This is a genomic window from Leptospiraceae bacterium, assembly GCA_016708435.1.
Lineage (GTDB): Bacteria > Spirochaetota > Leptospiria > Leptospirales > Leptospiraceae > UBA2033.
Genome location: JADJFV010000008.1, coordinates 57,672 through 115,342 on the forward strand (window position 1 = coordinate 57,672; position 57,671 = coordinate 115,342).

Here is a 57,671-nt window from a genome sequence, read left to right on the forward strand (position 1 = left end):
ACGAAATGATTTTCCGATTTGTGCAATTCCGAATGGGACTTTTTTTCGAGTTGCTGTATAGATATTTTTAAAATTAATAAAAATTCCCTGCGCTGTTTCAGGACGAAGGTAGATGTCCATGGAATTATCTTCCGAAGCTCCGTGCGAAGTTTTAAACATCAAGTTAAAACTTCTAGGCTCTGTAAATGTTCCGACAGATCCACAAGACGGACAGGGATATTTTTCGTCGAGGATAACTTGTGTTAAATCCTTCAAGGTTTTTCCACTCGCAAACCCGTCGCCTTTTCTTTCTTCTAAGAAATGATCTACACGAATACGAGTCTTGCATTGTTTGCAATCCATAAGCGGATCAGAAAAATTACCTACGTGCCCGGATGCTTCCCATACTGTCGGGTTTAATAGAATCGAGGAGTCGAGTCCGACCACATCTTCTCTTCTATGCACAAAGTATTCCCACCATAATCGCTTTAAATTCTGTAATACTTCAATTCCATATGGTCCATAATCGAATGTGTTAGATAACCCACCATAAATATCTGAACCTGGAAACACAAAGCCTCTTCTTTTGGAGACCGCCACAATTTGTTTTAATGAATCTTCTCTATCTTTTGCCATTCTGTTTACATACTTTTTTATCTCCATTCTAGTATAAAGTTTTTTCTTTTTCGCTTGAAGTGGAAAGGCATACGTCAAACTAATTAATTATGCAAGATGTTCTACCTCTGGAAGTCAGTCCCGGAGAAAATAAAAAAAATTCGATTCAAAAGCTTGTGATTGCAGGACTTTCCTTTCTATGCTGGGTAAGTCCAATGCTTGGTCTTGGTGTTTTCTTTCCACTAGGCGTTCTCGTATTATACCAGCAGAATCAAAAGCTCAGAATTGCCGCGTTTCAATCTTTAATTCTTCAGATTTTTATCAACCTTGTTTTTTATCCCATGGATTTGTATTCTCTTTATAGCTTTGAAACAGAAGCTTTCTTGATGGCGCTAAAGCAAGAATACGCAGGAGTATTTTTTTTATTCTGGGGGTTTGTCGGATTAATCCTTCTTTTTTTAGAAGCTAGATTTTTGATTCGTAAATATGGCGCTTTGCATCTCTTTCAAACAAAGAGTAATTCGTTATCTGCCAATCCCGAATACAGGCAAGTTATGAGTGAAACAGATACTTGGTCTAGTTTTAATGACAAGCTAGAAAGAGAGCCAATTAAGAAAGCACTTGTAAAAAAAGAAAATTCTTTTTTTAGAACTTTTGTTTCTGTAATCATTGTGTGGATAATCGCAATAGTCTGGTTCTTTTGTCTATGCTATTTATTCGCGATGTTGAATACGGAAAATTATGCTTACGAAGAAACCTTAAAGCTGCTAGATCAAATGTTCAAAGGAGACTCTGCTTTATATCTCTGGTTTATGACTTTGCTTTCAGCGAGTTCTTTTTTAGGAAGAAAGGGGCTAATCTCTATTTTACGCAGACCTTATTTAAGTCTCTATCTACATAGTAAATTAGCAAAGTCTCCTACCTCAGATTTCTTTGGAGATTCTTATACCAAGAAAAGAAGGTATGCACGCATTCGAGAAAGAATTCTTCCCGGTTGGGGGCATATTTATTTGCAGAGATATTGGAAAGGTTTTCCAATTCTATTTTCTTTTCTATTGATTTTCTTTTTTCTAGTTACCGCTATTGTTTTTTATACAGATGCTACTTTTGGTTTAAATTTCTTACGCTCTCTTGGTTTAAAGCCCGGAGTGCATGATAAAGAATTTATTCCCGCGTCGCAAAATATCGTTTATCCGGTAAGTCTTGCACTCATGCTTAGTGTAATTTATATCTTTGCAAATTCTTTACTCGGTCGTTCTCTTCATAAAGATGGAGAGCCAATCGAAGAGCGTGGATTGGAAAGTGGATTTACGAACAATGTGTATTTGAGTCTACTCGCTCACTTGATTATCATTGCTGTTCTATTTATCGTTCCAGAAAGACTCCAAAGAAATAGTAACTCTAAGAAAAAACAAGACCTATCAAAGCAGCACTATCAACCAGAAAAAATGGAATATTATTTTATTGATCCAGATATTCCTGATGAGGTAAAAGATTTAAACGGAGGAGTGATTGCAGGCACCGAAACTCCAAGTCAAAAAGATGGAATTAAAATTCCAGACAATGATCCTGCCGATCAAGGAAAGGTAAAAGGATATGTCAAACGAATCAAAGGAAAAAAACTTCCTAAAACCTATTCCAATTATATTTCCGCCCGTATGCGTGGACCTGAAAATTTTATGGAGTATTGGAAACGTGCTCCTCATCCCTATTCCTGTGTGGTCGCCTATACCATTACAACAGACGGAGAGATAGTTGATGTTATCCTCGTGGAAGGTTCCTCTTATCCCGATCAGGATAATCTTACTCTGGAGCTAATTAGGAGTATGTCCCCTGTCATGCCTCCACCGAATGTAAAAGGAGACGTGCGGGTAACAGAGCTTTTCTGGAATGGCTCTATTGACCCAGATGCAATGCCTACTCCTCTTCAAAAAGACATGGTCTTACACTTTGATGGAAGATTCATGGAAGAGGAATTTTAATATGCTACATTTTTTTTCTGATTTAAACACAATGAGCCTCTTATTGGCATTTGGCTCTATATTGCCATGGGCTTTCTTTCTTTATATATTGCATCCAGGCGAGAGTAGCAGAAAATTGCTATTAGCCTTTCTCGCTATTTGCATGGGAATTCTTTCTACTGCTGTCATTCTTTATCTTCACCCAATTATTTGGCCTGAAGTAGATTTTAAACCTAAAAAGGTCGCAACGATTTTAAGTCAGACAGTGTATATCGCGTTCATCCAAGCGGGTATGATGGAAGAGACCTTCAAAGAATTATTTATTTTATTTCTTGGGCTTGTGTTTGCCTTTAACCGCTCGGCTAGAGCATGGACGAAAGATATTGTTTTGATTGGTGGATTTGTAGCTTTTGGATTTGCCTTGATTGAGAATTATACTTATATTAGTAAAGACAATACGAAAGTATTTGATATGTTTTTGGGACGAACTATTTATTCTTCTAACATTCATCTTCTCATCAATATTTGCTTTTCCCTCTTTCTTTTAAAAAGCAATCGTCAAGAGAAACTTAGCGACAAATTAATCTTAATCGCTTATGCCTATTTTCTTGCTATCATGCAACATGGTGTTGTAGACTTCTTCTTATTACCCGGATCTCGCTTCGGTGGTTGGCTTTCTACTGCTATGTTCGTTGGAATCTGGGTCTGGGTAGTTCGCGATATGCGAAAGTATGTTTACCAAGAGACATGAAGACTGAACTTGAAATCGTCCAAGATGTTTCCCGTAAATTGCAATCGGCAAATATTTTGTATATGCTTACTGGTTCTATGGCTATGAACTATTATGCGGTTCCTCGTATGACTAGAGACATTGACTTGGTTGTTGAAGTTCTCGAAAGAAATATTCCTGTGATTGTAAATTTATTTGAGAAAGAATATTACATTGAATCTGAGGCTATTCGATTAGCCATTCAATCAGAAAAATTATTCAATGCAATACACGAAGAATCGTTTATCAAAGTGGATTTTATTATTAGAAAAAGTAATTCCTATCGCAAAGAAGAATTTTCCAGAAGACAAAAAGTTCTTTTCGGAAATTTTGAAACTTATATTGTTAGTAAAGAAGATTTGATACTATCAAAATTACTTTGGTCTAAGTCTTCTAAATCAGATATGCAAAAACGGGATATAAAAAATCTTATCAATTCAGGTTACGATAGATTATACTTAGACGAAAAGGCTGATAGTCTACTGGTGAAGGATTGGTTAGAGGAAATTAAAAATGAATGATACTTCACCAGAAATTGAGAAGATGCTAAGAGAAAAATATATGAGTCTTTCTGGATTTGAAAGAGTTCAAATAGGAAGTTCTATGTTTGAATCAGCAAAGAAAATTGTAGAATACTCTTTACCAAAGGACTTATCTGAGTTAGAAAAAAAGATTCAAATGTTTCTTAGATTTTATGGGCATGAATTTTCAGAGACAGAAAAAATAAAATCATTACTAGATTGAGTAATAAACATATCGGATAATATCTGTTTGGTGGTATACAATGACAGCAGGAGTTATGAAAAAATATTTAGGAATTGATGTAGGTGGTGGGAGTATTCGCGGAACGGTAGTTGATAAGGAAGGAAAGTCTTATTTTGATTTTAGTATTCCAACTGATGCAAATGCTACCAATAAAGATTTTTTAGAAGCAATCAATACTGTGGTCAAACACTGTTTAGCCGCAGTTCCCGTGGATGCAATTGGAATTGGAACACCGGGTCCGATAGATATTGATACCGGAGTTTTAATTTCTTCCGCGAATCTGAAAAATCTTTCTAATTTGGAATTAGTTTCTTTTGTTCGAGAAAGATTTCATTTGCCTGTATACTTTAATAATGATGCAAATTGTGCAAGTCTCGGCGAATACTACTTTGGTGCAGGAAAAGATGCGAAGAGCCTGGTAGTATTTACACTTGGAACGGGTCTGGGTTGTGGCTTAGTTGTAAATGGAAAAGTATTCAACGGTTATAAAGGCAATGGTATGGAAGCAGGACATGTTACTGTTATCAAAGATGGTGCGTTATGTGGTTGCGGACAACGTGGTTGTGTAGAAGCCTATTTTAGCACGAAGGGGTTACTCGCTCGTTACCGCGACTTAACTTCTATTGAGCTTACGAATGCAAAGGAATTCTTTGCGAAAGTAGAAGAAGGCGAAAGGGTAGCAAAAGAAGTTTTAGAATTAGGTGTATCCGTATTTGCAGAAGGAATTCGAAACGTTGTTCACTTAGTCAATCCAGATAGAATTGTTTTTGTTGGTGGAATTACTGCCTCTTATGATTTGTTTGGAAAAAGCTTGGAAGAAAAAGCGAAGAAGATTATTTTTCCTGTATTAGCAGATCATGTAGAATTTAAAGTGGGAAGCAGTGTAGCCGGAAGTTTTGGCGCTGCCGCTTTAACCTTTCAGCATTTTGATTCATAAAAGGAGATACTATGAGTGTTTGTATTTTTTGTAAAATTGTAGAAAAGATAATTCCAGCAGGTATTGTGCATGAGAGTGATAATTGCATTGGCTTCAAAGATTTGAATCCTGTGGCGCCAAATCATCTTTTGTTTATTCCTAAAAAGCATATTGAATCTGTAGATAAGATGACCGAAGAAGATTCTCATTTAATCGGAAAAATTATTTTTGAAATGACGGAATATGCAAAGGCGAATCATTTTTCGAACGGAGGTTATCGCATTGTGAATAATACGGGTGCGGATGCCGGACAAACGGTATTTCATATTCACTTTCACTTATTAGCAGGAAGAAAAATGGAATGGCCTCCGGGTTAAATAATTCTTGCTTGCCTGAATATACAGATTTGAAAACTTATCAAACATGAAGAAATTATTCATAGGAATATTGGTCAGCGTTTTATTTGTCGGAATCATAGCATTCAAATTTGATTTTAGAACTGAATTCTCAAAAATAGGAGACAAGATTTCCTATATCTATCTGATTCCAATTACCCTGACTCAATTGATAGGACTCGTGATTTTTTCTTTTAGATGGAGATTGTTATTAGAAAAAAAAATCAATGCCAAACATGCTATTTCTTCTTCTTTTATCGGATATGCGGCTAATATGGTTTTGCCTGCACGTGGCGGGGATTTATTTAGAGTGTTTTATTGTCGTTCGGAGACCGATGTTCAATACTTTCATTTGCTATCAAAGCTTTTCATAGAGAAGGTAATTGATTTTATTTTTGTAATTATGACAGGAGTCATTTCGTTTTTCATTATTGGTTTAAATAATCCAAACCAAAAAAACTACACGGTCTTTACCGTTTCCGGATTAATTATTTTGGGAATAGTATTTTCCTTATACTTGATTCGTTTTCAAAACGAATTCATTCAGATGATTTCCAAGAAGATATTTACCACGGTTAATAAAGAAAAATTTTACAAAGATCATATAGAAGAGCATTTAATTGACTTAAAAGACTTTTTACAGATACAAAAATTTATTTATCCTGTCATATTGACGATAGTTTCTTGGTTTTTCTATTTCTCTAATTATTATTTTGTCAACGTAATGTTAGGTGGAAATGTAACAGAAGTAGAAATAGTATTTTTACTTTTTTGTGGTGCCATGAGTTTAGCACTACCCTCTGCTCCTTCTGGTATCGGAGTTTTTCATGCTTCGATTATTTCTGGATTTCTATTGATTGGCAAAGATACAAGTTACGGCTTATTATACGCAACTGCAGTTCATTTGATCTCTTTTGTTAATGTTACCTTTGTAGGACTTATTTTTTACGTTTACTGGACATATCGTCGTCGTCATGGCAAGCCAGTGAAGCCAACGCAAACAGTTTAAGCGAAATAATTTCCCTTTCCTTGACGTGTCTTCTTAGTAATGCAAATGAACCGGTGAATTTCAATTAGCCTTTCATCATAATAAAAATTTGATATACATCAATCCCTAATCCTTAAACCTTCCCTAAGGAATCAGTCAAATAATAAAAACACCTTCCAGAATAAAGGAGCTCTATGAAAACAATTATATCTTACTTCGTATACAGACCACTTATATCGAATCTGCTCATCGTGTTTTTATTGCTGGCAGGCTCACTCAGTTTACTGTTCATTAAGCGCGAATCCTTTCCGAATGTAAATCTGTATCAGGTAAAGATATCAACAATCTTTCCGGGAGCCTCCCCCGGTGATGTGGAACAAAAAATAACAATTCCAATCGAAGAAAGATTAAGAGAAGTCGCAGGATTTGACTCTATCCGCTCAATATCTCGAAATTCAGAATCAGATATTAATATCAAAATTGATATAGACAATAAAAATCCTGACAAAGTAGTCGATGATATTCGAAGAGCAGTGGATAAAGTCAACGATCTCCCTCCTCAAGTCAGAGACAAACCACTCGTAATCGAACAAAAGAGCAGTGACTTTCCTGTATTAGAAATTTCCGTATACGGGGGAGCAAATGAAACCGAATTACAGACAAATGCAAAGTATATACAAGATGAATTAAGAAAAGTAGAAGGTGTGGGAAGAGTAGAAGCATTTGCCAAAAGAAAAAAAGAGTGGCAAGTCCTTGTTAACCCTTCGCTTAAGCAAAAATACTCGCTTGGATTCTCTGATATTATTTCTGCCATTGCAGATAAGAATGTAAGTATCCCTGGTGGATCAATCAATGCCGAGTATACAAAAGATATTCGTGTCACAGGAGAGTTTCAAGAAATAGAAGAGCTAGGCAAACTTCCTATTCGAGCCAATGAATCCGGGAACCAGATATTTATTTCGCAAATTGCTAGATTAAAAGATACATACGAAAAAGAAAGGACAATCGCCCGCACAAATGGTTATGATGCAGTTAATCTGCTAATTATAAAAAAGGAGCAATCTGATATTATCCGCACAGTTGCAAAGTTAAAAACAAAAATGGAAAGTTTGCAGAAGCAGGTTCCGGAGTCCATTCATATTCTAGAATTAAACAATGAAGGAAATAAGACGACTAATCGGCTAAACGTTGTTATCTCTAATTCTATTCAAGGCTTGGCTCTTATCTTTATCGTATTATTTATTTTTTTTAGTTTACGGGATTCTATTTTAACCAGTCTTTCCTTGCCTCTTTCCCTTCTTGGCTCTCTTCTATTTATGCCAATTCTTGACATATCCTTCAATCTTATTTCTATGCTTGGGATTATCATTGCACTTGGGATGCTTGTGGATAACAGCATAGTAATCTCTGAAAATATTTATAGCTATCGAATGAAAGGCATGGATCCTGAGGAAGCAGCAATCCAAGGAACTTCAGAATTAGTAGTTCCAATTGTAGGCTCTTATCTAACAACAGTTGCCGCGTTTATTCCGATGCTTTCCATGAGTGGCATCATGGGAAAATTTGTAGTTCAAATTCCGCTTATGGTAATTATTACTCTCACGATGAGTCTGTTTGAGTCTTTCTTTCTTTTACCTGTGCGAATAGCTCGGTTCGGGGATATAAAATCAGAGACTACAGGCACATTCTTTTCTAAACTGAGAGGAAAATTAGATTCATTCTTCGAATCTGTCATTTTGAAATTTGAATCTCTTACTAGAATCTTAGTTAGAAGGAAATACTTATCATTAGCCGTAATTGCGATTGTATTTAACAGTTCCCTCGTCACGTTGACTTTGATGAAATTTAATTTATTTCCTAAAGAAGGTATAGAGCAAGTAATGATTAAAGCGGAGTTTCCTCCTCATTTTACTGCGCGGGAAACATTGACTAGACTTCAATACTTGGAACCAATTCTAGATAGAATTCCAAAAAAAGAAATCATTGGATATACAATTAAAGTCGGGATTCAACAGACAGATAGTAGTGATCCGCTGACTAGAGTAGGGGAGCATTTGGGAATGGTTCATCTCTATTTTATTCCGGAGAATGAGAGAAAGCGCACAACGTTCCAAATCATGGGTGAATTAGAAGCGGAGATTAAAAAAATTCCGAATGCAGAAAATGTATTCATTGAAGAGTTGATTAACGGTCCACCTATTGGAGCCGCCGTCACACTCGCAGTCGAAGGAAAAGACTATAAGAAATTAAAAGAAATTGCGGCAGAGATAGAAGCACATCTTTCCTCTATTCAAGGAGTCAAGAATATTGCAGACGACTACAAAAAAGGAAGAGAGGAAATAATTCTTAGCCTCGACTCGACTAAGTCTGCTACAACAGGAATCAGTGTTGCGACTACTGCTAATTTTGTGCGAAGTGCCTTCGAAGGAAACGAGGCATCTAGATTTAGAATTGGAAAAGACGAAGTCAGAATCAAAGTGCAAAACGATGCACAATATAGAACTTCTCAAGATGATATTAAGAAGGTAAATATCATTAACCGTAACGGACTGCTCACTCCTATTTCTAGCTTTGTAAATATTCGCTCAGAGCAGGGCATTGAGGCACTGCTTCATTTTGATTATGAGAAAGCAATTACGATTACAGCCGACGTAGATGAAAAAGTGGTTACGTCGGGAATGGTAAATGGCAGTTTGATGAAACAATTTGCTGATATTGAAAAAAAATATCCCGGTTACAGTATGAAGTTCAGAGGAGAGCAAGAAAGCACAAATAAATCTATGGCTTCTCTTGCGAGTGCAGGCATCATTGCTTTCTTTGGAATCTTTGCTATCCTTGCTTTGATATTTAATAATACAATCAAGCCAGTAGTTATCTTATTCTCTATTCCATTGGGGTTAATTGGTGTTATCTTTGGATTTTTGATTTCCAATAAATCGCTTAGTTTCCTTGCTATGATTGGTATCATTGGTCTTGCGGGGGTAATCGTGAATACCTCCATTGTGCTCGTTGATTGTATTGATGAACTACAAAAGAAAGGAATGGATAAATACGAGTCTCTGGCAAAAGCGGCGTCGAGTCGGTTTAGACCGATTATCCTCACAACCATTACTACAATGGCAGGACTAATACCAACTGCTTACGGAATTGGTGGAACAGATGCCATGCTTGTTCCCATGACCCTTGCTTTAGCCTGGGGACTAGGATTTGGAACGATAGGCGCATTATTCTTCATTCCAACTGTGTTTTCTATTGGCTATGATTTACAGGATTTTATGAAAAGAAAGTTTAACTAGGAAATTGTCATGCTTCGATCAATGTTGTCAACTTAAGAACTAAATGTAGTGCAATCAATGGTAGAATAGGCATCCCTGCCTGTTCACTGGACAGGCAGGGACTTGTAGTGAGCAAAGTCGAATCTATACTAAGATTGTGAAACAATAGAAAAAGATTGCAAAAAGATATACGTATCTTTTCTATGGAAAGTGAAAGTAATTGTTTTCTGTTGTAAGTAATTCGGTTTTATATAGAAAGCAATTACAGTAGATTTTATAAAAATGCAATCGAGGCACCATGAAGCGACAAATCAATGTTATTTCCTATTTCCTATTTCCTATTTCCTATTTTGATCTTTTTATTTAGTCATTGTAGTGAGATTAAGGGTTGCAAGGAGCAATGCAAAAATAAAACAAGAGACTGCACTTTAAAATACCAATTGCTATCTAGAACGATTAGTGGATCGTCTGTTTCTACAGGACGAACTACCACTGGAAGTGAGGTCGAACCAAATGATACATTTATATCTGCTCTTTCCTCCTCTTCTGGTTTTAACTACAATGGATTAGGAGCTTCAATGGGTAATAGTTTTATTCTAAATGCAACTATTTCATCTAATACGGACATTGATATATTTGATACTGATAGTGGTGATGGAAGTTCCAATAGAATCACTCAACTTAATAACTTAGATAAAGTAACATGCAATGTGTATCAAAAAAATAACTCACTTGAAAGAGTATCCGTACCCAAATTACAGACCCCCACCAGTACGCCGGATAATAGTTTTATACTTCAGGGAAAATTAAACCCATCGTTTACTTTTTCTTATGTTCGTGGTGGTACCATAGTTTATATCATTTGCAGCGGAACGGCAAATACATCTTATTCGCTACAATCGGATTCAATCCCAATCACTTACAGTCCTTCTGGCACTATTTCTATACTTTCTTTATATACCGATTACTCATACGTAAATATCTGTAAAGGTGCTACGAAAACCTGTGAAACAAAATGCAGTAGAGGATTTTAGAATTAATTGTAATAACGGCATGAAGGTATTTTTTAAAAACCATCCTCTTCGTTTTCTGTTTGCCGCGTTCTTTGTTACATAGGGCGTGTTAGAAAAAAAGCTGAGAGATTAGGAGAAGCGAATCAAATATTACAATGGTATTAGTCAAGTTTATGGAATAAGTTAAAAGAGTTGACTTTTATTTTAAAAACATATTATAGATAAGGTATATTCAGAGGAGTTGAAAATGAGTTTTACATTTGTTATTTGGGTTTTAATTACTTTTATTGGCTGTGGAATTCTTTTATTTTTTGCATTATCTGACAAGTTGAAAGAAAAAAACAAAAATGTGCATAGAATATGAGCAATCCAGATATTTTGATTTTTTATATATGCTGTGTTCTTGCTGGCACGGTAACAATAATTTGGACATACAATGATTTAAAAATCTATGCAGATGCAATCCAGATTTTTCTTGGAACTCTCACTGGGCTACTTGCTATTATTCAAATCTTTTTAAGAAGATTCGGTAAATAGTTGTGTCAGCAATTTTTAAGTTGATTCAATGGAATAAAAATAGCATATTCCCATAAAATCCTCTGTGTCTCAGTGCCTCGGTGGCAAAGAATTAAAACCGCGCCGCGTATTCTTCGATGGTTACTATTGGTTTGCCCAACTCTTTCCATGTAAGCTCAGCTTGAAATTTCTCCTGATAATTATTGATTGCTTCACTGAGTTTAGAAATGTAAAGAAACTTATGACTTATTTTTCCGAGAAAGCGAAGAATAAAGAAAGGAATTTTTTGAACTTTAAGTTTTTCTTTTTTATAGAAGCGGACAAATAGATTAGCCGCTTCCTCTGCGGTATATGGCATTAAGCCCTGAACCGCATAATCTCGAGTTTCCGTTGTGAGGATTTTATAGGAATTGGCAACTTGCCTTCCATAATCTTCACCGGAGATATAGAACATTTTAAAGCGAGACTTACCGGCTAAGGAAATTTTACTCCCATGCTTTTGGTTGTTTAGAAAATTTTCCATAAAGCTAGAAGCGTAAAAGATTGCATAGGGAATGCCGGAAGTTTTAATTTGTTTCATTGCACTGAGTTTAACGTTGAATACCCACCAGTCGAATCCATTTGAGCCCTGATAGTTCATCAAAAGAGACGATAAATAAGATATCCGCTTAATGTTCTTTCTCTTTGCGATTTCTAGGAACAGTTTTAAGCCTTGCTCTTCTGTATGAAATTCACCTTGCCATTCGCCGGGTTCGATGGATAGATTGAGATGAACAGCCTCTACATTATTCAGAAAATTTTCAATGTCTAGAGGATTTCCCATATCACCCACTATTAGATTGACTCCGATCGGCAACTCGATCTTTGCCTGAATAATATCACGCACCATTGCATATACTTCAAAGCCAGTGGTTAATAAGGCGTTTACCACTGGTTTGCCAAGCATTCCAGTGGCACCGATGATACCGATTTTTTTTATTCTATCTGCCAACGTTTTTACTTCCTATTCTTAGCGTATCGGCCAGGGATTCAATACTTCCCAAACATTGTTATCGCTTCTATCTTGCCATAGATTTCTAGCTCTTGTGAGCCATTTAACTACTTCCGTTGTATTGATCTTTGGATCCGCTTTTGCTTTTTGTAGAATTTCGCCTTTGGTTTGATCGAATACTTTTAGATAACTAGTTGCCTTTGTTTCATCGCCTAATCGCATGTATATCGCTGCTATCAAATAAAGCAATTCATATTCATAAGAAATATCTGGAAAATCTGATTCTTTGAATACATACTCAAAGTCTTCTAATGCTAGTTTTAGAATATCCTCGTTGTCTTTTTTATAAAGCTTACGCGAAGTATAAAAAAGTTTCAGGTAGATTTTTCCTCTTCGTAAATAGGAATAAGGAATTTTATATTTTATTTCAAGTCCAGTTTTGTAAATGGCAAGTTTGATACTAGAAATAATTCCTTCATCTGTTCTAGGCTCTTTATATGCATTTGCATCAACAAAGTTATCGATGAGAACATCTTCGACTTCTTTTGGATTTTCTTTCCAATGTTGTAATACTTTTGGTAGTAATACAGTTTTATTTTTAATTCCTGTAATGGAATCTATGAATATAAATTCTTTCTTGTTTACACTTGTGAAAAAACAATCAGGACATACGCTGAACGTATAATCGTTGTAATCCACATACATATACTTTGGTGTATCTAAGTAAATGGGAATGCTAAAAACATTTTGTTTACTTGCAAGTGATTTAGCTTTTAAAGAATAAAATATAACATTGTCTCTGTCACAAACGGGACAGGTAACCATTGCTGTCATGATAGGATTAATCAATCCCTTCGATGCATCTGCCATGCGGACCCTCGGTTAATTAAAAATTATACGAAAGTAAATTCATATAATGTCAATTTTAGTTTTAGACGTCCTAATGCAAAATAAATTTTAGTATTATTTATTAATCGGATTGGTTCGTGAATATAAGGAGAACAAATGAATTTCATTGCTTCCATTTTAATTGGAGTTAGTTTGTCGTTGGATTGTTTTGCAATTTCGATTACGCAGGGACTCCGGAAAAATATAAATCCGAGAAGAGCGATTCTCATTTTGTCTTTTCTGTTTGCGCTCTTTCAATCAGGCATGTTAGTCATTGGATATTTTGCAGGCTCATTCTCTTCTGGATTCCTTGGTAGCCTAGCAAGATGGATTTCTGCGCTACTACTTTTTTTTATCGGAGCCAAGATGTTGAAAGAAGGATTTGAAGAAGAATATGAGGAGACAACAGTTCAGAACTTTCAAGAATACATTATTCTTTCCATCTCTACAAGCATAGATGCATTAGCCGCTGGTTTTACTTTGCCAACCTTGCAAGTAGATTGGATACTTACTACGATTTGTGTTGGAATCGTATGCTTCTTACTCAGTATGGTAGGCGGCTTATTTGGTAAACTGCTGGGTGAAAAATTTGGAAAACGCTCTGAACTATTCGGAGGATTAATCCTAATTATCCTCGGAATTAAAGTTTTAATGTAGCTAGTTCAAAGCATCGGATTCCAAACTCGAAAGTTTGCTTTGCGGCGGAGAGAGTAATAGCGGCTTTGCTCTCCGTGTCAACTTGAGTTGAAAGTAACTGCATAAAATTTTTCCAGTGTGCAGTATTGTCTTCTCCGTAACAACCATAGTAATGCATTTGAATGGGCAATGTCTCTAGTTGTCTTTTGATTACTCTTCCACCGAGTGTGGCACCTTCTAATACATAGAGACAACCTAGCGCTTCGTATAAATCTTTAGGAATAAAAGTATTTTCAATTTCTGGAATTGCAAAGTTACCGAGGGCAACTCTGTCTTTCTCAAGGAAAGGAATTTTCCACTGAATGTTCCAATTAGCATTTTCTGAAATCTTTTTTAGATTTTCTTCTAGCGGTAAATGGAAAATGTAATTTGCTAAGATTAGCTTTTTGTATTCTTCTAGAGTCAGTGACTTGTTGAAGATTTTATCTACGAAACCTATTTGCTCAAGCTTCTTGTGTAACTCGGCTGTGTTTGTTTTGAGAATTGTGTTTATATTTTCCATATTTTTTTATGTATTCTTAAACAGATGACTATTGTCAATGCTTTCAGTATTATTTCCAAAAGAAATACATTGTAAAAAGAATTCTTACGTTTATGGTTAAGCTAGTAAATTAAGAAAAAGAATTAAACTTGTTTTGCAGACCAAAGGAGAAATCATGCGAGTAAGGGGCTAGGATGCTACTTGTATGGATCATAAATTAGAATTGGAAACCAATGGAGAAAAGGCGGCAAATTATTTGCGCCTATTCTTAATTTTTATTTTTTCTGCGGGAACTCTAATGGGATTTCTCGTCCAAAATTTCGTTTCAAAAATTTTAGGAAACTATGCAGCCGGAGTTTGCATTTATGTTGTGGCTACTGTTTATTCTTCTCTAGTTTTAAAAGCAGGAAAATATACTTCCCGGCTTAAGTATTATACAATGGGGCTAGAACTTTTTGGATTAGCATTTGTTCTATTTGGATTTTTGCGATTGGATGATCCGGAAATTTTAACGATCGCTATCAATGACATTGCTCTATATGCAATTTATTTTTTACTCATTGCAGAATCTACTTTGCGATTTTCTCCACGCTTTACTTTATTCACAGGTCTTACTTGCACTTCTCTCTTTACAATTTTAGGATTCTTAATTAAAGCGCAAGGTGGGGATAAGTCTGCTTTTCCGGTAACTACATTGACAATTGTTCTTGGAGCAATGTTTATATTTGCCATGACAATCGCTTCTTATTATGGAACAACGTTTGTTAGAAAAGTAGTAACTCGATTTAAAGAGTCAGAAGAGTTGGCTAATGCCAAAAAAAAGGAATTGGAAGATTTATTAAAAACGAACGCTGGTGCCATAAAAGAATTAAATGAAATCGCAGTTGATATCAATGGTGTTTTAACTGAGAGTGTCAATCTTTCCAAAGAACAACTTGGCTTTGCGCGTGAGTCAATGGAGTCTACTGAAAATTTTTCCAAGTCGATTAATTCCATTGCGTCGATGGCGCGCATACAAGATGAAAATTGTATTGTGAATTCCAAATCGATTGATTTACTTTCCGAAATGACTGATCGAATTAAAACATGGACTGTTTCCATTCAGACAAAAGGAACAAAGTCGCTTGAATATGGCAAGCGAAGTGAAACAGATTTGAACAAAACAGTTACTGAAATGCACAATATATCTAACTCTTCCATCGAAGCATCCAAGATTGTAAACATAATCAATTCCATTGCAAATCAAACAAATCTACTTGCATTGAATGCAGCAATCGAAGCCGCGAGAGCAGGGGAAGAAGGAAAAGGTTTTGAGATTGTCGCAAATGAAGTGGGTAAATTGGCAGTATCCTCTTCTCACAATTCCAAGCAGATATCTGGCATTATCTCCTCAATGAAAGAAGCCGTTACGGAAGGAGAAAATCAAGTGCAAAATTCTTTTGGTTCTTTACGGGAGATAACGTTTATTATCCAGCAAATTTTTGCAGATGTAAATGGAATTTCAGAGCATGTAAAAGAGCAGAGTGAATTGATAACAGATAATACATCACGCACAGAAAAAATTCGCGAGTTAGCTCAAAAAATGAAAGAGCTCACTGAAGTAGAAGAAAAAAGTTCAATTGGTCTCAGATTGAATATAGAAAGAATTTTTCAGCACTCACATACACTTGAAGAAAAAATTCAGGTATTAAGTTCTAGCAGTGAAAAATTGAAGAAAGTTTCAGGCTACCTCAGGGATGGGAATGTCGGAGGTCAAGGTATATAGAATGACTCATGAAAAAAACATAGGAGAAAATCCTAAAATAATCTTTTAATTGCTTGCTCATTTATTTGAATTTGAGAAAGTTTAACATTAAGCAATTATGAAAAAAGACGTTTTGGTTTTCCAAAATCCCGATGATATGTTAGCTCAGTTTATTGAGCCGAATATGCATATTCATATTTCAGCAACCATTGGTCGACCGAATGCTCTTATTAGTTCTCTCGCCCGTGTTTTTAAAAATACAAATCCTGATTTTACAATTAGCACGGTAGCATTTCATTCAACTGCGCACGTTTTAGCCTTAAAAAAATTGATGAAGAAAGCCATTACGGGTTTTCTGGGGGATAATTACCCTAAACCTTCTCCGAATAGACTCTACATGAATGTATTGAACAATCAACCATTCGAAGTAGAACTCTGGTCATTGCTAAGTATGATTCAGAGATTGATGGCTGGAGCCCAACACCTTCCTTATTATGTAACAAAATCTTTAGTCGATAGCGATTTGTTTTGGGACAAATTAAACAAATCCGTTTTTGTTGTGCCCGATCCGGATAATCCAAGTGAAAATTTAACTCTCATATCTGCGTTAAATCCTGATTACACGTTCGTCCATGGAGTTTGTGCAGATGAAAATGGAAATATAGTTTTACCACAACCAATGGGAGAAGGAAACTGGGGAGCACTGGCCGCCAAACAAGGAGTAATCGCAACGGTAGAGAAATTTGTTCCAGCAGATAAAATTCCACCCGAATACATTCATATTCCTGGCGTTTGTGTTAGGGCAGTATGCGAAGCAAAATTTGGAGCACATCCACAATCTCTTCGAGTTCCTCTTTCCCTAAAAAGCATTCCTGATTTTGCAGATATATCTTCTTACCGAGATGATTATAATTTTATCATGGAAGCAGCTACCGTTGGAGATTCAGATATTGCAGCGCAAGCATTCGAGCTTATGTGGGTAGACCTAAAAGGTGGTCATAATACTTACCTTGAAATTTTGGGTGAAGAAAGACTTGAGAGTCTCAAAAAACCACAAAAGATTCGAAACAAGCGTCTATCGCAAGCACCTGCAAACGAATCAGAACAGATGATTATCATTGCATCGAGAGCAATTGTCGATCATGTGGTAAATCGACATTATTCGACAATACTTGCGGGTATAGGTGCAGCTCATATGGCTGCTTGGTGTGCCGCTTATTTATTGGAACGCAAAAATATTAAAGTAAAAGTCATGGCAGAGTTAGGGTTTTACGGGGTTTTGCCGCATTACGGCGATATATTTCTATTCAGTCAGCTTCATGCAAATAGGTCTGAACAGCTATCTGACATCGTTCAAATTTTAGGGACGTTAGTTCCTAAAGACTGTCTTGGAGTATTGGGATTAGCCGAAATTGATCGATTTGGTAATATTAATTCTACTCGTCTTCCAAATGGAAAATTCATGGTAGGCTCAGGTGGGGCAAATGATATTGCCTCTACAGCAGATTGCCTTGTAGTAGGAAAGGCAATTAAAAGCCGCTTTGTGGATAATGTGAGTTATATTACATCTCCGGGGGCAAATGTGTTTCAAGTAGTTTGTCAGTTTGGTCGATTTACCCGCAACATTGATAAATCTAAATATGAACTAACGCATTTTCTTCCATCTCCTTTTGATCTTGAAATAGGACCAAAGGAAGCTGTAGAAAAATATACATCTTGGTCGGCTTATGCTGGTTTACCGCTCATGGAAGAACCTCCTTCTCAAGATGAATTGGATATTTTACGTAGACTCGATCCGGACAAAATCTTTCTGGGTTAAAGTTAGAACTGTTTAGAATTCATTATTTCCCAATCAGCTCATTCATTCTTCTAAATAGTTCTTCACCAATTTTATCTACTGCTTCTTTTGTTCCGCGTTTTCCGGTTTTATGAATGGCATGATACTCATTTACTAAAATCGGGTTACCTGCCGTTATCCTTACTTTATATTTTCCAAGATCAGGTCTTTTTTGTCCACTTCCAGTTTTAATTTTAGAAATGGTATCGAAGAGTAAGTAGCTAATCTCTGTAAACCGCTCAAAGCTAGGTTTTTCTTTAATATATGTCCCGGTAATAGAAACAAAACTTTCCACAAGCCGCATATGCCAATCCATTTCCTTTGATTGTCTAGCCATTCTGTCCAATAGATGTTTTTGAATCAATGAAATACTATCTGAAATGTCTTCTCGATAAATCCAATTCCAACTAGCCTGCTCCAATTTTCGACAGCGATCAATGATATTTCCGCGGGGAGTGACTTGAAAAAAGTTCTCTGGAACAGAAAGAATATTATCTAGCAAAGTATGCAATCTTTCTGGTAAGTCAGTTGATTCTTCCTTCTTTGGCAAACGTCCGTAATGCCCTTTGTAATAATCTTCAATTGTGCTAAGTAAGCTCAGGGCTGATTTGTATAACTTTTCATAAAGACGTGCCTGAATGGAATTCATTCCTTCTGTAAGACCGAATGGGACTAATACATCTTTTGCGCTCAAATCCTGAATAAAGGAATCGAGAAGAGTCTCCAAGCGATTCCAATCTTCTTCTATATAGGAATACTGAATTCCTAAAGGCAAAATATAGACATCTTCCTTTCTATCTTGTTTCTCTAAGTCGTCTAAACACCAGAGTCCCATTTGTCCAATGCCTGGCTCGAGCGGACCAATGATTTCATTGTGACCGTTCGTTGCTCCTTCTGGCGCTATGGCTAATGGGAATCTGCCGTTAGCAAATAGATTTCGAATTGAATTTAATCCTTTCCAGTCTACCTTGCCTCGGTGAATGGGTGTTCCTCCAAGTCTAGAATACAGTTTGCTTGTGAACTCTCCTGCCCAGAGAGGTATTCCTCTATCCCAAACAAAATGAAAATGCGTTATGTCATCTATCTTGGTATTATTCTTTTTAAAAAAATCAGGAAGCAATTTAGAGAAAATATGAATCAGGCAAAGGGGGTCATCTGCATTCGGGTGGCGGAAAGCTATCATTAGCCTCACTTTATTATTTGCAAATTTATGATATAAATCAGCCAATATTTCAATATTAGAAAATTCTATTTTCCGAATCGGCGTTGTAAATTTTATTTTAAAAGGATGAATATACTTAGCAAAGTAATATGCCTTTAAATCAAACGCTGGATCAATAAAATGAAGCGGTGGTTGGATTGAATTAATTTTAGTCATATTCTTACTTACTACGAAATATACTTTTTTAGAAACCTACTTATGGTAAGGTAGAATTAGTTCTGCTAAAATTTTCTTAGTCGGTGTTGCGCTGGTGACATGATCCATTATTTCTCTTAGATGAATATCTCCACCAATTTTCGTAATGCTGTGTTTGATAACTGAAAGACCGATACCAAAGCCAATTTCTTCTCTGTAAAATCGTTCATCATAATTATGATTGATTTTAAAAAAAGGTTCAAATATTTCATATTCCAATTCGGGAGGAATACCTGTAATTCCATTTTGAACTGGTAAAATAGAATTCATAATAATAAAAGAAACCCCATCATCATGTTTAAAGCAAGATATATGCACTTCCGTTTTCTCAGACGAATACTTGAACGCATTTGTCAGTAATTCTCTTATTGCCATGGAAAGCAAATCAGCATTACCCACTACTTTAGATTTAATTTCTATGGGTGCAATTTTAATTTTATGGTCTTTAATGATCCTCAACGGTTCTACAGATAAAACGGATTCATGAATTATTCTATTCATTCCATTTCCATCAATCATTTCTTTCTCAAATTGAAGATCAAAAATTCTGACTACATTATCTAACTTCTCTTTTATTACCTTGATTGGTTCTACATTTTTAATTAAGGAATTTAACTGTTTGGTTTTTATTTTAGTGTAATCCCCTTCATCTTTTTTACTCATTTCAATGAGTTCTATGAGGGATACGATTCCTCCAACTCCCATTCCTTGAAAAATGGAATGAACGATTGTTTCAATGATGACCTTACCAAATAAATTTTTTGAATTTGCATTTCTTTGTTCTTTCCAAAGCAGCCATTCTAGTTGGTCTTTCAAAAAGGTTTCATCTTTAGTCAGTGAATGAAATGATTCCGTCAATTCTTTGTTGAATTGAATTGCCTTTTGAATTGTTTCTAATAAATGTATGAGTGGAGCTGGTTTTTTGATATACTCAAAAATTAGTCCGAGGCTTTTTATATAACTGGGATCAGTTTGTGTTTTATTGGTTAAAATAATGAAGACGGAGCCTGATTTTATTCTTCTCAGTGTTCTTAAAACTTCAATGCCTTCTTGACTTCCATTTTTTATAATTTCCGTGATAACTACTTTAGGATTGTGTAATATAATGTATTCCAACCCCCTTGAAAATAGGGAAGCGGTAATTACTGAGTAGCCTTTAGATGTAAAAAAAGTTTTTAATTCAAATAAGACGGCTTGATCCTCATCAATAATTAAAATGTCCATTTCATCTTCTATACTCATTTTCTAATTAAGCACATCTTCAATCATTGCTAAAAAATTTACTGGACTAAATGGCTTAACGACCCATCCATTCGCACCAGCTCCCATTGCATCTTGCTTTTTTGAGTCAACTGATTCTGTCGTTAATACAATAACTGGCAGAGATGAATTTATTTTTCTAATTTCCTTTATAAAAGTTATTCCATCCATTTCAGGCATATTAATATCCGTTATGATTAAATCCAGTGTATTGCTTTTAAACACATCTAATCCTTCTTTGCCGTTATAGGCTTGTAATACAGTATAATCTTTCACCTCTAAAGTCTGGGAAATAATATCTCTCATGTATTCAGAATCATCTACAATTAATATCGTTACAGACATGATTAACTCCTCTTAATGAATTACAAAAAGTTCTTTAATATTTAATACAAGTATAATTCCATATTCAGTATAGAATACTTTTGAGATATAAACTAGTTCACTTTCAGTTAAGTGAATATTGGCCGATTCTAATTTATCTACCGGTATTTCAAGAACTTCTGATATGGAATCTGCTTCAATGGCTAATTGTTTATTGTTGTATTTGAATCTTATAATAATAGGTTTACTACTCGTTATACTCTTTTTTTGTCCTAAAATAAAATTCAGATTTATTACTGTAACGACATCACCGCGCAAGTTAGTTATACCAGAAATATAATCTTTGCTATGAGGGACTTTTAAGATAGTTAAATCTTTTTGCACTTCAAGACAATACTCAATTTCAGCGCCGAACAATTGATCGCCTAATCTCCATGTCAATAGTTGAATTTTATCTGATTTAGTCATATTGTCACTTCTTCTAATAAAGGAACTTCGGATTTGAACAATTCTAATATATCTAACACAATAGTAGAATGTCCATCAATAATTGCTTGCCCAATAATTCCTGGTCCACTTAAATGATTCGTTTTGAGTATGGTAATGGATTCCACTATATTTATAATATCGTGAATTAAAATTCCAGTTATTTTTCCGTTCACGTTTATGATAATGCAATAAGAATCCTTTTCAAAGTCTTCTTTTGGGATTTGATAAAAATCCTCCAATTGAACGATCGAAATAATATCATCTTTGTATTGCATTGTCTTCGTCGTAAATAGTGTTTCAATTTTAGAGAAACTGATTTTTTCGATACATATAACAGAGGAAGAAGAAATTGCAAATCTTTGACTAGACTTTTCAAAAAGAATGTATCCAGTTTCTTTTTTACTAATTCCCTTAGCCAATATTTCTTTTTCAATTCTATTCTCTATTGAGGCTAACTTGGAGAATTCGGCAATTCCAGATATATCTAAAATTAGAACGGTTTCCCCGTTTCCCATAATTGTAGCCCCTGAAAATATCTTTAGGTCTGCAAAGTGTTCGCCTAGAGGCTTAACAACAATCTCTTCTGTTCCTAGCATTTGATCAAATAAAATTCCATAGTGAAATGATTCAGATTTAACGATAACAATATGTGCTGGGTCTGTTTCATTTTTCTCTTCTGGATAAAATAAATTTCCCAAGTGGATAAGAGGTATTAGCTTTTCTCTTAGTCTATACATCTTATGACCATTTACAACTGAATAAAGCAATGGTTCAAATTTAATTAATTCTAAAATATTCTTTTGGAACACCGCATACCTGATATTTGACACTGTAATTAATAAACAGGAAACAACTGTAACCGTTTGAGGAATAATGATTGAGATAGATGTTCCTTCTTTTAACTTGCTGCATAAATGTAAATTTCCGCCTATCTTTCTAAGACTGGTGCGAACCGCGTCCATTCCAACTCCGCGCCCCGATGTTTCAGTAACCTCTGCCGCCGTAGAAAAACCAGGTTGAAAAATCAAATCGTAGATTTCACTTTGGCTCATTCGTGAGAGTTCCTGTTCCGTCAGAAAACCTTTTGCTATGGCTGCTTTTTTTAGTTTTTCCGAATCAAGCCCCTTACCATCATCTTCGAGGGTAATATGAATATTCCCTGTTTGTAGAGATGCGGTTAATTTTATTTTGCCGATAGGATTTTTATCGGAAGCCTTTCGTTCTTCTGGAGATTCAATTCCATGGTCTATCGAATTCCTAACCATATGAATGATACATTCGGAAATAACGTCAATCACTGTCTTGTCTAATTCTACTTCGCCCCCATCGAGTTGTAGTTCCACTTTTTTGCCCAATGCTTTGGAAGTATCTCTTACGATTCTTGCTATTCTTTGGTAGACTACATCCAATTCCTGTAACCTTGTGTGAATGATTTTTTCATGCAACCTAGTAATGAATTGGCTCATTTGGGATAGACTTTCATTGCTCTCTGGATCATTTAAAAGAGATACCCTTTGTAATAACTGATTTCGGGTAATGATTGTTTCCCCCACCAAGTTAATCAGGTCATCTAATAATTTAATATCCACTTTTATATATTGATCACCTTTATTCGGTGTATTTAATACGAGGTCTTTGTCTTTATTCCGTGTCACGGTATTGGAACCCGTTTCTTTTTCTTGTATAGGTGCATGAATAACTTGTATTTTAGTGGGGATAATATTGAATTTCCCCAAAAACTCATTGACCGGAATATCAGTTAGCAATAAAATTATATATGGGAATGTGGCTAAATTGTCTTTTTCTACAGGTTCTATTTTTGTTTCATCAACTCCTTTTACTAAGATATTCTGAGATATATTTTCTATAATGGAAACTAATTCGGAAAGATTTTCTATTTTCTGTTGATTTAAATCTATACTCACAAGACTTAAATAGGAATTCTTTTCTTCTGCCAATTTTTTATAATCATTTGGACTATGTCCATCTGGAAGAGTAATATTATTCATTTCTTCTTTTTTTAATGCGATGTCTTTTTTTTCATAAGACTCAATTTGAATCATTGAATTAATGGAAGAAAGAACTTTTTCAATATGAAAGGAAGCTTGGTTCTGAATATCATCTAACATATTTTTAATGAAGTCTACACCCTCTAATAAAGTATCTATCATCTCTTTAGAGAGTTTAATTTCATTATTCCGCAGCATCCCTAAAAGATTTTCCATACTATGAGCTAACGCAGTGATGTTCGTAAGCTCAAGCATTCCAGAATTTCCCTTTATTGTATGTATATATCTGAATATAGCATTCACATATTCAGAATTTTCTCCTTTTTCTAAATTCAGAATAGCGACTTCTGCTTTTTCGATAATGTCTTTCGCCTCTGACAAGAACGTATTTATTAATCTATCTATATTTAGTTTCATTTAACGCATCTCAAAAGAATGACCTAATCCACCAATCCCAATTTGTAAAATTCCATCTATCACAGCGGATTCTGCTTCCAAAACTATATGCGAATTTTGTAAACTGGCACTCTTAAAAAAGCTAAGTAAAATATGTAATGCCTGTAAATGAATGTCCTTAATTTCATTCATTTTGAATTTAACCTCTTTACCTTCTATTTCCGATAATATATCTATTAAGCTTTGTCTCAAAGAGTTATAAGGCGATTGAAAATCTTTCTCTTCTAAATACAAAGTTACAATGTTTTTATCTGGCTTCTTAAAAATATTCATTCTTTTTCCTTACACTTTAAAATAAGAAATCGTCTTTTTTAATTTGTCTGAATTGTTTTTCAAAATTTCTGAGGTTGCAGCCATTTCCTCAGCCGCACCTGCATTTGATTGAGTGACTACGCTCAATTGTCCCATTGCGGAATTGATTTGTTGCATACCGGTTCGCTGTTCCTCGGATGCAGCAGCTATTTCTTGTAAAAGATCAGAGGTTTTCTTTGTATCAGGAATAATTCCTTTAATCAATTGCTCTGCATGTTCGGCGACGATCAAACTATTTTTAGCAAGCTCCTGAATATCTTTTGCGGCTACTTTGCTTCCCTCTGCTAATTTTCGGACTTCCGTTGCGACGACAGAAAAACCAAGTCCATGTTCTCCGGCGCGTGCAGCTTCAATAGATGCGTTAACCGCCAACAGATTTGTTTGGGACGCGATTTCCTCTATTACTTTAATCTTCTCCGCAATTGATTTCATTGCGCTTAACGTATCACTCATTGTCTTACCACCCTCAGCTGCCTTGGCGGAAGATTGGATTGCAATCGTTTCTGTCAACTTCGCATTCTGAGAATTTTGGACAATCGTAGCAGTTAATTCCTCTATGGCGGCAGAGGATTCTTCTACACTCGCTGCTTGTTCACTTGCACCGGAACTAAAACTATTTGCTGCATCGGTAATCTGAAGAGAGCTACTATTTACTTCCTCCGCTGCTCTCACAAGCTCTGTTACAATATTATAAATAGACTGAATCGTAGCGTTCAGTGATTTCTTCAATATGAGTAATTCCCCTTTATAGTCGCCATTTATATTAGTAGTTAAATTTCCCTTGGATACCTCGGTCATAACTTCAATTACTTCCTGAATTGGAATTACAATCGTATCGAGCATACGATTTATACCATTCACAATATTGCTGTAGTATGCATGTTCAAACTTTGACGGATTTCCTCTTAGAGAAAGATTTCCAATCAGAGTAGCTTCTATGATAAGATGGATTTCTTTACTTAAAGTTTCCATGTTTTTCTTAACTAGATCCAGATTCTCGTTAATAAATATTTTCTTACCTGGAAGCTTGGTCATTTCTATTGTAAAGTTTCCTTTTCCATACTCTCCAATGACTTCTACTATTTTTTTCTTTTCTTCCACCTCGGAGCCTATCAGTTCATTTACACTTTGCGCCATCTTTCTATAAGCCCCATCAAATTTACTTATATCAATTCTGGAATTTATTTCACCTCTGAGATGCTCTGATACGAGTAAATTCATTTCCTCAATAAACCCATTTAGATTATCTATGCAAAGATTAAGATTATTTTTGATAGTGTTAAAATCACCATTGTATGTATCAGAAATTTTTGTGGGCAACTGTCCACGAGAGATTTTATCAACATAGTCAGCTGCAACGTTTAAAGGATTTATAACTGAATCTAAAGTTTGATTGAATCCTTCTACGATTTTCTTAAAATCTCCCTCATGTCTAGATGCATCTGCTCTTACAGCAAGTTTTCCCGCCACTGCTGATTGAATTAGAGAACTTGTGTCCTCAGACATGAGTTGTAATGCCATTTTTAAATCATTGGCAGATAATGATAAATAGCCGATCTCATCCTCGCTATCAGTTTGGAATTTGACATTGAAAATTCCATTAGCCAAATTTTTAAAATTCTCAGTTAAATTTTTCAATGGAATCGTAATGGATCTAATTGCCAATAACGCGATATACATGCTGATGCTTGCAAGTAATAAATACACAACCCATAATGCAATAGACACAGCAGTAGCCGCAAAAATTGCTAATTCGCCCACTGCATCAGAGAATTGCAATGGTAGATATTCTAGTCTATTTTCAATTTCTTTTAGTTCTAAAAGTAAAATTGTCTTTTCATACTTACTTTTACTGTTGATAATACTTTCTACTTTGGATTCATATTCCCCTGTGATCTTATCCGTATCAGCCGCTATTTGAATCAACTTTTTTACAATTGGATGCCATAGTAACAAATTTGTCCGAGTAAGTATTATATCTGATTCATTTCTGTCTATTTCGAGAAGAACGTCATCGAAAATGGAGACAGCATCTTCATATCGTTTGGTTTTTAGAAGTTCTGGGAGCATTCCGAAAATATGTGAGTAGGAATGAGCTTTTGAAATATATTTTTTGTAATCATTAAAGTAAGATGGATCATTTAATAAAAAGTATTTGTATAGATTTACTTTCGCATCACTCAAAGATACAGAATGAGATCTTTCCAGTCTCGAAAAGGAAGTAACCATATTAAGAGTGGAACTGGCATAATTTGCAATCATGACCATGAATAATGTTATAACTGACATCATGACAACGATAGAATAAATTTTATTCCGAATTGATTTATTAAAATACTTTTTTATCATAAGAGTGTTATCCTTGTAGTTTAAAATAAGAAATAGTTTTTTTCAATTTGTCTGAATTGTTTTTCAAAATTTCTGAGGTTGCAGCCATCTCCTCTGCCGCACCCGCATTTGATTGAGTAACTACACTCAATTGTCCCATTGCGGAATTGATTTGTTGCATACCGGTTCGCTGTTCCTCGGATGCAGCAGCTATTTCTTGTAAAAGATCAGAGGTTTTCTTTGTATCAGGGACAATTCCTTTAATCAATTGCTCTGCATTCTCTGCGACAATCAGACTATTTTTAGCAAGCTCCTGAATATCTTTTGCGGCTACTTTGCTTCCCTCTGCTAATTTTCGAACTTCAGAGGCAACGACAGAAAAACCAAGTCCATGCTCGCCTGCACGCGCAGCTTCAATAGATGCGTTAACCGCCAACAGATTTGTTTGGGACGCGATTTCCTCTATTACTTTAATCTTTTCCGCAATGGATTTCATTGCGCTTAACGTATCGCCCATTGTCTTTCCGCCTTCTACTGCTTTGAAGGAAGTCTGCATGGCAATACTTTCTGTAAGTTTTGCATTTTCTGTATTTTGAATAATTGTCGCAGTCAATTCTTCGACGGCTGCTGAGGTCTGTTCTGCACTAGCTGCCTGCTCACTAGCGCCAGAGCTGAGACTATTTGCAGCGTCAGTAATTTGCAGAGAACTGCTGTTTACCTCTTCGGAAGCGTTTGCAAGATCAACTAAGATACTAGTAATCGCTTGAATGGTAAGGTTTAGACAATTCTTTAAAACAAGTAATTCACCTTTATAGTTTCCCTTGACATTAACTGTTAAATTGCCTTTGGAAACTTCCGTCATTACATCAATCACTTCTTGTATCGGAGTGACTATCGTATCTAGTATATCATTTACACCTTTTACAATTTTACTAAAATCTCCTTTATGGTTTAATGCATCTACTCTAGTTGATAATTTTCCTTCTGTTGCAGCCTGACACAACACATTCATATCAGTAATGACAAATTTTAAGTTCGAACGAACTGTTTCAATGGTCTCATTTATAAATTCTCTTTTGCCTGGGAATTTTTCTAACTTCACATCAAAGTTTCCTTGCCCAAATTCAGAAACACTCGACAGAACTTTTTCCATGACTACTATATGTCCAGATACCATAGCATTCACGCCATCCGCCATCTTCCGATAATCACCGGCAAATTTTTCTTCATCCATTCTTATATCAGTTTCACCAGCATCATGTCTGTTTGACATATTGTTCATATCCGAGATAAGTCGTTTCATATTACTAGTCATTCTTACGAAAGCATTGGCAACTTCTCCAATTTCATCCTTAGAAGTTGTCTCTATTCTTACATCCATGTTTCCTTGGGCTATATTATTTGAAGAATCTGTAAGCTGATTTAATTTGGAAGTTAAGTATTTAATCAGGGAATAACTATACAGTAGAATCAAAGTAAGAATCAAAAGTGATACAGATATTAATATTAATCTTGTTTTAGAATAATCTGCTTCTGACTTTTCATAGATAAGACGGCTTCCTTTATCCTGTAAGTCTATCAGAGTATTAATTTGCTTATCTAGTTCGTTATGCGCTTTACGTATTTCATTAATCAGTAAAACGTCCGCTTGTAAATATTGGTTACTCTTAATTAATCCATTGAACTTGGTAAACTCTGGAAGTAGGGATTCTTTATATAAATGATGAATTTGTTTTATTGTAGCTTCTTCATTTTCAGAATTACTTTCATTGATAGCGATTTTAGAAAAAGTTTCTTGAATATGGTTCAGGTTCTTTTCTATTTTTTCTAAATGACTGCTTACAGAGTGATCGTGAAGTCTAGAGAGGGGTAAGCTCGGATCGTGTTGCACTGACATGGATATTTGAAACAATGTCTCAAGAAGATACTTGTTTATTTCAGAAATATGAATTACCGGTGATAGCTTTTTGAAATAAAAATCCTGAAGTTTTTGATTTCCTGCTTGGATGCCAAATAATCCAAAGAATAGTATTACGGTAACAGTGACTGTTTGGATTACGAAAAGCAGATAGAGTTTATTTTTTATCGTCATAGCCTTCTCCTGAGACTGTGTAAAACCAGAACCAAGTAAGTGAATTCCAAGTTAAACGCTCTTTCGCATGAAAAATCGGATTATTTCTTTTTAGGCATTTGTCTTTTTCAATTTCTATGAACTAGATTCTAATTCAACTTCATTAAAAAAATGTAACTTAAAAATGCAAGCCATTTATGCCTAGATTTTCTAATAGAGTAGCCTCATTAATGCTTGTATACAAATTTATATGTTATGATTCAGATAAATGTAGAAAGATGCCCAGAGTTGGATTCATTCCATCCGTAAGACCGAATGGGATTAATACATCTTTTGCGCTCAAATCCTGAATAAAGGAATCGAGAAGAGTCTCCAAGCGATTCCAATCTTCTTCTATATAGGAATACTGAATTCCTAAAGGCAAAATATAGACATCTTCCTTTCTATCTTGTTTCTCTAAGTCGTCTAAACACCAGAGTCCCATTTGTCCAATGCCTGGCTCGAGCGGACCAATGATTTCATTGTGACCGTTCGTTGCTCCTTCTGGCGCTATGGCTAATGGGAATCTGCCGTTAGCAAATAGATTTCGAATTGAATTTAATCCTTTCCAGTCTACCTTGCCTCGGTGAATGGGTGTTCCTCCAAGTCTAGAATACAGTTTGCTTGTGAACTCTCCTGCCCAGAGAGGTATTCCTCTATCCCAAACAAAATGAAAATGCGTTATGTCATCTATCTTGGTATTATTCTTTTTAAAAAAATCAGGAAGCAATTTAGAGAAAATATGAATCAGGCAAAGGGGGTCATCTGCATTCGGGTGGCGGAAAGCTATCATTAGCCTCACTTTATTATTTGCAAATTTATGATATAAATCAGCCAATATTTCAATATTAGAAAATTCTATTTTCCGAATCGGCGTTGTAAATTTTATTTTAAAAGGATGAATATACTTAGCAAAGTAATATGCCTTTAAATCAAATGCAGGCTCAATAAAATGAAGGGGTGGTTGGATTGAATTAATTTTAGTCATAGTCATAATCAGTATTCTAAGAATTTCTAGACTAGAGAATATATAGGAGCTTAATCAATGTTTTTTTGAGGAAATTTTCATTTTACTTCAATAGAACAGTATGGTGTAAATAATATCCATTAGCCAAACAAGTTTCAATAATTGATTAGCCTAAGAAAAAAACCTTGATTTTCCAATATTTAAAGCAAAGGTAGGATTATACATAACTTTGAAAGAGAATTAGATGTTTTATATAGACCTAAAGACAACCCATTCTGCTTTATTTAATTTTCATGAAGTATACTGGAAAATTAAATGAGACCATTCAATAACAAAGCATTACTTTTAGTGGAAGACGATCCAATAATTCAAGCTCTTCAAGTAAATTCTCTACAAAAGTATGGGTATCAAATCATAGTGGCAAGTTCTGGACAAGAAGCCATTGATACAATTGAAAAATCGAGCCATATTGATCTTATCCTCATGGACATCGATCTTGGTGAAGGCTACCTCGATGGAACAGAAACAGCACAAATAATCTTATTTAATCATGATATACCAATTGTATTCTTATCTAGTCACACCGAGCCAGAGATTGTTGAAAAGACTGAAAAAATAACTTCTTATGGTTATGTTGTAAAAAGTTCCCATATAACTGTCTTAGATGCTTCTATTAAAATGGCATTCAAACTTTTTGACGCTCATCAAAAACTTTCAGAGAGTGAAGAAAAATTTAAACAAGTATATGACAATACTTTGGATAATATTTTTATCCTAGAAATAACAGAGGAAAAGCGATATAAGCTTATTGATATAAATTATGAAGAAGAAACGTTAGTCGGTAAGCTTGAGACTATACAAAATAAATTGCTAGAAGATTTTTTGCCTACTGATTTATTTACGAAAGTCAAATCTAATTACGATCGCTGCCTTAAGGAAGGAAAGGCAATTTCTTATCAGGAATCTGTTTATGGACAGGATTTTTATACCCAACTCATTCCAGTTAAAAATAAGAAAGGAGATATATATCGAATCATAGGAATTGCTAGAAATATTTCTGAGCTGAGTAAAGTTACAAAGAATTGATAAAATTATTTAATTCTATCGATTTCCGTATCAATTTTTTGAGCTAATTGATTCAATTTATTAGAAGTAGAGTTTAGATTTTCGGAGCCACTTCGTGTTTTCTCTGCTTGCCTGTTTACATTTTGGACGTTATCCGCAATAATGTCGATATTTTGCTTTACTTCACCAATCAATGTCGATACTTTCTTAGAGATGGATTTGACTTTATCCGCTTCTCGATTTACTTCTGCGTTTGTTTTAATTTCGTTTTCGATGTGCAAGCTGATAGAGAGAATTGTATTTTGAAGAGACAGAATATCAGTAAAAACACTTTGAATTACTTTTACTGAAGATTGTAGGCTCTTGGCAACATCCTCAATTTCCTGATTATTGGCTAATGTCAATGAGTCAATATTCTTAATACTCTTTGTAGTCTCCTCTGCCAATTTAAAAACTTCATTGGCTACTACGGCGAAACCTCTACCTGCATCACCTGCTCTCGCTGCTTCAATAGCTGCATTCAAACTCAAAAGATTTGTTTGAACAGCTATACTTTTAATCATAGCCGTGATTCCATTGATCTGCTTAGAACTCTGAATAATTCTTTCAAAATTTACACTGAGGTTGGAAAGCTTTTGTGCTCCTTCGTTTCCTTTGCCGGATAAGGTTTTAATAATTCCAGAAACACTTTCTACTTTTGACTTTTGTTCTTGTATCGTTTCAGAAAGTGCATTCATAATTTCTTTCATATTATGAATAGAAGAGGATTGTTCATTGGAAAAGTTTACAGAAGTAGAAGCAGATGTATTTGCAATTGCAATAGAACTATCCATTAGAGCACTGGAACTTACAAGTTCTCTAGAACTATTTGAAAGCTCGGAAGCTGATTGCAAAACAATTTCCGATGTGTTTAGCAGTGAGTTGCCGGATGACTCCAAGTTTTGAACTAAAAGTTTTATATCTTCATATTGCTTGAGACTTTTAGCGGACTCATCACGAAAGTTTTTAATAGCCTTCTGGATAGAGTGAAAAAAAATCAAGGCGATAATCAGTGTTAGCCAAATAGAAGAAATTGAATCTGTAAGAATCGATATGCGATATATCGGACCCATTTGTTTAGCAGTGTAATAAACATAGATTTCTCCAATTGTGAATAAAACTAAGTTTAAAAAAGCAATCTTACCGGAGGTAAAAAAAATAGAAGCAAGAATCACCAAAGGGAAAAACGCAGAAACTGTTGGAAAGTGTGCGGGTGTTATATTGCTTTGTAAAATGAAAATTAGAAAACCGGAAATGCTAAGAATGAATAAATGACTGGCAACTTTGTAGAATCCAACGAGTGTTAGTATTAAACTGAAGACTGAAAATACGATAGGCGGAATTTGATTGTAGTTTACGAATCCAAAGATGACTTGAATCGTAAACGTTATACTCAGAAAAAAAATCACGAAGATGTTTAGGATGGAGAAATAGACTATTTTATCTCTCAAAACTGGATTTAAATCTTCATAATTTTTTAGCAGAAAACTCGTTAAATTATTAAAGGACATAGAGTTTAGATTCTCCTTTTTCTGGTCGCAATTACATATCTTTAGATTTGTAGGTAAACGTCGCTCTAAACTTTCTGTATTGCATCTACCGAATGTGTCGAATAGCGATTCAAACTATAAAGTCATGGATTTGAAAAAATTACCATGGCTAACTTGTAAAATACCAACATTTTTATTAAGATTCGTTCTAAGAATTTAAAGATTCAAATTAATAGTCAAGCTGAAAATACTACTTCTCTACAAAATTCTTTACTCTTTCAACTACCGCAGGATCGTTTAACAGTGCCGAATGAGTCCAGGTAGAATAAAAAGTATCATAGGAAATTCCTTTGGGAGGAAATGAATTTTTCTCTAGAACACGGCCATCGCCTGGTTCGCGTGGTAGACTTAGAAAGTCCCATCCGTTTACACTTTGTTTGCCGTTCTTTTGAATTTTAGAGAGAGTCTGATGTGCTTTGCCGGTCACTACAAGAATAGGCGGATACTTTATATTAGCTGCCTTTATCTGCTCTTTAAATTGTTTTGCTTTATTCAATGCCCTGGTTAAAAAAGTAAAGTTCTTCTCGTTAGGATCAGATTCTTTAGCAAACAAACTAAATTTATTTTTTTTCCAATCTTCGGGAGAATAGAAATTAACCTCAATTGGGTTTCCAGTATTGTCTTCTACCACTACTCTTTCTTTTGTTTCAATTGGAAATAAAGTATAGACAGATGGCATTGTAAACAAGACTTCTGGAGAAAGTATTTTTTGATTTAATCCGTTTGCAATTCCAGTATGTAAGTCCTCCATAAATCCGATTCCACCATAAAAAGGAACTCCCACAAAAACTACTTTTTGAAATAACTCAGGACGTTTATTTAAAAGTGCAAGTGTAATTAGTCCACCCATGCTGTGAGCGACTACTGTGATGTTAGCCTCTGAATTTTCTCTGCGAATATTTTCTAAGAAAGCTTCAAAAGAAGAAACATTTTCTAAATTGTCTCTTCTCCAATCGTAGGCAAATGGATAAAACTTATCACCGTAGATTTTTCTTCCAGCAGAAAGCCAGGGGCTATAAACTTTTTCTTCGAGGATAAATGGAATTACCTTCACTTCGGATAATACTTCTTTAGGACGGATAGAATCCTTGTCCTGTTTGTCTCCCTGCCATGTTAGCGGCAAAGATAGATTAGGCGTATCTAACCCTAGTCCCTGAGAGCCATTCAACCAAACAGTAGAATCCTTTTCATCGACTAAAAGGGAGCCTTTGATTCCATGAATAAATACAACGATAGTTTTTTTGTTTACCTGTTTAGAATTCATAGTAGCCTCACAACCCAAAAAGAAAAAAGCGGTAAAACAAAGTATACCGCTTAATAGTTTAAATTTCAATTTAACCCCTTAGCCCCAAAGGGGCGACATATCTTCCTGCATAGTCTGCAAGGACTATGCAGCGTAGTTCAAATCATTTCGGTGTTCTATCTTCAATCACCGTCGGCAAACCGATCTTATCCAACAAAGCTATCAGTGGATCTGGATCTAACTCTTCTACATTGACCATCGTCTGTGGATTCCAAATTCCCTGTGCAACTAGCATAGCAGCGGCTACTGGTGGAACGCCAGCAGTGTAAGAAATACCTTGTGACTCTACTTCTTTGTAACACTCTGCATGGTCGCAAGTATTGTAGATAAAGATTTCTTTGTATTTGCCGTCTTTGGTTCCTTTGACTAAATCACCGATACAAGTGTGACCTGTGTATGTCGGAGCGAGAGAGCCTGGATCAGGAAGAACTGCTTTTAAAACTTTGAGAGGGATTACTTCTAATCCTTCCGCTGTTTTAACAGGTTTTTCAGAAAGCATTCCAATATTTCTAAGAACATTAAATACATTCAAATAATGATCTCCAAACCCCATCCAAAATCTTATGCTATTTGCATCTATGTTTTTAGAAAGAGAATGAAGCTCGTCATGTCCGGTGAGGTAAATAGGTTGTTTGCCCACAACTGGAAAATCATAAACCCATTTTTCGGAGTGCATTGGTTTTTCTACCCATTTGCGATCTATCCATGTCCAGACTTTGCTGAACTCTCTAAAATTAATCTCAGGGTCAAAGTTAGTCGCAAAGTATTTTCCATGACTTCCAGCGTTTACATCTAATATGTCGATGGTGTCGATTTTATCGAAATGATGTTTAACGGCTAACGCTGCCCATGCGTTGACAACACCCGGATCAAAACCAATTCCTAAAATTGCATTGATACCGCGCTCTTTACAACGATCTTTTCTTTTCCATTCGTAATTTGCATACCAAGGTGGATCTTCGCAAACTTTGTCTGGATCTTCGTGGATTGCAGTATCCATATAAGTCACACCAGCTTCGAGGCAAGCTTCAAGAACTGACATATTTACAAATGCAGTTCCGAGATTCATTACGATTTCGGAATTGGTTTCTTTGATGAGTTTGACCGTAGCCGCTACATCAAAGGCGTCGATTTGTCTGGAATAGAGTTTTTTAGATTTGTCTTTTAGGTTTCCTTTTTTGTGGATACCTTCGATTATCTTGTCACACTTCTCAAGCTTACGAGAAGCAATGCAGATATCGCCTAACACGTCGTTATTCTGTGCCGCTTTGTGGGCAGCAACATTGGCAACTCCGCCTGCTCCTATGATTAATACATTTTTCTTCAAATTTTTTCTCCTATAATTTATGAAAGGCTATTTACAAAATCTTGGTAACTAAATTTTTTAATTAGTTCAATCTCACCATTTAAACGCTTCACTGCAATCGATGGCATCTGGATTCCATTAAACCAATTTTTCTTGACCATCGTATAGCCGGCGGCATCGGCAAAAGTCACAATGCTTCCAATTTCTAACTTTTCTGGAAACGAATACGTTCCAAAAATATCTCCTGCAAGACAGGTTCTACCCGCGACCATATACTGATGAGTTCCGACTTCCGGTAAATCCATCTTTGCCTCTAGATGATAGATACAAAGATCTAGCATATGAGTCTCTACAGCAGCGTCCACTATCGCAATATCTATTTCGTTTCTTACTATGTCTAGAACTTTTGTGACAAAATATCCTGATTTAGTAATGGCAGTCTCACCCGGCTCTAAGTAAATCTGGACATTAAAACGCTTTGAAAATTCTGAAAGTTTATCACAAAATTTATCAAAAGGATATCCTTCTTTGGTAAAATAAATTCCACCACCTAAACTCACCCATTCTAGTCCTTGCAGCAAATCACTGTAATTCTCTGCTATGGTATCTAGAATTTTTGCGAAGCTTTCAAAGTTATCGTTATCACAATTGCAGTGAAACATAACACCTGTTAGCTCCTTGCTGACCTGATTGATTTCTTCTTTATCAGTTGCGCCAAGTCTTGAATACTTACGAGCAGGATTTGCCAGATCAAAATCAGAATGACTTACGCCGGGATTAATTCTTAAACCAATTGGAATTTCTCGGACATGCGGAAGAAATTTTTTTAGCTGAGAAACAGAGTTAAAAATAATCTTGGTGGCAAATTCTTTTACTTCTAAAATTTCCTCTTCCGACCAAGCGACACTATAAGCGTGGACTTCTTTTTGAAATTTCTCTGCACCGAGCTTGGCTTCATATAGAGAACTCGAAGTTGTGCCGTCCATGTATTCTTTCATTAAATCAAAAACTGACCAGGTAGAAAAACATTTGAGAGCAAGCACAGACTTTGCTCCCGTTCTCTCTCTCAGGATAGAAATTTTTTCTAAATTCTTTAAGAGTTTTGATTCATCGATTAAGTAGTAAGGAGTTTGTATATTTGTTTCGTTCATTTCGTTATTCTACTTCTTGTTAAATGCTAATAGAATTGTCAATCCATCTTATGCATTTCGTTTGACTTTACTTACGTAAAAAAGATTTTGTAAAGTTACAGTAAGTTTACGAGAGAGTTAAAAATGAAACACAGCAAAAAAGAAGCAGAAAAACTGGCAACTCTTTGGAACGATGATTGAGTGGTAGATTTTGGAAATTTTTATAAATTATAATGGGCGGACCACTGTAAGGAATTTCCTGGCTATGATGTATCGTATTAGTTTTACCCGCTGTGCAAGGCTTAGCACTCGGAGGTGAATACGGAGGAGCCGCAACTTATATCGCCGAGCATTCGCCAGACGAAAAACGTGGTTATTATACAAGCTTCATCCAAACGACTGCAACACTTGGTCTATTTGTTTCCATCGGGGTAATACTATTAACCCGCTCGACTCTTTCTCCTTCTGACTTCAACGATTGGGGCTGGAGAATTCCTTTTTTACTTTCCGCATTTTTAGTTTTAATTTCCTATTATATACGTATCCGATTAGAAGAATCTCCTTTATTTCTCGAAATGAAATCATCGGGGAAAACATCGCTTAACCCCATTAAAGAAAGCTTTGGAAATCGAGCCAATCTCAAGCTAGTATTAATCGCGCTCTTTGGAGCAACTGCGGGACAGGGAGTGATTTGGTATACAGGACAGTTCTATGCGTTAAGCTTCTTAGAAAAAATTCTAAAAGTAGAATACACAACCGCCTACACAGTAGTTGCCGTAGCACTCGCTCTTGCGACTCCTTTCTTTATATTCTTCGGAAGTCTCTCTGATAGAATTGGTCGTAAAAAAATCATCATGACCGGTTGTATCCTAGCGGCTATTCTATATATTCCACCATACTCCGCCATGGCTCGCTTCGTAAACAACCCATTTATGCTAACCGTATTCGTATTCGTGCAAGTCTTACTTGTCACAATGGTCTACGGTCCAATAGCCGCTTTTCTAGTAGAAATTTTTCCAACTCGCATTCGCTATACTTCTATGTCTTTGCCCTATCATATCGGCAACGGAGTCTTCGGCGGCTTAACACCGTTTATCGCTTCAAGCGTAGTAGCGGCTACAGGCAACATCTATGCGGGATTGATTTATCCAATATCAGTTGCACTGATTACTTTTGTGATTGGATCTTTTCTATTGCCTGAGAGTCATAAGTTGGAGATTGAGAGGGAGTGATGGTTTGCGATTCTTCGGTTGCAACAATTTGTCATTCCCGATATCGCTTGGCGGTAGCAGATGCAAAGATACCGTATCGGGTGGAATATGAGGGGTGACATAGAAATATTCGGTTGTCATGGTGAACCTGTAGAACCATCGTGACTAGAAAAATTAGAATAAATCGTTAAAAAATAAAATGAAGGGGCGAAAGCGCTTTCGCGCCTTCATTTTATTTTTTCGCAATCTACGGATAACATATGTAAGTCAGTGAAACAAGATAATCAATGCCTTGCTTTCATTTTCTCATATCGCTTTTTCACAATCTCTTTATGATTTTCGACTTTCCAAATTGCGGTAGTAAATTCAATCGGGTAGTGAGCTTTTATAAAAGCCATTTGGTAGCTGATAAGGCAATGGGATATGGCTTGAGACTTACTGTAAGTATTCTCGGCTTGTTTTTCTAAGACTTCCCAAATAGAAATTAAATCTTTTCCTAATATTCCATTTTCATTTCCAAGTTTTAGAAATGTATACTTTATCTCTTCTAATTTATCAGGATTTTTACTTTTAAAAATCTTAACAAATTGAGATGCATCGTATAGACTAATGCCTATTAGCTCATGAATGATTTCAGTAACTTGCTCTTGAAAGACTAAGATCCCATAAGTTTCTTTGGTGTGCTTATCAAATACAGAATGAATTTTTTCGATTTCGTTAAGATTTAACCGGTTTTGAATATACTTATCCAAGATACCTGAATTAATTTGACTGGGACGATACAAGGAATGAAGAGTATAAAGATGAGTAAATGTTTCTGGCTTTAAGCGATGTAAAGATTCTCTCATTCCATTGCTTTGAAATAGAATTATATTTTCCACTTTTCCGTCTTGATATAGCGCATACGTATTTTTATCCTCTAGAGAAATCTTTTTCAAATCAAAGTATCTGCCTTCCTTTCTAGAAATTATTTTTACTGCCTCTGCGATTATATCTACTTCTCTAAAATAATATAGATTCAAATTTGGATTAAGGTTTATACCTACTTTTATAAATTTTACTTCTTTAGCAATTCTAGCTGCCTCTAGTTGAATTTGTTCGTAATAATTTTTATTCAAATACTTTCTGATTAATCGAAAGTTTCCAAAATTAATCCAAATAGACAAAATGTCTTTACCATAATCTGACTGAAAAATCTGTTCAGGGATGAGCCCCCAATGAATTGGATCGATTTTTGTAATTCCTAAAATATAATAAAATCTCTCTGCCGAGTCCCGTCTTCCTAATTTCTGTAAATTCAAATTCTATTTGCTTTTTTAATTCTTCTGTTAGAATAGAATACTTCTGTAAAACTTTTCGTTCCACATTCTCTTTTAGTTTTAGAAATAGTTCTTCTTCGCTTAGGGCAAGTATTTCTTTCGGCTTCATTGAATTCTCCTGCAAAATAGACTAGCATAAGCGAGGTAATATATTCGGAAAATCATTTTCCGGAAAAAGAAGATAGTTCATGTTAGATTGTTAGAAATGAGGATAATGAATTGTTAAATGACTATAAAAATAATCTAAACCTATTCTATTTTTTCTTAGAGCATCAAAGTTTTTCTAAAAAGCCAGATAGTATTTTTACTAGAAATGAAAAGATTTTCAATCATCCTTTATTACAAGACTATTTAGGAAAATCTTTTTGTAATTTTCTATTAGCGTTAAATTCTTTATTCAAAAACAAGCAATTTCAGGACAGGGCTTCTATGCTCATGAGCGCTGAGTTAAGTCAGATCATTAGTTTTAATACTGTAGTGTATTATCTTTACCAAGATATTGATAGTAAAATGCTACTATCTGAAGAAGACAAAAATAAACTTAGACGTTTACTCATTAAAATGATTCATGCAATTGCTTCTTTGAAAGATATTCTAGATTTTCTTTTAATGCATAATCATAAAAAGGGAGCTAATTTTATTTTTCCGAAGTTTAATTTCAAGCTTAGGCTATTTTACGTATTCTTATTTACTTATTATGTTTCCATTTTAATACTTTCTCCTTTGATTCCTTTTTTTGAACGTTACTATTCCAAAACTAAAATTTCCAATCCAAAAGAGGATGAGCTATGATTATAATTGATAAAGAAAAGTTAAGCGCAATGAGTATGGATGAAATTTACTTCGTCCTTGAAGAAGAACAATTTTTTATAAAATCCGAAAGGCTTATAAATGATCCTGAAATTCAAAGTTTAATCGGTAAATTGCTCTGCGATTATCTATTGGAAATTAATTGCCTATTCATAAATCGACAATTTGAAGCGCCCGGTTCACTGTCTATAATCAGCCAATTATTCATTCCAAGTAACAATATCATATCTAATTTGCAAAAGAAAATAAAAAATGAATTTCAAATTCTGAATAGCGAAGTAGAAGATTTAATCTGCACTACCATTATTTTTAAGCTACTCGCTGATGATTTCTACAATAAATTGTTAATTCGAAATAGAAAGAAAAATCTAAAAATGTAATCACGGAATGCTACTAATTTCCTATTCGGAAAATCTTTTTCCGATAAATAAAATCTATTATGCTACACTGCAAGAAAAACGAGGTATAAAAAAAATGATTCTTGCAACAACACAAGATGCTCTTCTTTCTAAAGTTCTATTTACTATTGGCGCTTTTATTGGTTTGCTATTTCTTTCTTTCCTTTACATCGGAAAAATAAAAGACGATAAAAAAGCAAACTTACTCGCTATCTTCGGCATTCCCTTCGGATTACCCATTATCCTCGGATCTATTCTTTCTATAATCGAATATTTCACAGATATTTATGGATACAAAGAAAATTCCTTTTGGGAATTATATAGCGTAACCGTTCTAATCTGCTTCGCTACAGTTATGTGCTTTTCGGCATCCTTCTGGCTATTCAACCGTTATGCGCTAGGTCTGCGTCTATCCAAATATAGAGATATGCGAACTGTGGCTTTAAAGACAATGTCGATTCCTATTGTGGTTATAATAGTGTTAGTCGCTGTGAAGGTATTTGCGGGGAAATAGAAAATTACCTATCCCCGACTTAGTATTTCTTGCAATAGTCTATACAATGAAGTTCCCTTTCCAAGACGGAAAGGGGATAATCGTTATTGTTTTTAAGAAGTAAAAAATATCGGGATGGGTAAACGTCAACGAAGTGAATCCTATCAAATATTCAAATTGATTGAAAAAATTATTTAAAGTTTTTTTCATCCAGCTTAATTGATATATCCTCATATATAAATTTCAATTTTGAATCTTTATACTTTTCAGGAGGGGCGGTTGTAAAATTTGAGCCTGCATCCCCAATCCAACCTTTTTTTAATTTTAATTTTTCTATCATTTTTTTCTGCAAATAAGTTTCCAGAAAATGAACTAACTCTACCGGATCATCCTCTGGGAGAGATGTGATATAAGAAAATGAAATACATACATTACTTAAAAACAATCCAATTTGTTCCACAAATAATTTGTCACCTGTAAAAATCGGCGGTTCCCAAAAATTGTCTTTACTAAAACCCTCTAACATAAAACAATTTGCATCAGTCACTTTCGTTACATCTTTTTGAAACCAATACTTACCATTTGCATAATCCTCAATTTCCTGCCATACTCTTCCGAGAATATTATACGACGTTGCGGTTGACTTTCCTATATAGAATGGTATTTCACTATTACCGTAATGATAAAAATAAATCCCATTTCTAAGTTTTTCATTGTTTTGAAAATACGAGTATAATTCATCCCAAGATGGATCAGTTTTATCATTCTTTTCATCCTTCTTAAAATTTGGATAAATTGTATTTGCCTTTAACTGTCTGTGTAAGCATATTTCAATATTCATATATATCTCCTTTACTCCTAAAATCATTTTTACACAAATTCCTTTTCACTTTATAAATAATTTCCATCTTATATTATTTGAACGAGTATTTCACAAGGAAAAATTTTGCCCGATCTTTCTAATTATTTAAAGTATCTTTGTCAAGACTAATTTAAAGAAAATAAACTTAGTGCCTCAGCGGCAAAATTTCACGCCGCAAACCCAATCACTCTCTTCTCCCCATCAAAATCAAACTTCTCTTCTTTTAAATTATAAATCTCTGCAAGAGTCATAGGCTTGTTAGTCTCATATTCTAAATTTAAACTCTTGAGAAGATAATTAGACTTATCCACAGTCAATGCCCCGAACTCATACAAAGCTTTCAATCTGCCTTTTCGCAGTAGTGCTCTGTCGATTCGTGACAAATGTGTGTTAAACGTGCAAATGAATTGAATACCTAAACCTTCTCCAAGAAGTCCGTCGGTTAAATTTAGAATCATAGAGATAGCAGAATTATTTTCTGAATCTCGCGATACAATTAGGTTTTCAGCATCTTCTATTACGAAGATTGAATTTGGATTGTCGATTAGAAATTTTGTGAAGACAGGCAAATCCAAGTTACCTGCTATATTTGGACTAATAAATATAACATTCTTTTTTATAGAATGGATAAGTCTACGAATGTAGGTTGATTTGCCTGTTCCAGGTTGACCGTAAAATAGGAATAAGCCGCTCTCTCTTTCTGCTTTTAATTTTTTTAGAATATTCAAATGCATTCTAATTAGATCATCATTATAATGTGTTCGAATTTTCATTTTCGGTTTTTTGATTTCAATTGATTTTTTATCTAGGCCTTCTCTTACAGGAATGATAAGATAAATAAAGTTCTTATTCGAATAAATCTCTTTAAAATGAAGCAAATCAGTAGTAATCTTCATCGCTTCGTTTTCATTGTTTTGATTATAATTAATATAAACCTTACTAAAATAATCATCGCCGTTCGCATCAAAAGTATAATACGTTAGTTCTATAATGATATTATTTTTTAAAATATAAATCATTTGACTAACTTCGAATTGACTTTTTTCCGCGTTATATCCTTCCCTCTTATGTATAAATAATATACTCTCAGAATTTTTTTTATTTATATGCTCTATAAGTTTTAATGTATTTGCTGTAGTAAAAACTTTAAGACTTGGTAAAATGCCAAAAATTCCATAGTATAACCGAACAGATTCATTACGCATCGCTCTCTCTTCAAACAAACCTAAGAGAGTTGAAGATATCTTGCCTCCTGCATGAATCCTTTTTATTTTATTCAATTCCCGGAATTCCAAAAACTTCTTTCTAAACTTTTTTATATTTTCAATCACAAATTGCATTTAGCCTCTCCTTATTGTTTCAAAGAGTGATTGTATCAGAAAAATAAAATTTATTCGGTAAATCATTTTCCGATTGAATTATACTTATAAGAATAGAATTTAAACTATGCCCAAAGATACCACAACCAAACAAGAGCGAATCGTAATTGCCCTCGAATACGCTTGTCTTTTGTATTACGAATGGAATAGCGGCAAGAAAAAGAAACTGGATAATTTCTATGAATTTCTAAACTCATTTGATGCAATGGTTAGGCAAGAAAAAGAGAAGATTCCTGATCCGCAGAATCTAGAGCGCAATTATAGAAATTATCTTTCCGATCTTGAGGCTAATTATGATATAACGGTATCTTTAAAGAAGAAGAGTATTCAATATAATTCATCAAATTCTTTAGAAGAAACAAGTCTCGATGTCCTTTCCTTTTATATTAAACATGCATTTCAAGGACAAAATGAAATTCACAATGATTCCTCTATTCAAAAATTTTTACGATATCGGCTTATGTTAAACACAAAAAAAGAAGAAGGCTTTCTTATGGAGCTTTTGTATTCCTTTGTTTTTATACGATATGCGATAAAGTATAAACTAAAATTAGAATGTAATTATAAAAAGTTAATGAGCACAGATATTTCTGTCCGTAGACTTTATCCGCTTCATCTATCGACGGATGCACAGTATCTGACTTTTATCGCAAATGACACAAAGGACAATCTACGAAAACAATGTATTCTCGCAAATTTAGAATTGAAGTCAAACTATTCTCTTCTAAATGAATTTAGAAAAAATCAAAAGAAATCAGAAAAGTTTAATTTTAAAAAATTCAAAGAGTCCAGTGAAGGTAGATTTCATAGAGAAGAAGTGCAATTCAAGATTAGAATCTCCAATTTTTCACTGGAACATTTACTTCTTAATTATGATTTTCCCGTAAAAATATTAGAGGACAAAGGAATTTGGAAGATAATCGAGATTATCTCCACAGATGAATTAGAATTACAAAAAGCTTTATTCGGCTACGATACGTTTGCACAAATCTTAGAGCCTAAAGAAGCAGTTACTAGGTTTAAGGAAAAACTCACTCGAATTTTGAAAGAATATTAGATAACTAATGACTTAGTCAAAGCTAAATAAAAACCAATCATACTCACCCCTCAAACTTATCGCAACCCTGATGCTCAAAAGTTAAAAGTCCTACTCGTGGACTTGCATGATTCGCACAGATTCCCCAGTCTGCTCCGAGTTTGCCTGGTAGTTTAAGAAAATGCTTACAGCCAGAAGAACAGTCTCCACTATCACGCTCTTTTTCTCCATAAGGCTCAAAATCAGAAGGTAGATGGCGGCAAATAGAGTGTAACTTTTCATGGAGATCATTCTTCTCATCCCTGTCTTTTCCAAGGAGATAAAGATAGTTATCTGCGAACGATTCAAAGATAGACTGTAAAGTTTCTTTATTTTTATGAGAGAAAGTAAATTCCTCTCGTATATGATTGATTCTAAAATCATATTTATTTGTTTCTGTATTATGAGTAGCTAATCCAAGTATGCCCCTATAATTAAAATGAAGCGGTGGATTCGGATCGGGTTCTCTTTCTTCTCTTTCTGTATGAGAAAAAATCTCTTGCTCTGTTTCATTTGTTTCGGGATTACGGGTATAAACCGCTTTTAGTTTACGATCTTCGATTTCTATCCAGACTTTTACATAAACACTTTCGGACTTTGAACTACACCCTTCACAATGAAAACTTTCGGGAATAAAATAATGTCCGGAATACTTTGGGACTTCATCTCCAATAAAAAAACTCTCCATACTACTTTCGAATTCTTTTGTTTGAATCTCTGCTAATCCCAATGTTTTATTGGTTCGATAAGCTTCAATTTTTTCAGGCGTATCCGTCTGTGCAATCCAAGCATCGACATCATCAAAGCCGGCTTGCCTTGCCCACATATCTTGAAAGTAAAACTTTGTATTCCCTTTTAAAAATTCTTTTCTTCTATCTAACTGAAATTGTTTGTGCTCTGCAATTTCTTTTTCTGCTTGTTCCAATGTCATTGGACTGTAATGGTATTCTTTGCCACAATAAGGGCAATCCAATTCAGCATAAATTGTATCAAACATTCCCATAGGTCAACACCTCACTTTAGAAAAAATTGTCAGATTAATTGAATCAAACCGAGGAGATTGCAGAGTTCGTGAAATTTTACTCTTTACTCTGCGCACTCAGCGGTTAATACTTTTTTACCTCTAAGAATAAGCCTTCTTAATTTGGTCTTTGTATTTTTCATTAATCACATGACGTTTTAGTTTCATGAGATTTGTCATTTCATCGCCTACTTCAAAAGGTTTTGTGATGAGGAAAAACGGGCTTACCTGTTCAAATGATTTGAATCCGTGTGCAGAACTGTTTAGAGTTTTAATTTCTTTTTTATACAAATCTAAAACTTTTTGGTTGGTGACTAACGCATTATCGTCTGTCTCTGTGACCATATTATCTTTTGCCCAGAGTTTGAGTTTTGCGAAATCTGGAACAATGATGGCACCTAGATTTTTTTGATCTTGACCGATTACCATTACTTGACTCACGAATGGAGATTCAGTGAGTTTATTTTCTATTGGGACCGGCTCTACGTTTTCTCCGCCTAACAATACTACTGTGTCTTTTGCGCGACCAGTGAGAGTGAGAGTGTCTTTAAAATTAATCATTCCCAAATCTCCGGTATCCATCCAACCATCTTTGAGTGCCTTGTTAGTCGCTTCCGGATTTTTGAAATATCCCCTCATGACTTGAGGACCACGAATGTAAACAATTCCTTTTGCTCCTCTTGTGCCTTCAATCGTTCCATCCAATTTTACATGAACAAGCACTTTTCCTGCGAAGTCACGAATCTGCAATTCGGATTTCGGTGCGACCACGCCAACGGATCCCATGATGAGATGTTTAAATGTGCGAACAGATATTACGGGTGACGTTTCCGTCATTCCATATCCTTCTAATACTTTAATTCCTATATCATTGAAGAATGCATCTACATGACTTTGCAATGCTCCTCCACCAGAGCAAGTGGCTCGCAAATGTCCACCTGTGGCTAATCTTATTTTTGATAATACAACTGCATCTAAAATCAAGTAAGGAATAAAAGTGAGGATAATCACTATTATAGACTTGATTCCATGTAACAAGGATTCAATTGGATTTCTACCCACTAGATCAATTTCGTTTCCGAGTAGAAATCTTACTGCTGCATGATAATTCTTAGAGAAAAAATAAGCTGTATCAAAAATCTTTTTTCTTACAGCAGGAGTTTGCTTTGGATCATTGAGTCGATTGTAAATTCCTAGATAAATACTTTCCCAAAGCCGCGGAGCTGAGCCCATGAAAGTTGGTTTTGCTTTTCCGAAATCGTCTCGCATATCACGCACATTTGTAAAATAAGTTGCACTCCCAGAATAAATTGCAACATACATAAATGCTCTTTCAAAATATGCCATACTGGTAGGATAGATAAGAATCTGTCAGTCGGACCGCTTTCCATTAAGGGGGAAACATCGATTAGCTGGTGCATTGCATTGGAATGCATAAGCATAACTCCTTTTGGTTGACCCGTCGTTCCAGATGTATAGATTAAAGTTAATAAATCATCTGGCTTGATTTCCGAAATTCTTGCCTCTACTTTTTTTGATCCACTCTCTCTTAGTTTTTTTCCTTTCTCGATTAAGTCGTAAAGATTTAAAATTCCAGATTCACTTTTTGCCTTTGAATCCATCATGATCAATGTTTTAACAGAAGTCTTAGATTTTATTTTATTAAACTTTTCTAATACTTTATCGTTTTCAATAAAAAGTATTTTTGTTTCTGAATGATTTAAAATGTATTCCATTTCAGATTCTGTTACATCTGTTCCTCTTGGAACGTTAGCCGCTCCAGTCATAAGAACTCCTGCATCTGAAATCACCCACTCTAAACGATGATCTGCGATTACACCTACTTTGTCTCTCGCTTGTACTCCGAGATCAATCAAAGCCTCGCTTAAATTAAGTCCCATTTCATATATTTCTTTAAAAGATGTAGGGATATAATTCTTCTTTTCATCTTTTGAAAAAAAAGCAGGTTTACTTCCAAATTTTTCTGCTGATTCCCGATATAATTCTGCTATTGTTTTTGCCATAACGTTTAACCACTCTTGTTTATTATTACTTTTGCCAGTTTTTTTACTGTTTGAAAAAGCTGAGTTATTGTATATCGAATAATTTTTTTTATGAATGGAAATCTATTTAGATTTTATTTTATCGATGCAAGTTTCGAGGACTTTGTTTAAATGCATTTGATCTCGGATAAAGGCAATCTTAGGCCAGGTTGCGAGTTCACCTTTGTGAATGTATTCTTCAAATTCTTCTTGTGTAGGATTGGATACAATTTTTGCGACAGAGGAAAGAGTCATCGGATAATAGATGTTAATGTCACCTCGATATTCTTGGTCAATCATAGATCTTGCCTTGTCTACAATTGACAACCAAGGCATTTTTTCGGAGAGTCCAACTCCTATATCCATAAATTTAAGAAGTTGTGTTTGTAGAGTTGAGGCAATTAAATCTTCGACAAATGGTAATAAGCCGTTTTTCTTTTCTTCGTTTAGAAATGGAATTACATGTGGGTTTGCTTGCGATACAATAGAGCGACTAACATTGTGTAGCCGTATGATTCTCTGCATAGGAATATCTAAGTGAACTGAGCCATCAATCCATTTTTCCGATTCCATATAAGGAACCGTATTTCCATTTTTATTTTTTGCCCGAAGTACAACGGGTGGAAAAATTCCAGGGATAGCACAGGAAGCTAAAGCGCTTTGTTCGATTAGTAAATTTGGTGTGGTTAAATGATTTAATACTCTCGGTCTTTGACGTTTTCTTGTAGCAGATACGGAAATATTTAATACTCTTCCTGTTTTTTCAAATGCTTCTTTAAATGTATAATCTCCGATGTTACTGTGGATATGCTCCATTAGCTGCTTCGGATCCATTACTGAACCTTGATTAAAAATTTCCCCAGTTTCGTGCACTTTGATTGCTACTCGATGAATCTTTTTTGGATTTGCAAAAAAAATTGTTAGCTCTTCGTCTGTCTTACTGCAAGCAGCCGCGGCTATGATTGCTCCCATGCTGGAACCAGAAATAATTCTAGGCAATAATCCTTGTTCTAATAGAGCTTTTACGACTCCTAAGTGATAGATTCCAAACGAAGCGCCTCCGCTGAGCATAAGTGCTGTATTCCCGTGGATTCGATTTCCTTCTTGGAAGATTTTTAATTTATCATTGTCCGTAATTCCCGTAAAGGTATGATCGCAAATAAAATTAATCGAATCTTCAATCTCGCGAAAGTATTCAGAGATGATAAACTTAGTTCCAGAGTAAGCTTCTGTATACAACTGAGGAGAGTTTAATTCCCATGAATGCCTGGAAAGGCTTTCTTGGACAACACCGATTAGCCGCTGCCCATCTCCCGAAGCGCGTAATTCTTGCATGGTATTAATATGCTCACGAAGTAGCTGTGAATGGAAAATGTCAGACTCATCAAGCTTTCGCCAGGACATTTTATCTTCTGACTCATCAATTAGTTCTGCTATCGCAAGCCATTCGTTATAGCTTTCTGCTTTTGTTAAATCTTCTTCGGTCTTTTGTGGCATATAGCGATTTGCCTACTGAATCTTTCTAATTGCATTATTGCCCGTATCGAATACGTATAGATTTAAACCGTCAGACGTAATACCTCTCGGAGATTTGAATCTTGCAACGGTATATGTAGTCGAATTTGTGTAGCCTGAGTTGCTTGCAGAGGCTAATGTCTGTCCAGCTAATGTCGTCACAACACCGTCAGGCACTGTAATCTTTCTTATATTATGATTGCCTGTATCTGCAATATACAGATTAGTTCCATCAGTAGTCATTCCTTCTAAATCTCTAAATTTTGATCCACCGCCAGTTCCATCTGCATAACCTGCGCTACTTCCAACAAAGGATGAAAGCACCCAGGTTCCAATCGTAGTTTTTAAAATTTCATCAGCACCTGAATCTGCCAAGTAAAGATCCGAACAATGATTGTCATATTGCGTGGAGGTTAAGCTAGTCCTGATTGTGGTAATTGTAGAAACTGTATCCATTAGCAAGATCAATTTGTCTCAATCTGTTTGAAGGCTATTGTTCAAGAACATACAAAATATTATTGTATACCACTATTCCTCTTGGATCATTCAGAAGAGTAGAACTTGTAACAATCGTTTTCACAACTCCAGTGGTGATATGGACTCTACGAACACAATCGTTGTTATAGTCTGATAGATAAAGATAAGTTCCATCTGTAGTTAAAAATCTTGGATTATCAAGCTTAGCCGCAGTTCCAGTTCCATCTAGGGAACCTTGCGTTCCAGTTCCAGCCAATGTAGTCGTCACACCTGTCGCAATAACTACTTTGCGGATTCGATGATTGTATCTATCTGCTACATATAGATTTGTTCCATCCGTTGTTAAACCTTCGCCACCGTTGTATTTTACTGAATCAGGTGTGGCAGAATCAGCGTATCCGCTTACTCCAGTGCATCCAGAAGTATCCGCAGCACAAGGAGATCCGTTTAACGTAGTCACTCCCCCAGTTAAGGTAAGGGGATTTACAACTGTCCCGCTTAGTAATTCTCCTTTAGTGCAGGTTATGTCAACGTTAGTTATATTTGCTCCTGCGAGAGTGCCGGAGTCATTTGCAAGCACACAGATTTGATTCGTTGGTTGTGTCAGTATACTAACCGCATAAGTTGTCTTATCCGCAATGCTTGTTTTAAATGTATAGGAACCGTTAGCCGAAATAGTTAGGTCATCGCCTCCGTTGTTTTGGATAGTAAACGATTTCCCTGAGGCAAGTTGCGTAACAGTTCCTCCTATTGTATAGTTTGTAACAGTAGTAGGTGTTGGTGTAGAAGTAGAGGAGCCTGCCGAAACTAAAGGGAGCATTGCTTTGATCTGCGGAGAATCGTTAAGTTTGCAAGAGGATACAAATGTCAGCATAAATACTAGAAATAATTGTAACTGCAAATGGATTAATCGCAGAATGTTGCTGTTATTTTTATAAGTATTTTTTGTATTCATGGCTTTATTTTGAGAAATTCCCAAGCATTCTCGAATGATTAATCAAAAACTAATCTCATTTCTCGACTCTAGTTTATTTATACATATTCCATTTTTAAAATGTCAAGGCTTATTCATTTATCTGCAAAGTTTCTTTTCAACTAAATATGACAATGATTTTCGATATAATCTTACGCTTTTAAAAAAAAATGAATCATGAATGTTGTTATACTTTTTAAATGGTATACTAGTGGCTTTTCTTCTGCTTTTGTATTAGGTATTGGATTATTCGTTAAGAAAATAGGAATTGTAAATTGCAATTAAAGGAAGAGAAGTTTACCCAAAATTCATTTCTTCCGAAGATGGGACTATGAAACAAATTCCCTGTAATTCCTGTGGTGCAACTTTTTTTAAACATCTATTTCAAAAGAAAAGTAGTAAGGATGAAACCTTTCAAATTGTAAAATGTCAAACTTGCGGATTAGTCCAAGTAAACCCTCAGCCTTCTATGGAAGAAGTTGCAAAGTATTACTCTGATGATTATTTTACGAAAAGGACAGACAGGGGTTATGATAATTATTACTCAGATAAAATTCGATCGGAAATAGAAAGAGTTTTTAGATTAAACTTAGAGGACTTGGACTTTTTTGAATGGGTGAAAACTCTTTCCAAAACGAAACGAACGATTGATATTGGTTGTGCGGCAGGTTATTTTGTAAATTTTATGAAGAGTCAGGGCTGGGAGGCAGAAGGAATCGAAATTGCTGAAGGACCGGTTCGTTTTGCAAGGGAAGTTTTACAGTTACCGATAACTAAGGCAGATTTCTTAAATTGGGATAATGAAGTGAAAAAAAAATTTGAACTCATTACTCTTTGGGCTTCTATTGAGCATTTGCACAAACCTAAGGAAACTCTCGAAAAGATTTATTCCCATCTTGAACCGGGTGGTAGAATGATATTATCCACTTGTCGTTATGGAATCCTTGCTTGGATAACCGGTATTAACTGGAGATATATGAACGTTCCGGAACATCTTTATTATTATTCATTGAAAGGAATTATTAAAGAATGCGAAAGGATTGGGTTTAAAAAGATTTCATCAATTACTTATGGAAGTGGAATGACTGCACGTAAGAATTCCTCATTCTTCTACAGAACCGTCAAGAAATTTATGGATTGGTTTGTAAAATGGACGAATCAAGGCGATATGATGGCAATCCAATTTGAAAAATAGATCGACTTAATCATTTCATATAGGTTTTTGTAATTGTGAGCGCGTATATACAAAAAATTAAAGCTGAGTTTTTTCCAATTCGAATTTTGGATAAGTATTTATTTTCCGAATTCTTTTATACCTTCATTGGAACCGTTGTTATGCTTGTGGGGATTTTAATTATCTCGCAGGTGATGGATAATATGAAGACATTCATTGCTTCTAAAGAGTCCACTCTGCATATTTACCTTTTTCTTTTTTATAATCTTCCGAAAATGGCAACGCTCGTCTTACCTATGGCGCTTATGTTTTCCGTGTGCTTCGTAGTTGGTCAATTTAGCACAAACAAAGAATTGGTCGCAGCTATGGCGGCTGGCGTTTCATTCTATCGAATCGTGACTCCTATTTTTGTTTTCGGTGGGTTCATGTGGATATTCATGCTGTTATTGAGTGAAGTAGTGGTTCGCCCTTTCAATACTTTAGCGGCTTACGAGTATTCACTCATACAAAAAGGTGTTGGAACGAAAACAGACTTAGTCTATCAACTTCATATCAAAGGTAAAGAAGGATTCTATTATGTATATTGGTATGATGCTCCGACTAAATCAGTTCGCGGTGGGTTTAATTACATTAAACTCAATCAGAAAAATTTAGCGGAATATGTTATTTCTGCGCAGAATGCAAAGTATAACGAGACGGAGAAGAACTGGAAGCTTGAAAAGATTGAAGAAATCTACTTTGATGAAAAGATGAAGGTTCAAAGTTATACACGCTACAATGAAAAGATTTATAATTTTCCTGAGTCAGCGGATTATTTCTCTAAGCCGCGTAAGAAAGTAGAGGAAATGAACTTATTTGAATTATCCGCAGAAATTGAAGTCAGAAAAAACAAAGGAGTTCCGTTTTCTGACTTAGAAGTAGAGCGTCATGCGATATTTGCAGTTCCCATTATGTGTTTGATTGTTGTAATTATTGGAGCAATCGCAGGGGCTTACACGACGAAATCTGCAGGTGTAATGTCTTTGGGTATTAGTGTAGGCGTTGTTTTCTTGTATTACATTATGTATTCAACTGGAAAGTCATTGGGGGAAAATGGGGGTATACCGCCGTGGGTGGCGGTATGGTCTACTTCCATTTTCTTTTTTGGTGTATCTTATTTCTTGTATAAGAAATTTAATCTTTGATTAAGCGCTCTACGTTTCTTTGAGAAACATGTGTTACGGGGGGTTGTGACTTCTTGATGCTATTTAGTTTGTCAGCATAATTATCAGATCCGTGTCCTAAGCCAATGGATTGAATGTTTTCGGATTCAATTTCTACTGTCCTAATTTGCTCGGTTACAAATCTTTTGTGTGCATTTATTTTTTCGACTAACTGTTGCTTTTCTTGCACGAGTTCATCGATTGATTCAGTGAACAAAGGTGTTGTGCCAAATAAAATACTAGAGAACTCAGAAGGTTGAATGCTTTCCTTTTCTAGAATTCCCAGTTTAGCTTGCTCTCTTGATAATTCATTTTGTAGCTTGCTAAGTTTACTTTGCAGCACATGGTATTTTGCCTGAATCGATGTGCTAAATACTGTTGACTCTGTCTGAGGAGTCATGTCGGATAATATTGTTTTGTCTTTGCGGTCTGACGCATTTTTATTTTTGATAATGTTGTCTACAGACGAGATGAAAGTTCCAATTGTTAAATTCATTTTTTTCTCCTGGATCTAAAAATATTCTCCTAAATATTTAGAGATACACCTATCTAACTCATCGGCAAACTTACAGATTCCGCAGAATTTTTTTTAAAAAAAAATAAGAATTAGGAGTTTTCTGTTATTTGCCCCTTTTTTATGAATGTTTTTTTGGGAATAATGAATACTATGTCCTTTAACGGGGATTTACCATGAATGTAGATTGGGATCGAATAAACTCATTTATCGACGAAGAGAATGCGGAAGAACAAGAATGGCTCAAGGACATGATCGTAACACTCATATCTAGCTTTGAAGAGCGGCTAATCGAATTAGACGCAATTATGTCTAAAAAGGACAATGTCGGTCTAATCGCTATACTTCACCAGATGAAGGGGATAGCGTCAAACTTTGGATTGGAAAGACTTAGGCAAATCATCTCAGCCGCAGAAGTATTTGCTAAAGCGAATAATACAGATTCTGCTCTCAGGGAAGTATTCAAATTATCCCCGATTTGGGCTGATACCAAGGCAGAGTTAAAAACAAAATTAGACATCTAAAAAAAAGACTATTTATGTAATCGCTTAGTGCAAGGTGAGTTATGTAGTATTAGGAAACTATTTTTAACTCTTTAAATAAAATAGGATTTGTTTTGATTATGTATAAAATTCTCTGCGCCGGTCCCTGTGGAATATTTCTTCCTGATTCCCAGGCTTCCACTGTTTTTTTAGAAACTCCTAACGCTTTTGCAAAAAGATTTTGAGAAAGATTAATTTTTTTGCGGATAATCTTGATTTCATCCTTCTTATAGCTAGTCAAGGGCATAATCGACATTTTGTGCTCTACTACGGAGAGTTTATTTCCCTTCGCGTGAGCTAATGCCTGATTTAATCCTTTGATAATACTTGAGCTGATCTCGGTCGATGTTCTATTTTTTTCTTTTGCTTTTTTCATTGCCTGATCCTGTCACCTCGAACAGCTTCATCGTGAGAGTTCTATCTTGCTTCCCACGATACGATTTTGTTCCAGCGTCTTCGCATACTATCGTTATATTGCCAGATAGATTTCTCACACCACCCATTGGCTTAGTCTTAAATCCAACCGCAAAGCGGTGTTCGAAATTGCTAATTCGAATTCCACCACTCTTGCCCATCCCCGGCAAAGCCCATCTCATTTTTCGTAAACCTCCCGTTCCAGAAATAACTTTTCCATATTGCGGGTTTACTATTAAAAATGTTTCTAATTCTCTTAAATCCCCATCGTCAAATCCAATGCCTTTCCATAAAGTATCGAATTCCTTCAGTGAAAAAAAAATTCTTGTCACAAAAATACTCTATCCTACTCAGTAGGGTTGAGTCAAGTTTAATTTTCTGGATCACTTTGTTTCCCATTTAGAAAGGGATACTTCTTTAATGCATTTTCAAAATCAAGTCTAGTCTTGAATGGCCAAAATTCGAAATCGCCAGTTTGTTTGAAAAGTTCAAATTCTTCTTCTCTTTTCAATCTTAAATTCTTAGAATGTTTTCCTAAAGTTAGAAAATTTTTGATAATATCTTTAAAGGTGATAACGGGAATTGATGCTTTAAAATAATCCCATTGGTATTCCTGTTCAGAATGCAAAAATAAAATAATCCGCGCAACTTCTTTCATTTCTTCATCGGAAAGTTTATACTTTTTAATCATTTTATGAAAATGCACATCGCTATACAAGCACCAAGAATATTCCAGAATTGGTCTCATCGTTCCATCATCAACGGAGCATTCTTTTGCTCTGTAATATTGTTCAGGGAGCCAACCATAAGTTACATCATCAGCAAGCCTATCTTCAAATTCTTGATTCCAAATTTGTCCAGTACATAAGTGTCTCAAATGCATTGCTAGTTTTTGACGTCTTTCATTGTCTATCATAACGAATCATCTCTTGTATAAAATTGTATTTCCATTGTTTAGAAATTTAGTCAACTTTAAATATTATCATGTAGCTAAAGTCCATTTACCCCTATCTTCGTGCTTGCACTGAGCTTGTCGAATGTGTCAGCGATCGACTCGTCGTCAATAATTTTTGCATAAAAATTATTGACGGTAGAGGAGAGCGCGACCTGCGATTTATTGCGATTAAAGTCGCAGGGGACACCCGAAATTATTATCTGCACAAATTGACATGCTGGATAGAAAATATAACATCGGTGCACTCGGTGTTCATCGGTGGTATTCTTTTAAAGTGTTCTCTGTGGCAATTTTTTAACTAGAATTCCTACCCCTTTCAAAAATCTTGGATGCAAAAGGAATTATATATGATAAAAATCTTTGGAGTGCATAAATCATTTGGAAGTCAGTTGTTATTTGATGACTTGAGTGTGGCAGTAAATCGTGGGGAAAAAGTAGGATTAGTCGGAAGAAATGGTCACGGCAAATCGACGTTATTCCAAATGATTTTAGGAAACGTTGAGCCCGATAAGGGAACCGTTCAAATTCCAAAGAATTATAAAATTGGTCATCTAGATCAGCACTTGAAATTTACAAAACCAACCGTGCTAGAAGAATGCTCTCTCGGTCTTCCTGAAGGCGAAGAATATGAAACATGGCAAGTCGAGAAAATTCTTTTTGGTCTTGGATTTTCAGAAGCGGATATGGAGAGAAGCCCAAATGATTTTTCTGGTGGTTACCAGATTCGAATGAACCTTGCAAAACTTTTAGTATCAAGACCAGACATGCTAATGCTCGACGAGCCAAATAACTATCTCGATATCGTAACGATTCGTTGGCTTGAAGAATTTTTACGCGAATGGGAAGGGGAGATAATCCTTGTTACCCACGATAGAAGTTTTATGGATGCAGTCGTTTCACACGTTGTTGCCATTCACCGCACCAAAGCGATTAAAGTTCAGGGAGATACAGAAAAATTATACACTCAGATCAATGAAGCAGAAGAGCTTTATGAAAAGACCCGTCTCAATGAAGCCAAGAAACGCAAGCAAGAAGAAATCTTCATTGCCAAGTTTAAGGCTAAAGCAAGTTTTGCGAGCCGCACCCAGTCCCGTGTGAAGAAACTTGAGAAACAGGGTGAGATGAAAGCGTTAGACGTAATAGAAGATTTGGATTTATTTTTTAATGCTGCTCCCTTTGGGGCTAGTCAGATGTTATCCTCTGATGGAATTTCTTTTTCTTATACCGGAAAAGCTCCTTTCTTAGTGGAAGATTTTACACTCAGCGTAGGCAAGAGAGATAGAATTTGTATCATCGGTAAAAACGGAAAAGGAAAATCTACACTTCTAAAAGTTCTTGCCGGCGAATTACAGCCAGTATCCGGCACAGTCAACAAGCATCCATCTCTAAAAGAAGGCTACTTCGGACAAACCAACAAGCTAGACATGGATGATAGCAATACGGTTGTAGAAGAAATCAAAAGTGCAGATAAATCCTGCACAGAAAGCATTGCTCGCAATATCGCAGGTGGTCTTATGTTCTCGGGAGACACTGCCTTAAAGAAAATAAAAGTTCTTTCGGGTGGAGAAAAAAGTCGTGTGCTCTTAGGGAAAATCCTTGTTACCCCCTCAAACTTATTATTTCTCGATGAGCCAACCAATCACTTGGACATGCAATCGTGCGATTCTTTAATTGAAGCAATTGACCAGTTTGATGGTTCTGTAATCATGGTTTCCCACAACGAAATGCATTTGCGAGCCGTTGCCACAAAGCTAATCGTATTTGATAAAAATACAATTAGCATATATGACGGTGGATACGATGACTTCTTAACTGATGTTGGTTGGTCAGACGAAGATATCTAAAAAATCCCTTTCCATTTTAGAAGTCCTGCAATTCCAAGCACTGGCAGTCCATAAAAAAGATTTTCCGGTGTTTTAGAAATTGCTTGAAAGTATGATTCATTCGAAAGAGAAATTTTAAAGGATTTTTCTTTCGCATAACGTCTTTCGTGTTCCTGAAATAATACAGGCCAGCCGGATGGAAGGATATATAGCAGCTTATCTAGATTATCCCGCCAAGTATCGCCTAACTCTTCTAACCAATAAGGATCTTTTCCGTATTCTTCCACAGCCATATCTAGTTCTGTTTGCATTTGAAATTGAACCGTATCTCGCAAGAAATGAATTTCTTTTTTCTTTAATTTTTCAATCGGCTTATCAGTCATTTCATAAACCTTAATCGTCTTTCCCCGGAAATAGGTAAGCTTAGAAGGCATTCCAAAATAATAAATCCAGGGTTGCAATGCGACTAACGGTGTGATAGGTCCTACCGGTAAAAATGGAATTCCAATTTTATTCACAAGCTTATTAAGTTCATCGTTTCGATAACTATAAGGATTGATGTATTCGCCATTAACCACTGACACAGGAACAATATCCGTTTTATACTTGATTGCCATTCGAATAAAAGAGCTAGAAAATTGTTGTAGTTGGTATCGTTTGTCAAAACCTTTTCCGATTCCTGCAATTCCTTCTGGATAGATTAATACATTAGAATCTTTCAAATTCATCATCGTATCAAAATTTTCCAGAGTTGCGTCTACTCCGCCGACTCTCCTCCAAAAATCATCTACAAAATAAGGCTGCATATAACGGGAAGCGGATAACGCAGGAGCAGTGAGTGCTCTGAGAGAATTCTTGATTTGAAAGTTATTCTTTTGAAAAATTCTACCTACAAAAATAATTGCATCCCAGGGAAAAGTCATTCCGGAGTGATTCGAAATATAGATCACCGGCGAATCGGGATTATTCCTTTCCGGAACTGTTTCAAAATTGATTAGTCTGGAACGAAAATAATATTTATCAATGGGATCTAAGATATTGATCGCCATGCTTTTGAGATAATCAAAATCAAAGTGTTTGTTGATTGCGTCGAGGTTGGAAGGATTTGACTCCGAGCTATTCAATGTTTTCTTTAAGTGTATATCCATGGCTCAGTCCTTTAAATAATTAAATTTGATATAATCAAAATCAGCTAGCGACAACTCTTCATTAAACGCTATATTAAGTGAAGTAGCGAAATTAAGATTCTTTCCGATTTTTAAAAGATGTTTGCGATTACTGCTTAGAGGTTTTGATGTTCTTACAGTGCCATCTTTTTCAAAGGTTCGGTCTTTAATTATAAACGAAATTTTAATTTTGTCACCCACTGAGTGTTTTAGAATCGACATAGCCATGACTCCGCCGGTTCCAATATTTTGTATGTAACAGTCTTTTTCTATCTCACCATTTTCATTTTTAAAATCGCTGAATGCTTCAAGCGAGAATCGCGGGGCTTTTCTTTTTTCTGAAAAATTATTTGCCATATATGTAGTCCTTGTATTCCGATTATCAATCGACAATGGAATCTAAGTTACAACC

General features: G+C 35.3%; 53 protein-coding genes and 2 pseudogenes (1 of these 55 only partly in view). 23 read left to right on the forward strand and 32 right to left on the reverse strand.

Features of this window, described 5'->3' with window-relative positions:
* A protein-coding gene (locus IPH52_13415; protein MBK7056025.1) for a glycine--tRNA ligase crosses the window boundary here: on the reverse strand, nt 1–615 show its 5' portion. It extends 777 nt beyond the left edge of the window; only the first 615 of its 1,392 coding nucleotides appear in the window; its start codon is at nt 613–615; its stop codon lies off the left edge, out of view.
* An 89-nt stretch (nt 616–704) separates the two neighbouring features.
* Here IPH52_13415 and IPH52_13420 point away from each other — a divergent pair, with 89 nt between their 5' ends.
* From IPH52_13420 to IPH52_13465, 10 genes are all read left to right on the forward strand, one after another.
* A complete protein-coding gene (locus tag IPH52_13420; protein MBK7056026.1) occupies nt 705–2,576 on the forward strand; it encodes an energy transducer TonB in 1,872 nt (623 codons plus the stop codon).
* A 31-nt stretch (nt 2,577–2,607) separates the two neighbouring features.
* Nucleotides 2,608–3,306: a PrsW family intramembrane metalloprotease gene (locus IPH52_13425; GenBank protein MBK7056027.1), complete on the forward strand. Its 699-nt coding sequence runs from the start codon at nt 2,608–2,610 to the stop codon at nt 3,304–3,306.
* Complete coding sequence (locus tag IPH52_13430) at nt 3,303–3,845, forward strand: hypothetical protein (GenBank protein ID MBK7056028.1); 543 nt, start codon at nt 3,303–3,305, stop codon at nt 3,843–3,845. Before IPH52_13425 ends, IPH52_13430 begins: the two co-directional genes overlap by 4 nt.
* A complete protein-coding gene (locus IPH52_13435) occupies nt 3,838–4,068 on the forward strand; it encodes a hypothetical protein (GenBank protein MBK7056029.1) in 231 nt (76 codons plus the stop codon). The genes IPH52_13430 and IPH52_13435 overlap by 8 nt, the downstream gene beginning before the upstream one ends.
* A gap of 55 nt (nt 4,069–4,123) precedes the next feature.
* Nucleotides 4,124–5,026 (forward strand): ROK family protein, encoded by a 903-nt coding sequence (locus IPH52_13440; protein ID MBK7056030.1) that lies wholly within the window; start codon nt 4,124–4,126, stop codon nt 5,024–5,026.
* 11 nt (nt 5,027–5,037) lie between these two features.
* On the forward strand, nt 5,038–5,382 hold the full coding sequence (locus IPH52_13445; protein ID MBK7056031.1) for a histidine triad nucleotide-binding protein: 345 nt from the start codon (nt 5,038–5,040) through the stop codon (nt 5,380–5,382).
* Between the two features lie 46 nt (nt 5,383–5,428).
* Complete coding sequence (locus IPH52_13450; protein MBK7056032.1) at nt 5,429–6,409, forward strand: flippase-like domain-containing protein; 981 nt, start codon at nt 5,429–5,431, stop codon at nt 6,407–6,409.
* A gap of 173 nt (nt 6,410–6,582) precedes the next feature.
* Complete coding sequence (locus IPH52_13455) at nt 6,583–9,684, forward strand: efflux RND transporter permease subunit (protein MBK7056033.1); 3,102 nt, start codon at nt 6,583–6,585, stop codon at nt 9,682–9,684.
* A 293-nt stretch (nt 9,685–9,977) separates the two neighbouring features.
* Nucleotides 9,978–10,697: a hypothetical protein gene (locus IPH52_13460; protein ID MBK7056034.1), complete on the forward strand. Its 720-nt coding sequence runs from the start codon at nt 9,978–9,980 to the stop codon at nt 10,695–10,697.
* Nucleotides 10,698–11,036: 339 nt separating this feature from the next.
* Entirely contained in the window at nt 11,037–11,213 is a 177-nt protein-coding gene (locus IPH52_13465) for a hypothetical protein (protein MBK7056035.1), read from the forward strand.
* Nucleotides 11,214–11,304: 91 nt separating this feature from the next.
* Here the strand turns inward: IPH52_13465 and IPH52_13470 are convergent, their stop codons facing one another.
* Nucleotides 11,305–12,183 (reverse strand): NmrA family NAD(P)-binding protein, encoded by an 879-nt coding sequence (locus tag IPH52_13470; protein ID MBK7056036.1) that lies wholly within the window; start codon nt 12,181–12,183, stop codon nt 11,305–11,307.
* An 18-nt stretch (nt 12,184–12,201) separates the two neighbouring features.
* Complete coding sequence (locus IPH52_13475) at nt 12,202–13,053, reverse strand: DUF2225 domain-containing protein (GenBank protein MBK7056037.1); 852 nt, start codon at nt 13,051–13,053, stop codon at nt 12,202–12,204.
* Nucleotides 13,054–13,188: 135 nt separating this feature from the next.
* Between IPH52_13475 and IPH52_13480 the strand changes: the two genes are divergently transcribed.
* On the forward strand, nt 13,189–13,728 hold the full coding sequence (locus IPH52_13480; GenBank protein MBK7056038.1) for a manganese efflux pump: 540 nt from the start codon (nt 13,189–13,191) through the stop codon (nt 13,726–13,728).
* Here IPH52_13480 and IPH52_13485 read toward each other — a convergent pair.
* On the reverse strand, nt 13,712–14,269 hold the full coding sequence (locus IPH52_13485; GenBank protein ID MBK7056039.1) for a biliverdin-producing heme oxygenase: 558 nt from the start codon (nt 14,267–14,269) through the stop codon (nt 13,712–13,714). The two genes, IPH52_13480 and IPH52_13485, sit on opposite strands and share 17 nt — an antisense overlap.
* A gap of 184 nt (nt 14,270–14,453) precedes the next feature.
* On the opposite strand from IPH52_13485, the gene IPH52_13490 reads away from it, so the two are divergent.
* Both IPH52_13490 and IPH52_13495 read left to right on the forward strand, forming a co-directional pair.
* Nucleotides 14,454–16,013 carry a hypothetical protein gene (locus IPH52_13490; GenBank protein MBK7056040.1) on the forward strand — a complete coding sequence of 520 codons (1,560 nt, stop codon included), beginning with the start codon at nt 14,454–14,456 and terminating at the stop codon, nt 16,011–16,013.
* Between the two features lie 97 nt (nt 16,014–16,110).
* Nucleotides 16,111–17,811, forward strand: a complete 1,701-nt coding sequence (locus tag IPH52_13495) for a 3-oxoacid CoA-transferase (protein MBK7056041.1) — start codon at nt 16,111–16,113, stop codon at nt 17,809–17,811.
* Nucleotides 17,812–17,833: 22 nt separating this feature from the next.
* Here the strand turns inward: IPH52_13495 and IPH52_13500 are convergent, their stop codons facing one another.
* From IPH52_13500 to IPH52_13540, 9 genes are all read right to left on the reverse strand, one after another.
* Nucleotides 17,834–19,207, reverse strand: coding sequence for a 1-acyl-sn-glycerol-3-phosphate acyltransferase (locus tag IPH52_13500; GenBank protein MBK7056042.1), 1,374 nt, complete (start codon nt 19,205–19,207; stop codon nt 17,834–17,836).
* A gap of 36 nt (nt 19,208–19,243) precedes the next feature.
* Complete coding sequence (locus IPH52_13505; GenBank protein ID MBK7056043.1) at nt 19,244–20,488, reverse strand: response regulator; 1,245 nt, start codon at nt 20,486–20,488, stop codon at nt 19,244–19,246.
* A 3-nt stretch (nt 20,489–20,491) separates the two neighbouring features.
* Complete coding sequence (locus tag IPH52_13510) at nt 20,492–20,854, reverse strand: response regulator (GenBank protein MBK7056044.1); 363 nt, start codon at nt 20,852–20,854, stop codon at nt 20,492–20,494.
* A 9-nt stretch (nt 20,855–20,863) separates the two neighbouring features.
* Nucleotides 20,864–21,298, reverse strand: coding sequence for a chemotaxis protein CheW (locus tag IPH52_13515; GenBank protein ID MBK7056045.1), 435 nt, complete (start codon nt 21,296–21,298; stop codon nt 20,864–20,866).
* Complete coding sequence (locus tag IPH52_13520) at nt 21,295–23,745, reverse strand: chemotaxis protein CheA (protein MBK7056046.1); 2,451 nt, start codon at nt 23,743–23,745, stop codon at nt 21,295–21,297. The genes IPH52_13515 and IPH52_13520 overlap by 4 nt, the downstream gene beginning before the upstream one ends.
* Nucleotides 23,746–24,057 carry a hypothetical protein gene (locus IPH52_13525; GenBank protein MBK7056047.1) on the reverse strand — a complete coding sequence of 104 codons (312 nt, stop codon included), beginning with the start codon at nt 24,055–24,057 and terminating at the stop codon, nt 23,746–23,748.
* Between the two features lie 9 nt (nt 24,058–24,066).
* Entirely contained in the window at nt 24,067–26,445 is a 2,379-nt protein-coding gene (locus IPH52_13530; GenBank protein ID MBK7056048.1) for a HAMP domain-containing protein, read from the reverse strand.
* 7 nt (nt 26,446–26,452) lie between these two features.
* The gene (locus tag IPH52_13535) at nt 26,453–28,516 is read right to left on the reverse strand and encodes a HAMP domain-containing protein (GenBank protein ID MBK7056049.1); all 2,064 of its coding nucleotides are present in this window, start codon (nt 28,514–28,516) and stop codon (nt 26,453–26,455) included.
* A gap of 232 nt (nt 28,517–28,748) precedes the next feature.
* Complete coding sequence (locus IPH52_13540) at nt 28,749–29,522, reverse strand: hypothetical protein (protein MBK7056050.1); 774 nt, start codon at nt 29,520–29,522, stop codon at nt 28,749–28,751.
* Between the two features lie 294 nt (nt 29,523–29,816).
* Here IPH52_13540 and IPH52_13545 point away from each other — a divergent pair, with 294 nt between their 5' ends.
* Complete coding sequence (locus IPH52_13545; protein MBK7056051.1) at nt 29,817–30,587, forward strand: response regulator; 771 nt, start codon at nt 29,817–29,819, stop codon at nt 30,585–30,587.
* Between the two features lie 5 nt (nt 30,588–30,592).
* Here IPH52_13545 and IPH52_13550 read toward each other — a convergent pair whose 3' ends face one another.
* The 4 genes from IPH52_13550 to nspC all read right to left on the reverse strand — a co-directional run bounded on the left by IPH52_13550 (nt 30,593) and on the right by nspC (nt 35,915).
* A complete protein-coding gene (locus tag IPH52_13550) occupies nt 30,593–32,116 on the reverse strand; it encodes a hypothetical protein (protein MBK7056052.1) in 1,524 nt (507 codons plus the stop codon).
* Nucleotides 32,117–32,345: 229 nt separating this feature from the next.
* Nucleotides 32,346–33,488 carry an alpha/beta fold hydrolase gene (locus IPH52_13555; protein ID MBK7056053.1) on the reverse strand — a complete coding sequence of 381 codons (1,143 nt, stop codon included), beginning with the start codon at nt 33,486–33,488 and terminating at the stop codon, nt 32,346–32,348.
* Nucleotides 33,489–33,561: 73 nt separating this feature from the next.
* Nucleotides 33,562–34,785, reverse strand: coding sequence for a saccharopine dehydrogenase family protein (locus IPH52_13560; GenBank protein MBK7056054.1), 1,224 nt, complete (start codon nt 34,783–34,785; stop codon nt 33,562–33,564).
* A 17-nt stretch (nt 34,786–34,802) separates the two neighbouring features.
* A complete protein-coding gene (gene nspC, locus IPH52_13565) occupies nt 34,803–35,915 on the reverse strand; it encodes a carboxynorspermidine decarboxylase (GenBank protein MBK7056055.1) in 1,113 nt (370 codons plus the stop codon).
* 212 nt (nt 35,916–36,127) lie between these two features.
* On the opposite strand from nspC, the pseudogene IPH52_13570 reads away from it, so the two are divergent.
* Nucleotides 36,128–37,126: pseudogene (locus IPH52_13570) on the forward strand (MFS transporter).
* Nucleotides 37,127–37,389: 263 nt separating this feature from the next.
* Here the strand turns inward: IPH52_13570 and IPH52_13575 are convergent.
* Nucleotides 37,390–38,223, reverse strand: a complete 834-nt coding sequence (locus IPH52_13575; protein MBK7056056.1) for a hypothetical protein — start codon at nt 38,221–38,223, stop codon at nt 37,390–37,392.
* 82 nt (nt 38,224–38,305) lie between these two features.
* A complete protein-coding gene (locus IPH52_13580; GenBank protein ID MBK7056057.1) occupies nt 38,306–38,533 on the reverse strand; it encodes a hypothetical protein in 228 nt (75 codons plus the stop codon).
* Between the two features lie 110 nt (nt 38,534–38,643).
* On the opposite strand from IPH52_13580, the gene IPH52_13585 reads away from it, so the two are divergent.
* Genes IPH52_13585 through IPH52_13595 form a run of 3 tightly spaced genes read left to right on the forward strand, consistent with a single transcriptional unit; the run spans nt 38,644 to nt 40,146 of the window.
* Nucleotides 38,644–39,216 carry a hypothetical protein gene (locus IPH52_13585; GenBank protein ID MBK7056058.1) on the forward strand — a complete coding sequence of 191 codons (573 nt, stop codon included), beginning with the start codon at nt 38,644–38,646 and terminating at the stop codon, nt 39,214–39,216.
* Nucleotides 39,213–39,614: a hypothetical protein gene (locus IPH52_13590; protein ID MBK7056059.1), complete on the forward strand. Its 402-nt coding sequence runs from the start codon at nt 39,213–39,215 to the stop codon at nt 39,612–39,614. Before IPH52_13585 ends, IPH52_13590 begins: the two co-directional genes overlap by 4 nt.
* A 7-nt stretch (nt 39,615–39,621) precedes the next feature.
* Nucleotides 39,622–40,146 carry a hypothetical protein gene (locus IPH52_13595; GenBank protein MBK7056060.1) on the forward strand — a complete coding sequence of 175 codons (525 nt, stop codon included), beginning with the start codon at nt 39,622–39,624 and terminating at the stop codon, nt 40,144–40,146.
* A 169-nt stretch (nt 40,147–40,315) separates the two neighbouring features.
* On the opposite strand, the gene IPH52_13600 is transcribed toward IPH52_13595, so the two are convergent.
* Together IPH52_13600 and IPH52_13605 are read right to left on the reverse strand one after the other, a co-directional pair.
* Nucleotides 40,316–40,966, reverse strand: a complete 651-nt coding sequence (locus IPH52_13600) for a hypothetical protein (GenBank protein ID MBK7056061.1) — start codon at nt 40,964–40,966, stop codon at nt 40,316–40,318.
* Between the two features lie 188 nt (nt 40,967–41,154).
* Nucleotides 41,155–42,327 carry an AAA family ATPase gene (locus IPH52_13605; GenBank protein MBK7056062.1) on the reverse strand — a complete coding sequence of 391 codons (1,173 nt, stop codon included), beginning with the start codon at nt 42,325–42,327 and terminating at the stop codon, nt 41,155–41,157.
* Between the two features lie 106 nt (nt 42,328–42,433).
* Here IPH52_13605 and IPH52_13610 point away from each other — a divergent pair, with 106 nt between their 5' ends.
* Nucleotides 42,434–43,423: a WYL domain-containing protein gene (locus tag IPH52_13610; protein ID MBK7056063.1), complete on the forward strand. Its 990-nt coding sequence runs from the start codon at nt 42,434–42,436 to the stop codon at nt 43,421–43,423.
* A 43-nt stretch (nt 43,424–43,466) separates the two neighbouring features.
* Here IPH52_13610 and IPH52_13615 read toward each other — a convergent pair whose 3' ends face one another.
* The 5 genes and pseudogenes from IPH52_13615 to IPH52_13635 all read right to left on the reverse strand — a co-directional run bounded on the left by IPH52_13615 (nt 43,467) and on the right by IPH52_13635 (nt 49,451).
* A complete protein-coding gene (locus IPH52_13615) occupies nt 43,467–44,438 on the reverse strand; it encodes a hypothetical protein (GenBank protein MBK7056064.1) in 972 nt (323 codons plus the stop codon).
* Between the two features lie 126 nt (nt 44,439–44,564).
* Nucleotides 44,565–46,486, reverse strand: a pseudogene (locus IPH52_13620) (AMP-binding protein).
* Nucleotides 46,487–46,588: 102 nt separating this feature from the next.
* Nucleotides 46,589–48,001: a DUF3336 domain-containing protein gene (locus IPH52_13625; protein ID MBK7056065.1), complete on the reverse strand. Its 1,413-nt coding sequence runs from the start codon at nt 47,999–48,001 to the stop codon at nt 46,589–46,591.
* Nucleotides 48,002–48,013: 12 nt separating this feature from the next.
* Complete coding sequence (locus tag IPH52_13630; GenBank protein ID MBK7056066.1) at nt 48,014–48,475, reverse strand: hypothetical protein; 462 nt, start codon at nt 48,473–48,475, stop codon at nt 48,014–48,016.
* Nucleotides 48,476–48,509: 34 nt separating this feature from the next.
* Nucleotides 48,510–49,451 (reverse strand): hypothetical protein, encoded by a 942-nt coding sequence (locus IPH52_13635; protein ID MBK7056067.1) that lies wholly within the window; start codon nt 49,449–49,451, stop codon nt 48,510–48,512.
* A 349-nt stretch (nt 49,452–49,800) separates the two neighbouring features.
* On the opposite strand from IPH52_13635, the gene IPH52_13640 reads away from it, so the two are divergent.
* Together IPH52_13640 and IPH52_13645 are read left to right on the forward strand one after the other, a co-directional pair.
* Entirely contained in the window at nt 49,801–50,664 is an 864-nt protein-coding gene (locus tag IPH52_13640) for a class I SAM-dependent methyltransferase (protein MBK7056068.1), read from the forward strand.
* 32 nt (nt 50,665–50,696) lie between these two features.
* Nucleotides 50,697–51,827 (forward strand): LptF/LptG family permease, encoded by a 1,131-nt coding sequence (locus tag IPH52_13645; GenBank protein MBK7056069.1) that lies wholly within the window; start codon nt 50,697–50,699, stop codon nt 51,825–51,827.
* Here the strand turns inward: IPH52_13645 and IPH52_13650 are convergent.
* Nucleotides 51,817–52,341: a hypothetical protein gene (locus IPH52_13650; GenBank protein MBK7056070.1), complete on the reverse strand. Its 525-nt coding sequence runs from the start codon at nt 52,339–52,341 to the stop codon at nt 51,817–51,819. The genes IPH52_13645 and IPH52_13650 overlap by 11 nt on opposite strands.
* Nucleotides 52,342–52,535: 194 nt before the next feature.
* Between IPH52_13650 and IPH52_13655 the strand changes: the two genes are divergently transcribed.
* Complete coding sequence (locus IPH52_13655; GenBank protein ID MBK7056071.1) at nt 52,536–52,883, forward strand: Hpt domain-containing protein; 348 nt, start codon at nt 52,536–52,538, stop codon at nt 52,881–52,883.
* A 49-nt stretch (nt 52,884–52,932) separates the two neighbouring features.
* Here IPH52_13655 and IPH52_13660 read toward each other — a convergent pair whose 3' ends face one another.
* Genes IPH52_13660 through IPH52_13670 form a run of 3 tightly spaced genes read right to left on the reverse strand, consistent with a single transcriptional unit; the run spans nt 52,933 to nt 54,231 of the window.
* Nucleotides 52,933–53,277: a helix-turn-helix domain-containing protein gene (locus IPH52_13660; GenBank protein MBK7056072.1), complete on the reverse strand. Its 345-nt coding sequence runs from the start codon at nt 53,275–53,277 to the stop codon at nt 52,933–52,935.
* Nucleotides 53,252–53,647, reverse strand: coding sequence for a hypothetical protein (locus tag IPH52_13665; GenBank protein MBK7056073.1), 396 nt, complete (start codon nt 53,645–53,647; stop codon nt 53,252–53,254). Before IPH52_13665 ends, IPH52_13660 begins: the two co-directional genes overlap by 26 nt.
* 38 nt (nt 53,648–53,685) lie before the next feature.
* Nucleotides 53,686–54,231, reverse strand: coding sequence for a hypothetical protein (locus tag IPH52_13670; protein MBK7056074.1), 546 nt, complete (start codon nt 54,229–54,231; stop codon nt 53,686–53,688).
* Nucleotides 54,232–54,617: 386 nt separating this feature from the next.
* On the opposite strand from IPH52_13670, the gene IPH52_13675 reads away from it, so the two are divergent.
* Nucleotides 54,618–56,114, forward strand: a complete 1,497-nt coding sequence (locus tag IPH52_13675; GenBank protein ID MBK7056075.1) for an ABC-F family ATP-binding cassette domain-containing protein — start codon at nt 54,618–54,620, stop codon at nt 56,112–56,114.
* On the opposite strand, the gene IPH52_13680 is transcribed toward IPH52_13675, so the two are convergent.
* Together IPH52_13680 and IPH52_13685 are read right to left on the reverse strand one after the other, a co-directional pair.
* Nucleotides 56,111–57,241, reverse strand: a complete 1,131-nt coding sequence (locus IPH52_13680; protein MBK7056076.1) for a 1-acyl-sn-glycerol-3-phosphate acyltransferase — start codon at nt 57,239–57,241, stop codon at nt 56,111–56,113. The two genes, IPH52_13675 and IPH52_13680, sit on opposite strands and share 4 nt — an antisense overlap.
* A gap of 3 nt (nt 57,242–57,244) precedes the next feature.
* Nucleotides 57,245–57,616 (reverse strand): hypothetical protein, encoded by a 372-nt coding sequence (locus tag IPH52_13685; protein MBK7056077.1) that lies wholly within the window; start codon nt 57,614–57,616, stop codon nt 57,245–57,247.
* Nucleotides 57,617–57,671: the final 55 nt, after the last annotated feature.

What these genes read in the sequence shown, in the direction of transcription:
- IPH52_13420 (MBK7056026.1), top strand. Translation starts at nt 705, where the DNA reads ATGCAAGATGTTCTACCTCTGGAAGTCAGTCCCGGAGAAAATAAAAAA.
- IPH52_13425 (MBK7056027.1), top strand. Translation starts at nt 2,608, where the DNA reads ATGAGCCTCTTATTGGCATTTGGCTCTATATTGCCATGGGCTTTCTTT.
- IPH52_13430 (MBK7056028.1), top strand. Translation starts at nt 3,303, where the DNA reads ATGAAGACTGAACTTGAAATCGTCCAAGATGTTTCCCGTAAATTGCAA.
- IPH52_13435 (MBK7056029.1), top strand. Translation starts at nt 3,838, where the DNA reads ATGAATGATACTTCACCAGAAATTGAGAAGATGCTAAGAGAAAAATAT.
- IPH52_13440 (MBK7056030.1), top strand. Translation starts at nt 4,124, where the DNA reads ATGAAAAAATATTTAGGAATTGATGTAGGTGGTGGGAGTATTCGCGGA.
- IPH52_13445 (MBK7056031.1), top strand. Translation starts at nt 5,038, where the DNA reads ATGAGTGTTTGTATTTTTTGTAAAATTGTAGAAAAGATAATTCCAGCA.
- IPH52_13450 (MBK7056032.1), top strand. Translation starts at nt 5,429, where the DNA reads ATGAAGAAATTATTCATAGGAATATTGGTCAGCGTTTTATTTGTCGGA.
- IPH52_13455 (MBK7056033.1), top strand. Translation starts at nt 6,583, where the DNA reads ATGAAAACAATTATATCTTACTTCGTATACAGACCACTTATATCGAAT.
- IPH52_13460 (MBK7056034.1), top strand. Translation starts at nt 9,978, where the DNA reads ATGTTATTTCCTATTTCCTATTTCCTATTTCCTATTTTGATCTTTTTA.
- IPH52_13465 (MBK7056035.1), top strand. Translation starts at nt 11,037, where the DNA reads ATGAGCAATCCAGATATTTTGATTTTTTATATATGCTGTGTTCTTGCT.
- IPH52_13475 (MBK7056037.1), bottom strand. Translation starts at nt 13,053, where the DNA reads ATGGCAGATGCATCGAAGGGATTGATTAATCCTATCATGACAGCAATG.
- IPH52_13480 (MBK7056038.1), top strand. Translation starts at nt 13,189, where the DNA reads ATGAATTTCATTGCTTCCATTTTAATTGGAGTTAGTTTGTCGTTGGAT.
- IPH52_13485 (MBK7056039.1), bottom strand. Translation starts at nt 14,269, where the DNA reads ATGGAAAATATAAACACAATTCTCAAAACAAACACAGCCGAGTTACAC.
- IPH52_13490 (MBK7056040.1), top strand. Translation starts at nt 14,454, where the DNA reads ATGGATCATAAATTAGAATTGGAAACCAATGGAGAAAAGGCGGCAAAT.
- IPH52_13495 (MBK7056041.1), top strand. Translation starts at nt 16,111, where the DNA reads ATGAAAAAAGACGTTTTGGTTTTCCAAAATCCCGATGATATGTTAGCT.
- IPH52_13500 (MBK7056042.1), bottom strand. Translation starts at nt 19,207, where the DNA reads ATGACTAAAATTAATTCAATCCAACCACCGCTTCATTTTATTGATCCA.
- IPH52_13505 (MBK7056043.1), bottom strand. Translation starts at nt 20,488, where the DNA reads ATGAGTATAGAAGATGAAATGGACATTTTAATTATTGATGAGGATCAA.
- IPH52_13515 (MBK7056045.1), bottom strand. Translation starts at nt 21,298, where the DNA reads ATGACTAAATCAGATAAAATTCAACTATTGACATGGAGATTAGGCGAT.
- IPH52_13520 (MBK7056046.1), bottom strand. Translation starts at nt 23,745, where the DNA reads ATGAAACTAAATATAGATAGATTAATAAATACGTTCTTGTCAGAGGCG.
- IPH52_13525 (MBK7056047.1), bottom strand. Translation starts at nt 24,057, where the DNA reads ATGAATATTTTTAAGAAGCCAGATAAAAACATTGTAACTTTGTATTTA.
- IPH52_13530 (MBK7056048.1), bottom strand. Translation starts at nt 26,445, where the DNA reads ATGATAAAAAAGTATTTTAATAAATCAATTCGGAATAAAATTTATTCT.
- IPH52_13535 (MBK7056049.1), bottom strand. Translation starts at nt 28,516, where the DNA reads ATGACGATAAAAAATAAACTCTATCTGCTTTTCGTAATCCAAACAGTC.
- IPH52_13540 (MBK7056050.1), bottom strand. Translation starts at nt 29,522, where the DNA reads ATGACTAAAATTAATTCAATCCAACCACCCCTTCATTTTATTGAGCCT.
- IPH52_13545 (MBK7056051.1), top strand. Translation starts at nt 29,817, where the DNA reads ATGAGACCATTCAATAACAAAGCATTACTTTTAGTGGAAGACGATCCA.
- IPH52_13550 (MBK7056052.1), bottom strand. Translation starts at nt 32,116, where the DNA reads ATGTCCTTTAATAATTTAACGAGTTTTCTGCTAAAAAATTATGAAGAT.
- nspC (MBK7056055.1), bottom strand. Translation starts at nt 35,915, where the DNA reads ATGAACGAAACAAATATACAAACTCCTTACTACTTAATCGATGAATCA.
- IPH52_13580 (MBK7056057.1), bottom strand. Translation starts at nt 38,533, where the DNA reads ATGAAGCCGAAAGAAATACTTGCCCTAAGCGAAGAAGAACTATTTCTA.
- IPH52_13590 (MBK7056059.1), top strand. Translation starts at nt 39,213, where the DNA reads ATGATTATAATTGATAAAGAAAAGTTAAGCGCAATGAGTATGGATGAA.
- IPH52_13595 (MBK7056060.1), top strand. Translation starts at nt 39,622, where the DNA reads ATGCTACTAATTTCCTATTCGGAAAATCTTTTTCCGATAAATAAAATC.
- IPH52_13600 (MBK7056061.1), bottom strand. Translation starts at nt 40,966, where the DNA reads ATGAATATTGAAATATGCTTACACAGACAGTTAAAGGCAAATACAATT.
- IPH52_13605 (MBK7056062.1), bottom strand. Translation starts at nt 42,327, where the DNA reads ATGCAATTTGTGATTGAAAATATAAAAAAGTTTAGAAAGAAGTTTTTG.
- IPH52_13610 (MBK7056063.1), top strand. Translation starts at nt 42,434, where the DNA reads ATGCCCAAAGATACCACAACCAAACAAGAGCGAATCGTAATTGCCCTC.
- IPH52_13615 (MBK7056064.1), bottom strand. Translation starts at nt 44,438, where the DNA reads ATGTTTGATACAATTTATGCTGAATTGGATTGCCCTTATTGTGGCAAA.
- IPH52_13625 (MBK7056065.1), bottom strand. Translation starts at nt 48,001, where the DNA reads ATGCCACAAAAGACCGAAGAAGATTTAACAAAAGCAGAAAGCTATAAC.
- IPH52_13630 (MBK7056066.1), bottom strand. Translation starts at nt 48,475, where the DNA reads ATGGATACAGTTTCTACAATTACCACAATCAGGACTAGCTTAACCTCC.
- IPH52_13635 (MBK7056067.1), bottom strand. Translation starts at nt 49,451, where the DNA reads ATGAATACAAAAAATACTTATAAAAATAACAGCAACATTCTGCGATTA.
- IPH52_13640 (MBK7056068.1), top strand. Translation starts at nt 49,801, where the DNA reads ATGAAACAAATTCCCTGTAATTCCTGTGGTGCAACTTTTTTTAAACAT.
- IPH52_13650 (MBK7056070.1), bottom strand. Translation starts at nt 52,341, where the DNA reads ATGAATTTAACAATTGGAACTTTCATCTCGTCTGTAGACAACATTATC.
- IPH52_13655 (MBK7056071.1), top strand. Translation starts at nt 52,536, where the DNA reads ATGAATGTAGATTGGGATCGAATAAACTCATTTATCGACGAAGAGAAT.
- IPH52_13660 (MBK7056072.1), bottom strand. Translation starts at nt 53,277, where the DNA reads ATGAAAAAAGCAAAAGAAAAAAATAGAACATCGACCGAGATCAGCTCA.
- IPH52_13670 (MBK7056074.1), bottom strand. Translation starts at nt 54,231, where the DNA reads ATGATAGACAATGAAAGACGTCAAAAACTAGCAATGCATTTGAGACAC.
- IPH52_13675 (MBK7056075.1), top strand. Translation starts at nt 54,618, where the DNA reads ATGATAAAAATCTTTGGAGTGCATAAATCATTTGGAAGTCAGTTGTTA.
- IPH52_13680 (MBK7056076.1), bottom strand. Translation starts at nt 57,241, where the DNA reads ATGGATATACACTTAAAGAAAACATTGAATAGCTCGGAGTCAAATCCT.
- IPH52_13685 (MBK7056077.1), bottom strand. Translation starts at nt 57,616, where the DNA reads ATGGCAAATAATTTTTCAGAAAAAAGAAAAGCCCCGCGATTCTCGCTT.